Origin of the sequence: Rhodomicrobium lacus (genome assembly GCF_003992725.1) — a bacterium.
GTDB classification, from domain to species: Bacteria; Pseudomonadota; Alphaproteobacteria; order Rhizobiales; family Rhodomicrobiaceae; genus Rhodomicrobium; species Rhodomicrobium lacus.
The window spans coordinates 573112-629402 of record NZ_RZNF01000012.1; the positions used below are offsets into that span (position 1 = coordinate 573112).

General features: G+C 63.8%; 52 protein-coding genes and 1 riboswitch (1 of these 53 running past the window's edge). Of the genes, 23 read left to right on the plus strand and 29 right to left on the minus strand.

Going from position 1 to position 56291, the window contains the following annotated elements; translation table 11 throughout:
* Window positions 1-99: 99 nt before the first annotated feature.
* From ychF to EK416_RS12035, 4 genes are all read right to left on the minus strand, one after another.
* On the minus strand, window positions 100-1203 hold the full coding sequence (gene ychF / locus EK416_RS12020) for a redox-regulated ATPase YchF (RefSeq protein WP_127077788.1): 1104 nt from the start codon (window positions 1201-1203) through the stop codon (window positions 100-102).
* Between the two features lie 344 nt (window positions 1204-1547).
* Window positions 1548-3716, minus strand: a complete 2169-nt coding sequence (gene pth, locus EK416_RS18190) for an aminoacyl-tRNA hydrolase (protein ID WP_181952140.1) — start codon at window positions 3714-3716, stop codon at window positions 1548-1550.
* A gap of 55 nt (window positions 3717-3771) precedes the next feature.
* Window positions 3772-4389: a 50S ribosomal protein L25/general stress protein Ctc gene (locus EK416_RS12030; RefSeq protein ID WP_127077790.1), complete on the minus strand. Its 618-nt coding sequence runs from the start codon at window positions 4387-4389 to the stop codon at window positions 3772-3774.
* A 168-nt stretch (window positions 4390-4557) separates the two neighbouring features.
* Window positions 4558-5235, minus strand: coding sequence for a TetR/AcrR family transcriptional regulator (locus EK416_RS12035; RefSeq protein WP_127077792.1), 678 nt, complete (start codon window positions 5233-5235; stop codon window positions 4558-4560).
* Between the two features lie 145 nt (window positions 5236-5380).
* Between EK416_RS12035 and EK416_RS12040 the strand changes: the two genes are divergently transcribed.
* The gene (locus EK416_RS12040) at window positions 5381-6190 is read left to right on the plus strand and encodes an outer membrane protein (protein ID WP_127077794.1); all 810 of its coding nucleotides are present in this window, start codon (window positions 5381-5383) and stop codon (window positions 6188-6190) included.
* A gap of 79 nt (window positions 6191-6269) precedes the next feature.
* Here the strand turns inward: EK416_RS12040 and EK416_RS12045 are convergent, their stop codons facing one another.
* From EK416_RS12045 to EK416_RS12070, 6 genes are all read right to left on the minus strand, one after another.
* A complete protein-coding gene (locus tag EK416_RS12045; protein WP_127077796.1) occupies window positions 6270-7202 on the minus strand; it encodes a ribose-phosphate pyrophosphokinase in 933 nt (310 codons plus the stop codon).
* Between the two features lie 135 nt (window positions 7203-7337).
* Entirely contained in the window at window positions 7338-8435 is a 1098-nt protein-coding gene (locus EK416_RS12050) for a hypothetical protein (protein WP_127077798.1), read from the minus strand.
* A 193-nt stretch (window positions 8436-8628) separates the two neighbouring features.
* Window positions 8629-9405 (minus strand): peptidoglycan editing factor PgeF, encoded by a 777-nt coding sequence (gene pgeF / locus EK416_RS12055; protein ID WP_127077800.1) that lies wholly within the window; start codon window positions 9403-9405, stop codon window positions 8629-8631.
* A 2-nt stretch (window positions 9406-9407) separates the two neighbouring features.
* Window positions 9408-10538, minus strand: coding sequence for a class I SAM-dependent methyltransferase (locus tag EK416_RS12060; RefSeq protein ID WP_127077802.1), 1131 nt, complete (start codon window positions 10536-10538; stop codon window positions 9408-9410).
* A 9-nt stretch (window positions 10539-10547) separates the two neighbouring features.
* Window positions 10548-11084, minus strand: coding sequence for a CoA-binding protein (locus EK416_RS12065; protein WP_127079747.1), 537 nt, complete (start codon window positions 11082-11084; stop codon window positions 10548-10550).
* A gap of 111 nt (window positions 11085-11195) precedes the next feature.
* On the minus strand, window positions 11196-11936 hold the full coding sequence (locus EK416_RS12070) for a LexA family transcriptional regulator (protein ID WP_164730005.1): 741 nt from the start codon (window positions 11934-11936) through the stop codon (window positions 11196-11198).
* 300 nt (window positions 11937-12236) lie between these two features.
* On the opposite strand from EK416_RS12070, the gene EK416_RS12075 reads away from it, so the two are divergent.
* The 3 genes from EK416_RS12075 (at window position 12237) to EK416_RS12085 (ending at window position 14110) form a co-directional block, all read left to right on the plus strand.
* Window positions 12237-12755: a GcrA family cell cycle regulator gene (locus EK416_RS12075; protein WP_127077806.1), complete on the plus strand. Its 519-nt coding sequence runs from the start codon at window positions 12237-12239 to the stop codon at window positions 12753-12755.
* Window positions 12752-13378, plus strand: a complete 627-nt coding sequence (locus tag EK416_RS12080) for a hypothetical protein (RefSeq protein WP_127077808.1) — start codon at window positions 12752-12754, stop codon at window positions 13376-13378. Before EK416_RS12075 ends, EK416_RS12080 begins: the two co-directional genes overlap by 4 nt.
* Window positions 13379-13648: 270 nt before the next feature.
* Window positions 13649-14110, plus strand: a complete 462-nt coding sequence (locus EK416_RS12085) for an MgtC/SapB family protein (RefSeq protein ID WP_127077810.1) — start codon at window positions 13649-13651, stop codon at window positions 14108-14110.
* 62 nt (window positions 14111-14172) lie between these two features.
* Here EK416_RS12085 and EK416_RS12090 read toward each other — a convergent pair whose 3' ends face one another.
* From EK416_RS12090 to EK416_RS12105, 4 genes are all read right to left on the minus strand, one after another.
* Window positions 14173-14658 (minus strand): CreA family protein, encoded by a 486-nt coding sequence (locus EK416_RS12090; RefSeq protein ID WP_127077812.1) that lies wholly within the window; start codon window positions 14656-14658, stop codon window positions 14173-14175.
* Between the two features lie 209 nt (window positions 14659-14867).
* Window positions 14868-15317, minus strand: a complete 450-nt coding sequence (locus EK416_RS12095) for an EamA family transporter (protein ID WP_245434037.1) — start codon at window positions 15315-15317, stop codon at window positions 14868-14870.
* Window positions 15318-15511: 194 nt separating this feature from the next.
* Entirely contained in the window at window positions 15512-16126 is a 615-nt protein-coding gene (locus tag EK416_RS12100) for a thioredoxin family protein (RefSeq protein WP_127077816.1), read from the minus strand.
* Between the two features lie 2 nt (window positions 16127-16128).
* Complete coding sequence (locus EK416_RS12105; protein ID WP_127077818.1) at window positions 16129-18348, minus strand: protein-disulfide reductase DsbD family protein; 2220 nt, start codon at window positions 18346-18348, stop codon at window positions 16129-16131.
* A 359-nt stretch (window positions 18349-18707) separates the two neighbouring features.
* Here EK416_RS12105 and EK416_RS12110 point away from each other — a divergent pair, with 359 nt between their 5' ends.
* The 3 genes from EK416_RS12110 (at window position 18708) to mdoH (ending at window position 24077) form a co-directional block, all read left to right on the plus strand.
* Window positions 18708-20249: an OpgD/OpgG family glucan biosynthesis protein gene (locus EK416_RS12110; RefSeq protein WP_127077820.1), complete on the plus strand. Its 1542-nt coding sequence runs from the start codon at window positions 18708-18710 to the stop codon at window positions 20247-20249.
* A gap of 61 nt (window positions 20250-20310) precedes the next feature.
* Window positions 20311-21870: an OpgD/OpgG family glucan biosynthesis protein gene (locus EK416_RS12115; RefSeq protein WP_164730006.1), complete on the plus strand. Its 1560-nt coding sequence runs from the start codon at window positions 20311-20313 to the stop codon at window positions 21868-21870.
* An 8-nt stretch (window positions 21871-21878) separates the two neighbouring features.
* A complete protein-coding gene (mdoH, locus tag EK416_RS12120; RefSeq protein WP_127077824.1) occupies window positions 21879-24077 on the plus strand; it encodes a glucans biosynthesis glucosyltransferase MdoH in 2199 nt (732 codons plus the stop codon).
* A 212-nt stretch (window positions 24078-24289) separates the two neighbouring features.
* On the opposite strand, the gene EK416_RS12125 is transcribed toward mdoH, so the two are convergent.
* The gene (locus EK416_RS12125; RefSeq protein WP_127077826.1) at window positions 24290-24820 is read right to left on the minus strand and encodes a hypothetical protein; all 531 of its coding nucleotides are present in this window, start codon (window positions 24818-24820) and stop codon (window positions 24290-24292) included.
* Between EK416_RS12125 and EK416_RS12130 the strand changes: the two genes are divergently transcribed.
* The 6 genes from EK416_RS12130 to EK416_RS12155 all read left to right on the plus strand — a co-directional run bounded on the left by EK416_RS12130 (window position 24755) and on the right by EK416_RS12155 (window position 31440).
* The gene (locus EK416_RS12130; protein WP_127077828.1) at window positions 24755-26743 is read left to right on the plus strand and encodes an OmpA family protein; all 1989 of its coding nucleotides are present in this window, start codon (window positions 24755-24757) and stop codon (window positions 26741-26743) included. The two genes, EK416_RS12125 and EK416_RS12130, sit on opposite strands and share 66 nt — an antisense overlap.
* A gap of 58 nt (window positions 26744-26801) precedes the next feature.
* A complete protein-coding gene (locus tag EK416_RS12135) occupies window positions 26802-27185 on the plus strand; it encodes a hypothetical protein (RefSeq protein WP_127077830.1) in 384 nt (127 codons plus the stop codon).
* A gap of 631 nt (window positions 27186-27816) precedes the next feature.
* The gene (locus EK416_RS12140) at window positions 27817-28116 is read left to right on the plus strand and encodes a hypothetical protein (protein ID WP_127077832.1); all 300 of its coding nucleotides are present in this window, start codon (window positions 27817-27819) and stop codon (window positions 28114-28116) included.
* 23 nt (window positions 28117-28139) lie between these two features.
* A complete protein-coding gene (locus EK416_RS12145) occupies window positions 28140-28550 on the plus strand; it encodes a magnetosome protein MamC family protein (RefSeq protein ID WP_127077834.1) in 411 nt (136 codons plus the stop codon).
* Between the two features lie 76 nt (window positions 28551-28626).
* A complete protein-coding gene (locus EK416_RS12150) occupies window positions 28627-29169 on the plus strand; it encodes a hypothetical protein (protein ID WP_181952141.1) in 543 nt (180 codons plus the stop codon).
* Window positions 29170-29310: 141 nt separating this feature from the next.
* Window positions 29311-31440 (plus strand): heavy metal translocating P-type ATPase, encoded by a 2130-nt coding sequence (locus EK416_RS12155; RefSeq protein WP_127077836.1) that lies wholly within the window; start codon window positions 29311-29313, stop codon window positions 31438-31440.
* A 37-nt stretch (window positions 31441-31477) separates the two neighbouring features.
* On the opposite strand, the gene cobN is transcribed toward EK416_RS12155, so the two are convergent.
* The 3 genes from cobN to EK416_RS12170 are packed head-to-tail and all read right to left on the minus strand — an operon-like array spanning window position 31478 to window position 36246.
* Window positions 31478-34804, minus strand: coding sequence for a cobaltochelatase subunit CobN (gene cobN / locus EK416_RS12160; RefSeq protein WP_127077838.1), 3327 nt, complete (start codon window positions 34802-34804; stop codon window positions 31478-31480).
* 3 nt (window positions 34805-34807) lie between these two features.
* Window positions 34808-35839, minus strand: a complete 1032-nt coding sequence (gene cobW / locus EK416_RS12165; RefSeq protein ID WP_181952142.1) for a cobalamin biosynthesis protein CobW — start codon at window positions 35837-35839, stop codon at window positions 34808-34810.
* Window positions 35839-36246: a DUF1636 family protein gene (locus EK416_RS12170; RefSeq protein WP_127077842.1), complete on the minus strand. Its 408-nt coding sequence runs from the start codon at window positions 36244-36246 to the stop codon at window positions 35839-35841. Before EK416_RS12170 ends, cobW begins: the two co-directional genes overlap by 1 nt.
* Before the next feature lie 126 nt (window positions 36247-36372).
* Window positions 36373-36564: riboswitch (cobalamin riboswitch) on the minus strand.
* Between the two features lie 94 nt (window positions 36565-36658).
* Between EK416_RS12170 and EK416_RS12175 the strand changes: the two genes are divergently transcribed.
* Window positions 36659-38173 (plus strand): cobyric acid synthase, encoded by a 1515-nt coding sequence (locus EK416_RS12175; protein WP_127077844.1) that lies wholly within the window; start codon window positions 36659-36661, stop codon window positions 38171-38173.
* Window positions 38174-38448: 275 nt separating this feature from the next.
* Here the strand turns inward: EK416_RS12175 and EK416_RS12180 are convergent, their stop codons facing one another.
* Window positions 38449-38670, minus strand: a complete 222-nt coding sequence (locus EK416_RS12180) for a hypothetical protein (protein WP_127077846.1) — start codon at window positions 38668-38670, stop codon at window positions 38449-38451.
* Window positions 38671-38880: 210 nt separating this feature from the next.
* Between EK416_RS12180 and EK416_RS12185 the strand changes: the two genes are divergently transcribed.
* From EK416_RS12185 to gor, 4 genes are all read left to right on the plus strand, one after another.
* Window positions 38881-40329 (plus strand): NAD-dependent succinate-semialdehyde dehydrogenase, encoded by a 1449-nt coding sequence (locus tag EK416_RS12185; protein ID WP_127077849.1) that lies wholly within the window; start codon window positions 38881-38883, stop codon window positions 40327-40329.
* Entirely contained in the window at window positions 40326-41051 is a 726-nt protein-coding gene (gene rpiA, locus EK416_RS12190) for a ribose-5-phosphate isomerase RpiA (protein ID WP_127077851.1), read from the plus strand. The genes EK416_RS12185 and rpiA overlap by 4 nt, the downstream gene beginning before the upstream one ends.
* A 146-nt stretch (window positions 41052-41197) precedes the next feature.
* Window positions 41198-42415: a hypothetical protein gene (locus EK416_RS12195; RefSeq protein WP_127077853.1), complete on the plus strand. Its 1218-nt coding sequence runs from the start codon at window positions 41198-41200 to the stop codon at window positions 42413-42415.
* 86 nt (window positions 42416-42501) lie between these two features.
* Window positions 42502-43872, plus strand: coding sequence for a glutathione-disulfide reductase (gor, locus tag EK416_RS12200; RefSeq protein WP_127077855.1), 1371 nt, complete (start codon window positions 42502-42504; stop codon window positions 43870-43872).
* A gap of 298 nt (window positions 43873-44170) precedes the next feature.
* Here gor and EK416_RS12205 read toward each other — a convergent pair whose 3' ends face one another.
* From EK416_RS12205 to pufB (EK416_RS12215), 3 genes are all read right to left on the minus strand, one after another.
* Window positions 44171-45619 (minus strand): PucC family protein, encoded by a 1449-nt coding sequence (locus EK416_RS12205; RefSeq protein ID WP_127077857.1) that lies wholly within the window; start codon window positions 45617-45619, stop codon window positions 44171-44173.
* Window positions 45620-46073: 454 nt separating this feature from the next.
* A complete protein-coding gene (locus EK416_RS12210; RefSeq protein WP_127077859.1) occupies window positions 46074-46271 on the minus strand; it encodes a light-harvesting protein in 198 nt (65 codons plus the stop codon).
* A 32-nt stretch (window positions 46272-46303) separates the two neighbouring features.
* Window positions 46304-46459, minus strand: coding sequence for a light-harvesting antenna LH1, beta subunit (gene pufB / locus EK416_RS12215; protein WP_127077862.1), 156 nt, complete (start codon window positions 46457-46459; stop codon window positions 46304-46306).
* Between the two features lie 450 nt (window positions 46460-46909).
* On the opposite strand from pufB (EK416_RS12215), the gene EK416_RS12220 reads away from it, so the two are divergent.
* Entirely contained in the window at window positions 46910-47101 is a 192-nt protein-coding gene (locus EK416_RS12220) for a hypothetical protein (protein ID WP_127077864.1), read from the plus strand.
* Window positions 47102-47106: 5 nt separating this feature from the next.
* Here the strand turns inward: EK416_RS12220 and EK416_RS12225 are convergent, their stop codons facing one another.
* Complete coding sequence (locus EK416_RS12225) at window positions 47107-47304, minus strand: light-harvesting protein (protein ID WP_127077866.1); 198 nt, start codon at window positions 47302-47304, stop codon at window positions 47107-47109.
* Window positions 47305-47332: 28 nt separating this feature from the next.
* A complete protein-coding gene (pufB, locus tag EK416_RS12230; RefSeq protein ID WP_127077868.1) occupies window positions 47333-47485 on the minus strand; it encodes a light-harvesting antenna LH1, beta subunit in 153 nt (50 codons plus the stop codon).
* A gap of 298 nt (window positions 47486-47783) precedes the next feature.
* On the opposite strand from pufB (EK416_RS12230), the gene EK416_RS12235 reads away from it, so the two are divergent.
* The gene (locus tag EK416_RS12235) at window positions 47784-48404 is read left to right on the plus strand and encodes a glutathione S-transferase family protein (protein ID WP_164730007.1); all 621 of its coding nucleotides are present in this window, start codon (window positions 47784-47786) and stop codon (window positions 48402-48404) included.
* Window positions 48405-48572: 168 nt separating this feature from the next.
* Here the strand turns inward: EK416_RS12235 and EK416_RS12240 are convergent, their stop codons facing one another.
* From EK416_RS12240 to EK416_RS12255, 4 genes are all read right to left on the minus strand, one after another.
* Window positions 48573-49169: an ABC-type transport auxiliary lipoprotein family protein gene (locus EK416_RS12240; RefSeq protein WP_127077872.1), complete on the minus strand. Its 597-nt coding sequence runs from the start codon at window positions 49167-49169 to the stop codon at window positions 48573-48575.
* Window positions 49170-49449: 280 nt separating this feature from the next.
* The gene (locus tag EK416_RS12245; RefSeq protein WP_164730008.1) at window positions 49450-50385 is read right to left on the minus strand and encodes an MlaD family protein; all 936 of its coding nucleotides are present in this window, start codon (window positions 50383-50385) and stop codon (window positions 49450-49452) included.
* A gap of 1 nt (window position 50386) precedes the next feature.
* Window positions 50387-51181, minus strand: a complete 795-nt coding sequence (locus EK416_RS12250) for an ABC transporter ATP-binding protein (RefSeq protein WP_127077876.1) — start codon at window positions 51179-51181, stop codon at window positions 50387-50389.
* 2 nt (window positions 51182-51183) lie between these two features.
* Complete coding sequence (locus tag EK416_RS12255; RefSeq protein WP_127077878.1) at window positions 51184-52341, minus strand: MlaE family ABC transporter permease; 1158 nt, start codon at window positions 52339-52341, stop codon at window positions 51184-51186.
* Window positions 52342-52548: 207 nt separating this feature from the next.
* Here EK416_RS12255 and EK416_RS12260 point away from each other — a divergent pair, with 207 nt between their 5' ends.
* On the plus strand, window positions 52549-53040 hold the full coding sequence (locus EK416_RS12260) for a hypothetical protein (protein WP_127077880.1): 492 nt from the start codon (window positions 52549-52551) through the stop codon (window positions 53038-53040).
* Between the two features lie 413 nt (window positions 53041-53453).
* Entirely contained in the window at window positions 53454-54128 is a 675-nt protein-coding gene (locus EK416_RS12265) for a response regulator transcription factor (protein WP_127077882.1), read from the plus strand.
* A 197-nt stretch (window positions 54129-54325) separates the two neighbouring features.
* On the opposite strand, the gene EK416_RS12270 is transcribed toward EK416_RS12265, so the two are convergent.
* Window positions 54326-55552: an acetate/propionate family kinase gene (locus EK416_RS12270; protein ID WP_245434038.1), complete on the minus strand. Its 1227-nt coding sequence runs from the start codon at window positions 55550-55552 to the stop codon at window positions 54326-54328.
* A 343-nt stretch (window positions 55553-55895) separates the two neighbouring features.
* Between EK416_RS12270 and sauS the strand changes: the two genes are divergently transcribed.
* A protein-coding gene (sauS, locus tag EK416_RS12275; RefSeq protein ID WP_127077886.1) for an acylating sulfoacetaldehyde dehydrogenase crosses the window boundary here: on the plus strand, window positions 55896-56291 show its start. The gene runs 1029 nt beyond the window's last position; 396 of the gene's 1425 nt are visible here — the first part of the coding sequence; the start codon lies at window positions 55896-55898; its stop codon lies beyond the right edge, outside the window.

Sequence of the window (56291 nt, forward strand, 5' to 3'; positions counted from 1 at the left end):
TCGCGGGTGTCGATGCCGTGGATCGGTGCGCCGAAATCCGGCTTGCGAAACAAAGGACGCGCGCTGTTCACATCGCGATGCGTCTGAACCGGGCCTGACCTAATTCGCGAAGCGGAAATGCAAGACGTCGCCGTCGTTGACGACATACTCTTTGCCTTCGAGGCGGAATTTTCCTGCCTCCTTGGCGCCTGTCTCGCCGCCGAGCGAAACGAAATCGCTATAGGCGATCGTCTCCGCACGGATGAAGCCCTTCTCGAAATCCGAGTGAATCACGCCCGCGGCAGCAGGCGCCGCCGTGCCCTTGGTGATCGTCCAGGCGCGGGTTTCCTTTGGCCCTGCGGTGAAGTAGGTGATGAGGTCGAGAAGATGATAGCCCGCTGAAATCAGGCGGTTGAGGCCCGGCTCGGTGAGCCCCAGTTCAGCGAGATAAAGCGTGCGCTCCTCCTCGTCGAGTTGCGCAAGCTCGGACTCGATCTTGGCCGAGATGATGACCACTTCCGCGCCTTCCGGCCGGTAGCGATCTTCCACGATCCTTGAAAAGGCGTTGCCCGTCCCCGCGCTTGCCTCGTCCACATTGCAGACGTAAAGCGCGGGTTTGGCGGTGAGAAGCTGAAGATTGCGGAAGGCGCGATGATCGGCCTCGGGGATCTCCGCCAGTGCGAGCCGCGCGGGCTTTCCCTCGGAAACATATTTCAGCGCGACGTCGATCAGCTGGATCGCGGTCTTCGCTTCCTTGTCGTTGCCCTTGGCCTTTTTTTCGAGGGCGGGGCGGCGGCGTTCCAGACTTTCCAGATCGGCGAGCATAAGCTCCGTTTCGATTGTGTCTGCATCCGCCAGCGGATCGACGCGGCCCTCGACATGCGTCACGTCGTCGTCCACGAAGCAGCGGAGCACATAGGCGATCGCGTCGCACTCGCGGATGTTGGCGAGGAACTTGTTGCCGAGACCCTCGCCTTTCGACGCACCGCGCACGAGCCCGGCGATATCCACGAAGGTCAGGCGCGTCGGGATGATCGCGGCGGATTTCGCAGCGGCCGCGATTTTCTGCAGGCGCTCGTCGGGCACCGAGACCTCGCCCACATTCGGCTCGATCGTGCAGAAGGGATAATTCGCGGCCTGCGCTGCCGCCGTCTGTGTCAAGGCGTTGAAAAGCGTGGATTTACCCACGTTTGGCAGGCCGACGATACCGCACTTGAAACCCATGAAACGTCCTGTCGATGCTTTGTCTGTGAGCTTTTCAGGCGAAGTGGATGCATGTTCGCGTGAAGAAACGACTCAAATCGGTAAGCCCGTGAGCCCTATACGATGAACTGCAAAGGAGCCCGGTGAGGCGGCAATCCGGCGGCCGCAGCCTCATTCCCAAGGCGCACCGCCACTCCCGAAGGGGCGAACCGTGCTGCAAAACCTCGCTGTCGCCTTGCCGCTAGCGGCTCATGCGACAAGGGGTCTTGCACGCGTCTCGCAGCAGCCTTCGGTTGCTATAAGGTCTTGCGCGACCGAAGTCCAGCCGGCGGGCTCACCGAAGAGGCCCGCCGCAGCCTCTCGCGTCAACCCCGAACGCGGCGGCGGAACCAGCCGAAGAAACCGCCGCCCTTCTTGTTGGCAACCGGGGTGGAGGCTGGCTCGCTGCCGGAATCCGGAACGGACGGATTTTCAGGAGCGCTCGGCCTTTCGATCACGGCTGCGGCAGCTGCGCCTGCAAATTCCAGCTCGCGCTCGGAATGGACCGGGGCGGAAGCCTGTACCTGCTCGGGGAGAGGCGTGGGCTCGGGCTCCTGAACCGGGTCCGGACCGGGGATGGGTGCAGGTTCCGGCGCGGGGTCCGGATCGCTGACGGGCTCCGGCTCGGGGACAGGCTGCGGCTCCGGCGCGGGAACCGGGTCGATGATCGGCTCGGGCTCCGGTGCCGGCTCCGGCGATCCTGCGTGAATTGGCTCTGTGACCGGCTCCGGCTCGACGACGCTTGCCTCGACGCCGCCTTGCTCAGGCGCGTCTTCCGAAACCTCGACAGGCGTGGCGAAAGCCTCTTCAACCGCCGGGGCTTGGACAGGAGCCTCATCGACCGTTACGGTCGTTTCCGCCTCGGTCGTCTCTTCATCCACGCTCGGCGCGGCGTTGAGCGTTTCAGCGGGCTCCTCTGTCGCGAGCGGCACCTGTTCGGTTTCGGACTGGGCGGAGAGGTCCACCTGCGGCTCGGCTATGTGGGCGCCTTGTTCGGGAGTTTCTTCAAAACGTTCCGAAGAGGTCGCCTCTTCGGCGGCCGCGTTCACAACAGCGCTCGCTTCGCCTTCGCCGGACAGGCCGACGACGGCGTCTTCGTCGCCGGTCGTCGCCACCGGCGCTGCATCGGCCTCGGGCTGCTTCGGTGCGGTGGCCTCAAGCGCTTCCCTTGCGGCGAGGATTTCCTGATCGCGCGGCACGCGCTGAGGCGGCACCTCGCGCTCCAGATCGAAAACGGTTTCTGTCGAACCAGCGGCGTCGGGATGAGGGAGAACAACGGCGGAGGATACAGCGCCGCCACTTCCGTCCCGCCCGGCCGATACCGTGATCGGAGGAAGGAGCATCGGTTCGATGGGCTTCGTCGCTGCCGCCACGATTGCAGCAAGCGCTTCTGCTTCGGGGTCGGCTGTGGTTTCGCTCACCTCTTCCACCGCAACGGGCTCGGCGGCGGGGGCTGTAACCTCTGGCTCAACCGCGATTTCTTCAGCCGCGACGGGCTCAACGGCAGGCGCTTCGGCAATCGGCTCGGAGATCACTTCGCCGATGTCTGCGGGCTCCGTGGCGAGAGCCTCGGCTACGGGCTCGGCCACGATTTCGGACACTGCGCCTGCGGCGGCCTCGGTTTCCGGTTCTTGCGTCTCGCTTGCCACCGCCTGCGGAGCAGTCTCCGCCTCTGTTTCGGCAGGTGCCGGGACTTCCTCGACAATGGGAGCTTCTACCGAACTCGGCGTTTCGATCCCGAGAGACGCGATGGCATCCTCGACCGACGCGAAAGCGACGCCTCCCTCGGCGGCCGGTTCCTCGGCTGGCGCGTCTGCAACGGCATCCGAAGCGATCGCCTCTGCTGCTGCCGGGGCCCGCTCATCGGACGTCTCATGCGCCGCAGCCGGTGCTTCAGCGGCGCCCGTTACCTCTGCCGCCTTCGGGAGTGGCTTCCGTCCCCGGGCGGCTTCGCTCAAAAAACTGGCCTCTTTTCCTTCCACGAGGTTCGTCATTCCGCGCGCGACGCCTTCGAGGAGCGGCACGAGCCATTCTTCATCGGCTCTCGCGAAATCGTGGAGGACGTAATTGGCGACGAGCGCCTTGTCGCCGGGGTGACCGACGCCCAGCCGCACCCGGCGATAATCATTGCCGACATGCGCGGTGATGGACTTAAGGCCGTTGTGACCGGCATTGCCACCGCCAGTCTTCACGCGGATCTTGCCGGGTTCGAGGTCGATCTCGTCATGGATGACGATCACATCGCTGACGGCCAGCTTGTAAAAGCGGAGGGCTTCGCCGACGGCGCGGCCGCTCTCGTTCATAAAGGTAGCGGGTTTCAAGAGGATGGCGCGAACGAGGCCGATCTGCCCTTCGGCGACCAGCCCCTGAAACCGCTTCTTCCACGGCGAGAAACCGTAGCCCCTCGCCAATTCGTCAACCGCCAGAAAACCGATGTTGTGGCGGTTGCCACGATATTTCTCACCCGGATTACCCAATCCGACGATCAGCTTCATGATGAAATCTCTCACATTTTATCGATGATGAACGCCGAACTGGTATGGGAGGATGCTACTCGCTCTTTTCAGCCGCGGCGGCTTCAGCCGCCTCTTCCGATATCTGCGCAGCCGCGCCCGCGATCGTTGCGACCGTGAAGTCGCGGTCCGTGATGGTGGGGGTGATGCCAGCCGGAAGCTTCACGGCGGAGATGTGAATGCTGTCGCCGATGTCGTAGCCGGTCAGGTCGACCGTGATGTGATCGGGGATCGAATCCGCCGGGCAAGACAGTTCGACCGAATGGCGCACGATGTTGAGGGCGCCGCCGCGCTTCAGGCCGGGCGATGCTTCTTCGTTGGTGAAGTGCACCGGGATTTCGACTTCGAGGCGCGAAGACTTCGAGACGCGCAGGAAATCCACGTGAATCGGAAAATCGCGCACCGGATCGACCTGCACCTCGCGCGGGATCACGCGCTCTTTCTTGCCGTCGATGTCGAGCAGGTAGACCGTCGAGAGGAAATGGCCAGTCTGATAGTGCTGCCAGACATGCCGATATTCGAGCGTGACATTCGCGGGGCTCTTTTCGCCGCCGTAAACGACGCCCGGAACGAGCTTCTGTGCCCGGAGCGCGCGGTTCGCAAGCTTGCCGGTGCCTTCGCGCGCCTGCGCCTTGAGTTCGATAACCTCAGCCATTTTTGTCTCTGTTTTGTTGGATGAGCGCGTCTGTGCGGCGATCAAGCACGCGGACGTTCTGCACTCAGGGATGTCTCAAACCCTCTCTATAAAGGCAAGCGCTGCGAAAGACAATAAGCTGGTTTATTCAGGCAATCTTCGTTTCGATGACCCGCTGAAATACGTTCGTCATGAGATATCGGGATGCAACGCGGCGGCGCCAGCCAGGACGAGGGCGAGCTTGCGTCTCCACCACCCTTTCGGATCGCCTGCATATGCCGCCCACGTCGCCGCCCTGATCGCGGCATAGGTGTCGGGGTGTTCCATCGGCTTCCAGGCTTCCGCCTTGGCGACTTCAACCGTCTGTCCTTTTTTTTGAGTGGGCTGGCGGAGACGGCGCAGCGCAACCGCCGAGTCGTTTGTCATGTCCATGACTGTATCGACCACAAGAATTGCATCGAGCCTCGCGAAGCCGAACCCCTCCAGACGATAGCACATCGCCGCAAAGGCGCGGACGATAGCGGGCGGGGTCGTCTCAAGCGTACGAATCGCCTCGGCAAGGCCGGGATGGGACTCGTACATCGCCCAGGCCGCTTCGGCCGTCATCTCGACAGCCTCACGCCAGTCGCGGGCGGGCGGCGTCCAGTCGATCCGCCCCACCGCGACATCGATGGCGGCCGAGATGATATCGTCGCGCCCTTTCACATGGCGATAAAGCGAAGAATGGTCGACGCCGAGCCGCCCCGCGATCGTAACCATCGTTGCACTGTCGAGCCCGACTTCGAGCGCGCATTCGGCGATGGCGGCGCGCGAGATACGCGCGGGACGCCCCGGCTTCTGTTCGGACCTGTCGTCTTTCTCGCTCATCCCCGTCTCTGTTTAAAACCATTCTGGAACGAGTTGCTTCGCAACAACATGTTGCAAATGGAAGAATTCTAATTTGCAACACCGTGTTGCATTTCAGCGGCGTGGACGTAACCCTTCGCTTCGGCACTTAAATCAGAGGGTTGCAATGAAATTATCCCGGATCAACATCCTGCCCGCGCTCGCCGCGCTTTGTCTCGCGACGCCGACGCATGCGCAGGAAACTACCCTGTCGGGCCTTTATGTCGGCGCCAAGATCGGCGCGAGCATCGCTTCGTTCAGCGACCGCCGCGTTCTTCAGGGCGAATACTTGTTCTACGATGAAAACCAAATCCCGTATTCCGGGACCGCCCAATCCTGGGCGTTTCCCGACAAGACCGACACAGTGTTGGGCGGTGGCGTCTCGCTCGGTTACAATCTCGCATCGAAGACCGGCCTGCCTGTCCGCCTCGAAGTCGACTACACGGCGCGCGATGCCGCCGAGGTGTCGTCCACGCGAGACATGACGTATTCAACGACCTACGGCGGCGTTTATTATCCCGCCAATCCCGCCGTCATGACGCAGGCCGACACTGTCACCCTCAATACGTTCATGGCGAACGTCTGGTACGACATTCATACAGGCACTGCGCTCACGCCCTATATCGGCGGCGGCATCGGCTGGGGCTTCGTGAACTATAAAAATACGCGCGCGATGCTCGAAGGCGTTACTTATGACAGCTTCACCGACAAAAAGGACGTAACGAACTTTGCGTGGAGCGTCGGCGCGGGCGTGTCGTATGCGCTTTCAGAGCGGCTGGCGCTCGACATCGGCTATCGCTACGTCGACGCGGGGAATATGAAGGTGAGCGCATCGGGCAGCGAACCGCTGAGCGGAACGAGCGCGATCGCCAGTCACGATGTGATGGTCGGCATCCGCTATGAGTTCGGCAGTTCTCAACGAGCTTCCCTCAAGTAAAAACGCGCGCTCCGCAATGCAAATGGCCGGGAAATCCCGGCCATTTCGCGTTTGAAAGACATGTGCGTTCTCGGATCGATCAATCGAACAGGCTTGAGACCGACTCCTCGCCGGATGTGCGAAGGATCGCCTCGCCGATCAGCGCGGACAGAGACAACACCTCGATATTGCCCGCCACGCGCACGGCCTCGGTCGGCACGATCGTATCCGTGATGACGAGCGTATCGATCTTCGACGCCTGAATGCGGGCGACCGCGCCCCCCGAAAACACGCCATGCGTGGCATAGGCCGCGACCGACGAAGCGCCCTTCTCGATCAGGGCGTGCGCCGCGTTGCACAATGTACCGCCCGAGTCGATGATGTCGTCGATGAGGATGCAGTGACGGCCGGTGACGTTGCCGATCACGTTCATCACCTCGGATTCTCCCGGACGGTCCCGGCGCTTGTCGATGATGGCGAGCGGCGCGTCGATGCGGCTGGCGAGGCTGCGCGCGCGGACCACGCCGCCAACGTCCGGCGAGACGACGGTGATGTTGCCGTCGGTGTAGCGCTTGGTGATGTCGCGGACCATGACCGGCGCGGCATAGAGGTTGTCCGTCGGGATGTCGAAGAAGCCCTGAATCTGGCCGGCGTGGAGATCGACGGTGAGCACGCGATCGGCTCCGGCGTGCGTGATGAGGTTCGCCACGAGCTTCGCCGAGATCGGCGTGCGGGGCAGCGTCTTGCGGTCCTGCCGGGCGTAGCCGAAATACGGGATGACCGCCGTGATGCGCCGCGCCGATGCGCGCCTCAGCGCATCGGTGAGGATCAGCAGCTCCATCAGATTGTCGTTTGCCGGGTAGGACGTCGACTGGATTACGAAGATGTCCTCGCCGCGTACGTTTTCACGCACCTCGACGAAGATTTCCATGTCCGAGAAGCGGCGCACGAGGCATTCCGTCAGCGGTGTCTTCAGATAAGCGGCGATGGCGTTAGCCAGGGGCCGATTGCTATTGCCAGCGACCAGCTTCATGATGCGGGATTGTCCATTGGGTAACGTGAGTTGTGCACAAACGACAACGAGCGCGCTTCTACCAGCGCGCTCGTCATCTGTAAACCTGTGAGCGCCGCATGGCTACCCACAGGTTGAGTTATTATGACTTCGGAATTAGCCCGAGGTGCCGTTTCCAGCCTGAGCCTGACCGGTGGGTGCCTTGCTAAGCAGCTTGGAAACCTCCGCCGCCGCGGCCCCGGCCGCCTGATCCGCGATCTCGCCCCACGGGCCATCGAGAGCGCCCGCGCCGATCTTGTTGTTCTGGACAACGGTCTTCTCAAGCTGCTTGCCAGCCGGATCGACCACCACCCAGCGGATCGTGATCGGCTGCTGGCCGTTCTGGGCCGCACCCATCTCGACCTGTCCCTGGATCTTGTAGGAACCGGGCGCCGCCGATGACGAAAGCTTGATGCCCTGGCGGTTGAGCGCGCGCTTCATGGCTTCGGTCAGGGAAGTCTTGCCGTCGCCGGGAGCGCCGGTCACCCCGGACACAACCGCCACCACTTCAGCCGGATGGGCCGCAGCATGCGCACGCGGCGCCGGAGCGGCAACAGCCGAAGCCAGCGAAGGCTCGGCGGCCGGAGCGGGTTGGCGAACCTTCGGTGCCGCGGGCTGAGCCGCAGCCGCCTTCACGGGTGCCGGGGCCGCAGCTGCCTTCACGGGCGTCGCGGGCTGTGCCGCAGCAACGGCGGGAGCCGCCTGCGGGGCGTTCGGGTTTTCGACCCACAGCGCCACATCTGTAGCCGACTTGAGAGCGACCTTCTGAATGCCCTCGTCGTTCAAATGCTTCCAGTTGTCGCCGCCGCGCTTGTTGGAAACGATCTCTTCGCCGGAAATCGTACGAACCTTGTTGCCGGCCTTGTCGGTCACATCGATCGCATAGGCGATCTTGGTGCCCTTCTTTTCGGTGGCAGCCGCATAAGTCGGCTTCAGAATATATTGGGCGTCCTTCGCGTCGACGAGGACGACGCCTTTGGCCTTGATCGAGGCAGCGAGCTGCTCGTCGACCTTGCTTGCGTAAGTCTGCGGAACACCCTGTCCAGCGGACAGGGCGACAGCGGGCTTGGCCTTCTGAGTCAGGCTGGCGTTGTCGCTATTCTGAAAGAGATCACCGCTGCACCCGGCGAGGCCGGCAAGCATAAGTCCCCCAGTCAAGAGCGACGCGGCACGGCGAGCTGCGCTCTGCGCGGCCAGTTTGTTCTCGCGCGTCACTTTCTCCACTCCTTGCTTTTTTGCTTCAGGAACGGCGGTACTTGACTATACCGGCACCTATAATTCCGCCGAATCTTTATAACGCACGAAATTTAGCGGTCGCCGTAAAATGCGTCCAGAACGACGCGGCCCAAAGCGGCGAAGCGCCCCAAAAACACGTTAAAATCCGGTTTAAGCCCCCTAGTTATCCACATCACCCGACCAGAATGGCGGAAATTTGGCGTCCGTAGTCCGGCTCGGAGCGCAAGCAAGCGCGTCTGTAACTGAAGAGAATCGATTCGTTCTCGGCCGTGCAGACGCCGATATCTTCCGCCGATTTCACGCCAGCCGCGTCAAGACTATCAACCACATAGGCTGACAAGTTGAAATGAGGCCGAGGACCGAACGCGTCCGAGAAATACTTGGCTTTCTCTGGCGCACCTTCGATGAACGCCGTGCGGAATTCCGGCCCCACCTCATAGGCGCGTTGGGAGATGGCCGGGCCGACGGCCGCCGTGATGCGCGAGGCCTTCGCGCCGAGGCTTTCCATGGCGGCGATGGCGGCTTCGAGCACTCCCGCCTTCGCGCCCTTCCATCCCGCATGCGCAGCCGCGACGACGCCCGCCTCGGCATCGGCGAGAAGAACAGGCGCGCAATCGGCCGTGAGCACGCTTACGGCAAGCCCCGGCGTTGCTGTCACGATGGCGTCCGCCTCGGGCGCGTCGGCAGGCTCCCAGGGCTCGTGCGCGATTACCGCTTTCGCGGAATGGATCTGATAAGGACCGATCAGAGACAGGGAAGGAACCCCGAGGACGGCGGCCACGCGCGCGCGGTTTTCCTCGACAGCCTCGCGCCGGTCGCGGGAGCCGCGCCCGCAATTGAGCGACGCGTAGATGCCTTCGGACAGCCCGCCTGTACGCAGGAAGAAGCCATGCCTGATGCCGGGGACCGAAAGCCCCTCTGCCGCCTTGAATGTCACCGCGTCAGCCATCGTCATTCCTTCCAGCCTTGCCCGCCGAAAGGCGGCGGTGGGTCCGATATGCCACGCGTCCATGAAAGGACCTTGAAAAGCGTCCCCATCTGCGCCGGATCGACGAGGCGGGCGATGCTTTGCGCTATGGCCCGCGCTTCCTCCGCCGATGCGCGGGCGAGAAGCTGATTGGCGCGAGCCTCGACGCCGAGACGCAGAAGCCATTCGCCCATGGTCAAAGGTCCGAAGACGTCGAAGCCGGCATCTTGCGCGACATGCGCCAAGAGCGCGAAGTCCACATGCGCGGTAAGATCCGTCTGACCCGGCGCGTCGAACAGCCCAGCGAACTTGTGGTGCCGGACGGCTTGCAGCGTCTCGCCGAAGGCCGGCTTCGTGTAGCCGTAATCGATGGCAAGCGCCGCAAGAGGCGCGTCAGCCGAGCGTGCCGCGAAGGTGGCGACAAGCGGCGCGATGCCGGGACAGTGTTCGAGGATGTCGCCGTCTTGGGGGGCGCCGTGCGATACGGCTTTCGACGGCGGCTGCGCAACATGTGCAGATCTCGCGAGCCGGAAGTCGCCATCGCTGAAGGTGACCACGCGCTCGCGCCATGCTTTGGCGGCGCCGTCGAACACGAACTGCCGGACGGGCAGGCAGTCGAGGAATTCGTTGGCGATGACGATGGCAGGGCCTTCCGGCACCTGGGTCAGATCGTCATGCCACTGCACCGAAACAGAGGATCGTGCGAGCGTCGCCTTCTGCGTTTCCCTCAGCATCTCGGAGCTTTCCACGAGATGCACGGCGGTGCCCTGAAGGAAGCCCGGCACGACGCGGGCGGCGCGAAGCGCGTCCGCCATCAGCGTCCCGCGCCCCGGCCCGAGTTCGATGAGGCGCACGTGCCGCGGCTGGCCCATCTGCACCCAGACCTGCGCGGCCCAAAGTCCGATCAGTTCGCCGAACACCTGCGAGATTTCCGGTGCCGTAATGAAGTCGCCTCCGCGCCCCAGAGGATTGCGCTTGCGATAATAGCCGTGCTCGGGATCGTAGAGGCACGCCGCCATATAGTCGTGAAGCGGGATCGGGCCCCGTTCCGCGATGGCGCGGCGAAGTTTCAGCGCGAGGGGCGTCAAGCCTGAATCGGAAGCATCAGACGGCATGCTGCCGTTCTACGATTTGTCGCGACCGATGGAAAGCTGCTGATAGCCTTTGCCGAGAATGATGGGTTTCTGGCTTGAGATGCGGTTGTTGTTGACGCCTACCCAGCCGATTTCGCCCGAGAGCCTGCCATATTCGATCTTCGGACAGCGGTTCATGACAACCTTGAGCCCTTCCTTCTCGGCGAACCGTGCCGCCTCGTCGCTGCGCACGCCAAGCTGCATCCAGATCGCCTTGATCGAAAGCTTGTCTTTCAGCGCAACCGCCTCTTCCACGATGCCCTGCGCGGCTCCCGAACTGCGGAAGATTTCCACGACATCCACCGGCTCCGCCAGATCGGCGAGGCTCGCAAAGACCTTCTGGCCGAGGATTTCACCGCCGGCATGCCCCGGATTGATCGGAAATACGCGATAGCCTTTCGCGAGAAGATATTTCAGCACGAAATAGCTCGGGCGCACGGTGTTCGCGCTCGCGCCGACCATGGCGAAAGACTTCGCATCGTGAAGAATGCTCGCGATGTAGGTGTCGGGATAGGAGTCGTGGTTCATCGTGCTCGCCTGCTCAATGGACTTCGCCATATAGGCCGCAGCGCCGCTTTTCAAGCGCACCGCCTGCTTTTGCCCGCTGTTCTTGGAGCGCGGGCTCAGCGGTGCCGAGGTTCAACCGAGGCGCGGGCGCTGCAGCGGCATCGTCAGGTCGAAAACGCGGTGAATACTGCGGCAAACTCCGATGACCTGGCCCGGCGATATGCTCGAAATGCGGATCGTGCGGAAATTGGGGTTGAGAGGAACGAGATCGACGATGATCGAGCCGTCCTCCGCGCGACCGACCTCGCGGTAGAGTCTAAAGAGGGCGGTCTGTTCCTCGGGCACGAGCGCCAGCACGAAATCGGACGGCGACGGCACAGCGTCGAGATCGATGAGCGCCTTGTCGCCCGGCTCGAAAGAGACTGGCTCGTGGGGGTGGGTCATGGACTTGTCCCGGATGTCGATGAAGACGCAGCGGCCGGGCAATGCCTCATCGCCAAAGACCGGCATTGCCGTGGAGGATGTGGGCTCGGATCCCTCAGCGATGCGTTTCAGTTCGTCCATGTTATCGAGCGCCAGCAAGGGTATGTGACGGGTCGTTGGAGAGGATAACGGCTCCACCCCTTCAATTTTGTTTAAAGAATATCCTTTGCCGAAATATATGTAATCGACCGTAACGCCAAATGCGGCGGCAAACAGGATGGCCTGCTTCGGCGGAACAGCGCGTTCGCCATTCTCGTAGTTCATGTAGCGGCTATACCCCCAGCCGAATTTGCGGACCGCGTCGCTCGCTTTGTCATACCCGGCATCGATGCGCGCTCGCCGAAGGCGATCCGCAATCGATCTGAGTTCATCGGGAGTCCAGTCTCGCATCGTACTTTGCCTACCTACACGCACTGTGTAATACGTGTGCCAAAAGGGGCCTGGTGAGGGAACGTCGGAGTTTGATCTGATTCGCGGGGCTTTGTGATGCAACCGCCCGTATAGCAGGTCGCCGGGGCCGGCCTGCACCTCGCCCGCAAGGGCCGAACATGACCTCTTTCTCCCGGCAACCGCCCCTCGCGAGTGTGGCCACCCCATTTACTCCCCAATAGAAAGATACTTACGATAATTTTACACGTTATGTGTAGTTTTTTACATTGAAGCGTTCACTCTTTTCCGGTGCTGTATCCCATGTGTAATCTCACCCCGCTTCGCCTTCCGCGCGCCGAAGCCACGCAGGCCGCCTTCCCGGCTCTTCCTGCCATCGCTCTCTCGCGCTTGTCGCAACCGGCCCCGCAACCGATCCATGGACGGCGGCGCTGGACGACGGGCGACCTGACCGAAATAGTTGCAGCCCTCGCGACGCTCAGGACAAGCGATATCGCGAGAACGCTCGGCGTCAACCCAAAGGCGCTGCGGTCTCTCCTTCGCCGTAACGGCATCAGCCTGCGCGCCTTGCGCGAGCACGCGAGACGGGACGAACCGCAAGACGGCGGTCTCGTGGTGCGGCGCTCACTCGACGCGCCCTCCGCCATCTACGGGGCTGCGGCTTTGGAGCATCTGCCGGATGGCGCCTGCCGCTGGCCGCTTGGCGATCCCGCTGAACCGGGCTTTGCCTTCTGCGGATGCAGGGCCGAACCCGGTCGATCGTATTGCAAGAATCATCGGCAGCTGGCTTTCCAGCGGGCAGAAGCACCGAGGGGCGCATGACAGAGGCGAAGAGACGCGATGAGCTTTCCGAAGCCCCTTCACACTGGCGACGCCAGCATACCGCATTCACGCGAGATGTGTTGACGCCGCCCGACGCGCCCGTCGTCGCACGCCGCCGGGCCCGGCTGATCCTGACCCCGCTCGAAACGCGCCTTGCGATCCTCGAAGATGCGGCGGCGAAGCCGGAAGCGGTGCGCATCCGCTCGCTCCGCCGCCGCCTGACGGCACTCGACCGCGCACTCTCCGACCGCGAGGCGGAGGCCCTCGAACGGTTGTCTTCTTGTATTGCCGCTCTCTCCAATGCCGGAGCGATCAATTACCTCAGATCGGAGGTGCGCTCGCCGCCAGCGGGTGGCCGCGTGCGGTTCGGCGAGAAGCAGCGGCGCGAGATCGCGGGCGTGAGTTACGTGCTGAAAGGTCTGGGCGCGGAGGATCGCGCGGCGGTGCTGCGGCTCGTCGCCCTTCTCGATCCAGGCCACAGCGGCATTTTCAACCCGGACGAGACCTTCGTGGCGGGCGTGCGGAAAGCGGCGGCGGAGGTCGTTCGTCTCTACGACGCCTTCGCGTCTGCGCCTCGAAAGCGGGGCGAAACGGTCGAATGCAAGGCTGCGCAGAAATCCTGAGCCTGGCGCCGGACACCAAGGCATCGTCCTCGCGAGGCATTGGGAGCAAAGCCGAGGCCCCCATCGACGCGCATCGATGCCTTGCCGCTCTCCGCGCGGTTTCCGTTCCGTCCCCGCTCGCGCTTAGCGGAGGTCGCATCAGAACCCATTCCGATGCGCGGCAATTTCGACTCCGGGTACGGAACTCTTTGCGGGACCGCGTTTTGCCGTCCCGCCTGCGGCCGTGGCGCGAGCACTGTCTTCTTCCGGCCGTTCCGATGGAGGTTTTGCATGACCGACTGGCCCGATGCCGTCCTGCGCCTCACCGCTGCCGCCGCAGTTGGCGCGGCCATCGGCCTCGATCGCGAAGCGCGCGGCAAGCCGACCGGCGTTCGCACGCTCGCTATCGTGGCGCTCGGCTCGGCGCTGGCAGTCCTTTTGAGCGAGCATCCGTCCGGCGTTCAGGCGGACGCATCGAGCCGGGTTATTCAGGGCGTGCTCACCGGCATCGGCTTTCTTGGCGCAGGCGTGATCCTTCACCGCGACACTGGCGACAAGGTTCGGGGACTGACGACCGCCGCCGCCATCTGGTTCACGGCATGCATCGGGATGGCGTGCGGCCTCGGCGCATGGCCCATTGTCGTCACCGCCGCCGTGCTGGTCGCGTTGATCCTTGCGCTTGGCAAGCGCCTGGAACGCCTTTTCGTTCCGAAGGACACTAACGACACGGAAAACCCGCCCGGCAACGCCTGAACCTGATATTCTGTGGCCCAAGCCGTAAATCAGGCCCGACCGGTGTAACCGCGTCGGTCGCTCTAACGCGCCGCCCAGGGCATGACCGGCACCGTTGAAATCGAATTTTGCGGCGATCCGTCGATCAGCTTGTCGCTGATGGCCACATAAACAAGCGTGTTCCGCTTCTTGTCTACGGTCCGGTAGACGTGCGTCTTCTTGAAAAAGATGGAGGTGCGGTCCGAGTAGACCTCCTCGTTTTCGCCCAGCTTGCCGATATCGACCGTGATCGGGCCGATCTGACGGCACGCGATCGAGAAGCGGCTCGGATCTTCCGCAAGCCCGATCGTGCCGCCGAGGCCGCCTGTCTTCGCCTGCGCGATGTGGCAGGCCACGCCGGGCACTTTCGGGTCGTCGAACGCGCTCACGCACACCTTGTCGTTCTTGCCGATGAGGCGGAACGCCGTGCTGATACAGCCGATATCGTCCGCCTGGGCAACGCCGCCGCCTAGCGTCGTCAGCGCCAACACCGCACAAAGCAGCAGCTTTCCGCCCGCATTCCGTTTCATGCCAAATCTCCCACGCCCATGATCCTTGTCATATCGTTTACCATCCGCGAAACGATAGGGGCAGCGAGCCGCGCGCGATATTGCGCGACACGATTGCAGAATCGCGCCGTCGATCAAGAAAGCGGCGCCATGGTTTGTGTTTTCAGGCGTCGATCAGCTTCTTGCGTCAATCGGGTCCGCAGGCTGATCCAGGCGCGCCCTTTGAGCCGCTAAGCCGCGTGGCTCTTGAGGTCGGTTGACGCATGGACGAGTTTCGGCGCCGGCGAAGGCAGAGCGACAGGGCGCGCGGAATGTTGGGCGCGCTCGGCCAGCAGGCCGTCTTCCGCTTCCGGCTCCGCGCGCTTCGTGAGGTGATCCGTGCGGCTGATGAAATAGACCCCGGCAATCACGAGTGCGATGCCGAGCGCCTGCACGGCGTCAACCGACTCGCGCAAGAAGATCGCCGACAGGACCGCCACGAAAACGTAGCTCAGCGCAGTGACCGGCTGGGCGTAGCTCAGATCCGCGTTGGCGAGCACCACCATCCAGTTGAAGAATTGCAGGGTCATGATCGTAACCACGACCAGGAACAGAGGTTCTCTGAAGATCGCGAAGAACGAGGCGTCATCCGGCAAATCCAGCACCGCCGTCTTCCAGAAAATCTGGATGGAGGAATCCACCACGATCGCCAGGACGAGGCCGAATGCTACCTTTAGAGGCAATTTGCGCGGAATAATCATCCGGCATACATAGCCCGGAGCGGATGACGCCTCAACGGGTTACGGGCATTTCCTGCGCAACCTGCGATCATTCGGCCACAGGTTGTGCGTGAGGCGCACGCCGCCCGCCGGACAGCTGCGGCGCGCCCTGCCTGCTAACTGTGCTTGTACTTCACCGAGCAGCCATAGGGCCGCGTTACGGGCGTCGCCACCGGCTTGCCCGCCGCGAGGTCGTCGAGCGCGGCGCGCACGTAATTTCTCGCCGCCTTGACGTCGGACGGGATGACGGTCGGCTTGTCGTCGATGCCGCCCATGTAGACGAGCGTACCGTCGCCGTTCACGATGAACATGTGCGGCGTGGTGCGTGCGTCGTAAAGGCGGCCGACCTTGCCTTCCGCATCGAGAAGCACGGCGGCGGGTGCGGCTCCGCGCGTTTCGCTGAGCTTGTCGGCTTCCGCGCCTGAAACGGCGCCCTGCTCGCCCGGCGCGGACGAGATGACCGACAGCCAGACGATGCCCTTTGCGGCCGCGTCTTTCTGAAGGGACTGAATGTTGTTCGTCGAATAGTGCTTCTGCACGTAGGGACAGCCGTCGTTCGTCCATTCGAGCACAACGGTCTTGCCGCGATAATCGGAGAGTTTCACCGTCCTGCCTTTGGAGTCGGTGGCCGAGAAATCCGGCGCGGGCTTGCCCACCTCGGGCGCGGCGGAAGCTGCCGCCGTCATTGCGACGCTTGCCAGGAGAACGGCCAGCGGTTTCAGGAAAGACATCGTCAGGCTCCCTTGTTTGAGGATGGACCGGCGACTTTCGCCTTCGTTTTCGTTTCGTCGAGGACAAGCCCGACCGTCAGAAGCTGAGGCAGCACGCGCGGTTCCGCCCCGCCTCCGGGATAGAACAGGTAAAGGGGCACGCCCGCGCGGCCGAACTTGTGCAACAGGTCTGTGATCTCGTGGTTCCGGCTCGTCCAGTCGCCGACGAGGTAGGTGATGCCGCGCTTCGCGAAGGCGTCGGCTACGGCCTCGGACTTCAGCGCCACGCGCTCGTTCACCTTGCAGGTTATGCACCATGCGGCGGTCAGGTTCACGAACACGGGTTTGCCCTCGGCGATGAGGCCGTCGAGGCGTGCCTTGGTGAATGTCTCGCCGGACAGCGCGGCCTTCTCCGCGCTCGCCGCCATGTTGACGCTGCCTGCCGTCTCCGCGAGCGACAGAGACAGAGCGAAAGCCGCGACGCCGAGCACGGGCGCGACGAGCTTTGCCCGCAGCGGCGCATAGGCCGTCTTGCCCGCCAGCCACGCCGCGAAGCCCACACCGACGAAGGCGAGCGCCGCCGCCATCACGCCGTCGCTGCCCGTCTGGATCGACAGCACCCACACGAGCCAGGCGGCGGTAGCGTAGAGCGGGAAGGCGAGCACCTGTTTCAGCGTCTCCATCCATGCGCCGGGCTTCGGCAGGATATGCTGCAAGCCGGGGCTGAGGCTCAGGAGCACGACGGGCGCCGCGAACCCGATGCCGAGACCCAGCATGACGGCGGCGAGTACCGCCACGGGTTGCGTCAGCGCATAGCCGATGGCCGCGCCCATGAACGGCGCGGTACAGGGCGTCGCCGCCACGGCGGCGAGCACGCCCGTGAAGAAGTAGCCCGCATTGCCGGGCTTTCGCGCGAGGCTGTCGCCAGCGCTCATCAAACCGCCGCCGAAAGACACGACGCCGGAAAGGCTGAGCCCCATCACGAAGAACAGGATCGCGAGCGCCAGCACGAAGGCAGGGGACTGGAACTGGAAGCCCCAGCCGAAGGCGGCGCTTCCTTCGCGCAGCACTGCGAGGAGCGCGGCAAGCGCCGCGAAACACACGAGCACGCCGCCGAGATAGGCGAAGCCCTGCTGCCAGTGCCCGCCTTCCGCCTTCTTGGCGAAGCCGAGCGCCTTGATCGCGAGCACGGGAAACACGCACGGCATGAGGTTCAGGATCGCGCCGCCGAGGAACGCGAACAGGATGGCGAGCGCGACGCTCGACACTGCGCCTTCGTCCGCAGCGGGGCGGTCGCCGACAACCGCCTCACCGGCGGATGGTGCGGCACGCTCGGCGATGCCGCCGTCGCCAGACCCGCCGCCCTCGGCGAGCTTCGCGGGCGCGCCGAGCGCCGCACCGTCCGGCCCGCGCGCTGCGGATATCACATAGCCCTTGCGCTCGCCGCCCTTCGTGAGGGCCAGCACACCTTCCAGCTTGTCGGGCGTCTCTTTCGTCTCGCCCTGCTTCAGGTCGAGCGTGAGCTTGCCGCCGTCGAGCGCCATTTTTTGAGGGGCCGAGTTGGAAACCGCGCCCCACCCGAGCGGGAAGAAGCGTGCATCCGTCGTGCCGTTGAGGAGTGAAGCGTCCGCGCTGACGGTCAGCCGAAGCTCTTCTTTGGCAGCGTTCACCGAATAGGACGCCGAACCCGGAAGCGGCACCGGCACCGTCGCGCGGGCCTTCGCGATGGCCGCCGCGTGTTCCGACGGCGCGGCAGCACCCGCCGCAGCCACGGGAAGCGTCAATCGGACTTCGCTCTCTTCCGGGACGCAAATGTCCTTGCAGACGAGATAATTGACCTTCGCCCCGAGCGTCACGTTGTCGCCGGCGGCATCCTTCGGCACGACGATGTCGGTGAGAAGCAGAAGGTCTCCGCTGTAGCCATAGTCGACGAGCGGCGTAATCGGGATGACATCGGGCAGCGGCCACTGAATCGGACCGGCTTCGAAGCCCTGCGGCAAAGTCCAGGCGATGGACGTCGGCTCGCCGGAATCGCCCGGATTGATCCAGTAGGTGTGCCATTCGGGCTCGATCCGCTCGCGCACGGCGACGGTGACCGTCTGGCCGGGGACGACGGCGGTCTGCTCCGACAGAAGATCGAGCTCGACATGCTTCCTGGGCGCGGCTTCCACGGCCGTGAGCCCAGCAAGAACGAGGCAGGCCATGAGAAGGCCCGGCACGGATTTCGATTTCCAGCGTATCATTCGCACCCGCTTGCGGTTGAGGCTCGCGGCAAGGCCACGGCGCCCAACCGGTCAGATAGTCTTCCATAACACGCAAGATCAAGGGGGGCGACGTTGCGAGGCATGGCCGGGGCTCAGGAAGGGCGCGCTCGCGCTTTTCCGAGGCAGGCGGACGCCGCCTGCGGCTTCCTGCCGGAAACCCCGGAAAGCGCCTCAAATTCGCCCCAAAAAACCCGAAACCGTCTCTTGCTTAGGCGGGGTAAAAATATTTGTATCCGGTCTTGAACGGACACCTTGTCGTGGCGCCGTCCGGTCGCATTTTGACCTGATCGGGGCGACCTTTCGCGCTGCACGGCAGATTACTTTCGGGAGTTGGGGGAATGGACCGTCGCACGTGGCTCAAGCTTGCCGCATCCACAGCCGCCGCGGCTGCGTTCCCGCTGCCGTCGTTCGCGCAGATCAACCTGTCGCCCGACAGCCCTGATTCCTATCCATTCTCGGAAGAGCTGCTCGATGCCTTCGCGCGCCGCCGCGCCGACGAGCCGTTCAAAGCCCCGGACAAGAAGGTCGACGAAGCGCTCGCGAACCTGACCTGGGAGCAATACAATCGCGCAATTGTCTACAAGGACGATCAGGCGCTCTGGCGGAACGATAACGCGCCTTTCCGTCTCGAACCTTACCACACAGCGGGCGCGATCTTTGCTTTCCCGGTCGAGCTGTTTCAGGTGGAGGCCGGGCGCGCGACGAAGATTCCGTATGCCGCCGACGCTTTCGAGTTCAACCCGCCCGCGAAGGCTCCGGCTACACCGGCACAGTCCGATTTCGCCGGGTTCCATGCGCAGGCGCAGATCGACCGTCTCGGCGTTTTCCGCGACTTCCTGAGATTTCTCGGCGCGACGAACTTCCGCGCCATCGCGAGCGGTCAGGTCTTCGGCGTTTCGGCGCGCGCGCTGGCGATCAACACAGGACAGACGGGCGGCGAAGACTTCCCGCTGTTCCGCTCGTTCTGGATCGAGCGGCCGCGCCCGGTCGATCAGTCGCTCGTGGTGCATGGGCTTTTCGACAGCGTGAGCGCGGTCGGTCGCTACAAGTTCACCGTGACGCCCGGCTTCGATACGATCATCGACACGGAGGCAACGATCTACCCGCGCCGCCGCATCGCCTATGCGGGCATCGCTCCCATTGCCAGCCGCTTCTTCTTCGGCCCGTCCGCCGCGCCGAAGCGGCGCGACTTCCGCCCGCGCGTGCACGATTCCGAGGCGCTGGCGATCCTCAACGGCCAGGGCGAGCAGATCTGGCGTCCGCTTCTCAATCCCGAGCGGCTGCAATTTTCCGTGTTCGTCGACAAGGCGCCGAAAGGCTTCGGCCTCATCCAGAAGGAGCGCTCGTTCGCTGCCTATCAGGACACCGACGCGCAGTTCGAGAAGCGCCCTTCGCTCTGGATCGAGCCGGTGGGTGACTGGGGCGAGGGCTCCATCGATCTGATCGAACTGCCCGCGCCGGAAGAAATCAACGAAAACATCGTCTGTTTCTGGCGGCCGAAGGACGGGCTTGGGCCCGGCATTGGCCATCGCTACCGCTACCGGATGCACTGGTGCTGGACGCCGCCCATCGAGAACCGGCGCGCAAGCGTCGCGCAGACGCGCATCGGCGAAACCAAGTCGGGCGACATCGCTTTCATCGTCGACTTCGCGAACACCGAGCGCTGCGAAGGCTGCAATCCGTCGGCACTCGCAGCGCAGGTCACGGCCTCGGCTGGCGAGGTGCGCAATGTACGCGTCGTTGCGGGGCCGGAAGCGGGGCAGCAGCGGCTGCGCTTCGAATACGCGACATCGGGCAGCGACCCGGCGGATCTGCGCGCGCAACTGTCGGTCGATGGCAAGGCCGTCTCGGAAACCTGGATATTCCGGTGGGCGCGCTGACGCGCTCTCTCCGACCTCCTCGGATTTTTTGATGACTCCGGCGTTTGGAGGGCAATGCACCATGGACAGGCGGGATGTCCTGAAGCTTGGCGCCGGCTTTGCGGCCGCGCTTTATTTTGCGCGGCATGCGGATGTCATCGGGGAGGCGCGCGCCGAAGGCAGCGAGCCGTTTTCCTTCGAGACGCTTGTCGAGCGAGCGCGCCAGCTTTCGCTGTCTCCCTATGCGCCGCCCGCGGACACCATCCCGGAAAGCTATAAGGATCTGAATTACGACCAGTATCGCGACATCCGGTTCAAGCGCGAGGATGCGCTCTGGGCCAATGACAATCTCGGTTTCACGGCGGAGTTTTTCAGCGCGGGCTATCTGTACACGACGCCGGTGCAGATTTTCACCGTGGCGGATGGCCGAGCGACCGAACTGAAGTATCGCGCCGACCTTTTTTCCTACGGGCAGAATGTGACGCCGCCGCCCGAGGGCACCGCGCCCGGCTTCTCGGGTTTCCGCATCCATACGCCAATCGACAAGGCGAACCAGATGGACGAGTTCGCCGTCTTTCAGGGCGCGAGCTATTTCCGCGCGAAGGCAACCGGACAGGGCTACGGGCTTTCGGCGCGAGGGCTCGCGATCGACACGGCGCAGCCGCCGCATGACGAGTTTCCGGTTTTCCGCGCTTTCTGGATTGCAAGACCCGATGCTGGCGCATCCTTGGTCACGGTTTTTGCGCTGCTTGACAGTATAAGCGTGTCGGGAGCTTACAAGTTCGTCATCTCGGTTCGCGCTAACACGGTCATGGATGTGGATTGCACGCTCTTTCCGCGCAGGACCATGGCCTATGCCGGGATCGCGCCGCTGACGAGCATGTTCTATTTCGCTCCCAGCTCTTCCTATCGCGCCGACGAGGTTCGCAACCGCGTCCACGATTCGGACGGCCTCGCGATCTGGAACGGCAAGGGCGAGCATATCTGGCGGCCGCTCATCAATCCGCCGCGTGTTCAGTTTTCCGTGTTCGTCGACAACGCGGTGCGTGGCTTCGGCCTCATACAGCGCGAACGGCGAGGCGACCGCTACGAAGATTTCGAGGCGCATTACGAGCAGCGCCCGAGCCTCTGGGTCGAGCCGCGCGAAAGCTTCGGCCTTGGCTCGGTCGATCTGGTAGAACTGCCGACCACAACCGAGTATTTCGACAACATCGTGGCTTACTGGCACCCGAAAGAGCCGCTGGCGGCGGGCGCAAGCTACACCTACAAGTATCGTCTGACATGGTGCGACGCTCCGCCGCTACGCATCAATTACGCCACCGTGGCACAGACGCTCGTGGGCGCATCGTTGCAGAATGCTGGCCGGCGGCTGTTCAACATTGACTTTGCCGGAACCGAAGAGTTCAACCTGTGCGATGATTCCGTCGAATTTTGCGGCGATAAGGGCCGCATCATGGAACTAACCGCGAGTGCAGGAACTATCGTGAACGCTACCATCCGGCGAAACCGGGTTTCCGGGGGCCATCGTGTCGCTTTCGAATATGAGCCGGCAGCGGGTTCGATCGAAGCGGATTTGCGATGCGCGCTGCTTTCGGATGGTAAACCGATTTCCGAAGTCTGGATCTACCGGTGGACGGCCTGAGGTCAAGCATGCACGATACGCTATCTCCCGCCGAGACCCCTGCCGTACCGGCCTCGCGCGTCCAATCCGTGTTCGCGCCTCAGAGCCTCGACAGTTTCGACCGCACCACGCGCCGCAAGCTTCCGATGGACGTGCAGGCGCCGCTTCGCCGCTTCCTCATTTTCGGCGGTGCCTTTGCGATCACGATCTATCTGATCGTTCAGCTTTACCTTGTGCTGAGCGTGGGCAGTTTCGGCGGCCTCGGCATCGCGCTGGTGGTGCTGTTCTCGATCAATATCTTCTGGCTGTCGCTGTCTTTCATGACCGCGCTGGCGGGCTTTTTCGTCATCGCGACGGGGATGCGGCGTTCGCTCGTCAAGCCCGAGGACTACGACGCCAAGGCCCCGCTGACCGGGCGCACGGCGATCCTCGTCTGCACCTATAACGAGGCGCCCGCCCGCATTTTCGGCATGGCGGTCGCGACACTCGATTCCATCGCCAAGCTGGGCCAGGGCAAAAGCTTCGACCTTTTCATCCTGAGCGACACCACAGACCCCGATGTGTGGGTGCAAGAAGAGGCGGCCTTTCAGTCCGTCCGCGAGCGCGAAGCGTGCGGGCATCGCATCTTCTATCGCCGCCGCTCGCAGAATACCGGCAAGAAGGCTGGCAACGTCGCCGACTGGTGCCGCCGCTGGGGCGCGAATTACGAATACATGCTGGTGCTCGACGCGGACAGCCTGATGACGGGCGAGTCTGTTGCGAAGCTCGCGGCGATCATCGAGAAAAACCCCGACTTCGGCCTCGTGCAGACGGTGCCCCTTTCCATCGGCCGCAACACGCTGTTCGCGCGCCTGCAACAGTTTGCCGGACGCCTCTATGGCCCGATGCTGGCGACGGGCCTTGCGTTCTGGCATCGCGGCACGTCGAATTTCTGGGGCCACAACGCGATCATCCGCACGCGCGCCTTCATCGAGAGCGCCGGGCTTCCGATGCTGCCGGGCAAGCCGCCCTTCGGCGGGCAGATCCTCTCCCACGACTTCGTCGAGGCGGCGCTTCTGAATCGCGCGGGCTGGCGTGTCGTCATGGTGCCGGACCTCGCGGGCTCTTACGAGGAAATCCCCCCCGCGCTGATCGACTTCGCCATGCGCGACCGCCGTTGGGCGCAGGGCAATCTCCAGCATTCCCGGGTGATGTTCGCGGACGGGCTGCATTGGGTGAGCCGCGTGCATATGGCAATGGGCATCATGGCCTATGTCTCGGCGCTGGTGTGGTTCCTGTTCATCATCATCGCGCTCGCGCTGACACTGCAATCGATCTACACGCTGCCGCAATATTTCACGGACGACTTCTCCCTCTTCCCGAAGTGGCCCATGCAGGACAGCGAGCGCTCGTTGCAGCTTCTGATCCTGACACTCAGCGTTCTGCTTCTGCCGAAGCTTTTCGCCTATGTTCTCGCGCTGATGGACAGCCGCCAGCGGAAAGGGTTCGGCGGGCCGTTCCTCCTCTTCGTCGGCGTGCTGATCGAAACGATCCTTTCGTCGCTGTTCGCGCACATCATGATGCTGCTCCAGTCGGGCGCCGTGGTGGATGTGTTCCGCGGCCGCGACAGCGGATGGAAGCCGCAGCGCCGCGATGACGGCTCCTTGCCGTTCTGGGAGATCATGCAGTTCCATCGCCTGCACATGATGATCGGCATCGCGCTGGCGATCGGCACCTGGTATTCGTCGAAGATCCTGTTCCTGTGGATGCTACCCGCGTCGCTCGGCCTCGTCTTTGCCGGGCCTCTTTCATGGTGGTCGGCGCAGCGCTCGGCGGGTGAAGGGTTCCGCCGCTTCGGGCTCCTCCAGATCGAGGAAGAAAAGTCGCCGCCGTCAATCGCGGGCGAGGCCCATCGCGCGCAGGCCGAGGTCGAGAAGGCCGCCGCCGAGCACGAGGCCATCACCCAACTCGTCAAGAGCCCGAAGCTTCGCCGCCTCCATCGCGAGTTGATTCAAATGCAGCCGATCACGCTGGAATCTCGAATTTCGCCGAACCTCGCCATCGGACGGGCAAAACTGGACGTGTCCGCAAATCTCTCCGAGTTGCTGAGCTTGCTGAAACCAGGCGAGAAGGCGGCGTTACTGTCCGATCCTGAAAGTCTCGCGCGTCTCGAAGCGTTTATTCCTGCCGAAATTCCGCCAGAAAAACAGCCTCAAACATCGGCTCAGCCACTGGAGCAAACAACCTAGCGTGGCGGGTGACGGTTCGGGCCTCGGGAGTTTCCCAGGCAGGAACCAGATCCCCGGCTGCCGCTGGGATTGAGTCGTCCGCGCTCGCGAGAGTCTGGGCGAACTCGGCAATACCCGCGCCGGATCGTCCGAGTTCCGGCGCGCTCGTTCCGCGAAAGGGAACCGACATGTCATCGAAAAAGGTCATGCCGCTTCTCCTGACGAGTATAACGTCATGCGTTATCGCGTTCGGAGATCCGGGCACCGCCGAAGCGCAAGTGCAACTGGCGCAATTCCAGCCGCAAGGGCAGCAGGGCGACGAGCCGAAAAGGAAGCCGCGCGAGGATCAGCGCGGCGAACAGCCTCGGGGCGGTCAGCAGGATCAGCAGCGCGGCGGCGGTCGACCGGAACAGCGGGGCGGCCCGGATCAGCGCGCACAGCAGCCGCAGGAACCGCGTGGCGGCCAGCAGCGCGGCGGCGGCGCCGAGCAATTGCAGCGTGCACAGCCGGAGCAGCGCCAGCAGCCGCGTTTCGGGCAGGATCAGGGCTTCGGCCAGCGCGAACGCGGAGGCCAGCAGCCCGAGCCACGTGGACAGGCGCAGGAACGCGGACGGCAGGAATTTGAGCCGCGCAAGGCGCAGGAACAGGAGCGCCCGAGGCAGCAGCCCGAACAAAAGAAGGTTCAGGAGCAGGAGCGGGTGCAGCCCGGCCAGCCTCAGGGCGGCCGCTTCGGCCAGCAGCCCGGCGCCGCAGGTCAGCCGCAAGGCGGACGCTTCGGCGAGGGTGCGCCGCAAGGAACACTCGGCGGCAGGCAGCCACAAGGACAGGGCACGACCGGCTTCGGCTCGGCGGGCGGGCAAGGCACCCAGCAGCCCGGCGGCGCGGGTCAGGCGCAAGGCGGACGCTTCGGCGAGGGGACGCCGCAAGGAACACCCGGCGGCAGGCAGCCACAGGGACAGGGCGCGACCGGCTTCGGCTCGGCGGGCGGGCAAGGCACCCAGCAGCCCGGCGGCGCGGGTCAGCCGCAAGGCGGACGCTTCGGCGAGGGGACGCCGCAAGGAACACCCGGCGGCAGACAGCCTCAGGGACAGGGCACGACCGGCTTCGGCTCGGCGGGCGGTCAGGGCACCCAGCAGCCCGGCGGCGCGGGTCAGCCGCAAGGCGGGCGCTTCGGCGAGGGTGCGCCGCAAGGCACACCCGGCGGCAGGCAGCCACAGGGACAGGGCGCGACCGGCTTCGGCTCGACGGGCGGTCAGGGCACCCAGCAGCCCGGAGGCGCGGGTCAGGCGCAAGGCGGCCGCTTCGGTCAAGGCGCGCCGGGTGGCGCTTCCGAGCAATCGGGCGGTTTGAAGCCCGGCTTTCCCGGCGGCCAACCGGGCCAGACGGGCGGATCGCAGGCGCAGGGACAAGGCCCGGCAGGATTCGGTCAGGGCGCGCAACCGGGACAACCCGGTTTCCGCCCGGGTGATCGCCCGCAGTTTGGTGGTCAGCCCGGTCAGCCGGGCGCTCAGCCGCCGTTCGGCGGCGGTGCCGGCGGTCAGCCCCAATTCGGCGGGGCGCAGCCGGGCAACCGCCCGCCGTTCGGCGCGGGCTTCTCGCCTGAACAGCGCCGCGAGGTCGAGGAACGCGACACGCGCCGCATCGAACTGGGCCGCAAGATCGAGGAAGATCAGCGCCGTCAGGCCGACCGCGAGAGCAGCCGCGAGGGGCTTGAGGAGCGGACGCGCCTTCAGAACGAACGCTTCCGCGATATCCACGCGCAGCGGCACGAGCGCTTCGACCCGAACGGCGTCCGCTTCATCGAGGAGCCGGGCAACCGCAAGATCTTCCGGCTTAACAACCAGACGTTCATCCGCCACGACGAGACGGCGAACTTCGGCCATTTCGGCGGGCGCCCGGATCGCCGTCCGATTCCCGGCGGGGGCGAGTTCGCGACGTTCCATCGTCCGGACGGTTCGCGCGTGGAAGTGGAAGTGGACCGCTTCGGCCGTCCGATCCGCCGCGTTCGCATCCTGCCCGACGGTCGCCGCTTCACCCTGTTCGAGAACCGTGCGCTTGCTGCGGGCCTCGGCCTTGCGGCCATCGGGGCGGCGATTGTGATGCTGCCGCCCCCGGCCATCGCGATCCCGCGCGACGATTACATCGTGGATGCGGGCGTCGCATCGGAAGAGGTCATCTACGATACGCTTTACGCTCCGCCTGTGGAGCCGCTGCCGCGCAGCTACTCTCTCGACGAAGTGCTGGCCAGCGCGAGCGTGCGCGACCGCATGCGCAGCGTCAGGCTGAACACGATCCATTTCGACTTCGGGTCATGGGAGGTACGGCCCGATCAGGCGCCGCTGCTTCAGGGCATCGCGGATTCGATCAACCGCATCGTGCAGCACAACCCGGGCGAGGTGTTCCTGATCGAAGGGCACACGGATGCGGTCGGGACCGACGAGGATAATCTGTCGCTGTCGGACCGGCGTGCGCAGGCAGTGGCCGACGTGTTGACGCAGTATTATCAGGTTCCGCGCGAGAACCTTGTCACGCAGGGCTACGGCGAGCAGTTCCTGCTCATACCGACGCAGGGACCGGAAATCAGGAACCGCCGCGTCGTTATTAGGCGGCTCACGCCCCTTTTGCAGAGCGACCAAGGCCGCTACAGCAATAGCGAACAAGGGCCGCGAAACGATTACCGGCCCTGATCGCCAAAGGAAGTGACGAAAGCGGGCCCCTGTGCCCGCTTTCCGGCAGGGGGAAGCGATGGACATCCTTTCTTACATCTGGACAGTCCTGAGTTTCTTCCTGAGCGTCGTCTGGACGGTCGTGTGGTTCGTGCTGCGCGACCTCATCTCGACGGTGCTCTGGATTTTGATCGTTGCGTGGATGCTTCTCAGCGTCCGCTATCGAAGCTTCACCGGCGGCACGCTGGCGCTGCTGCGCTACGGGCGCTGGGCCTTGAACCTGTTCTGGCGGTGGCTTCGCGGCACGCCGAACCCGGCACTTCCGCCGCCTCCGCCGAAGGTCATCACCAAGGAAGTCATCAAGGTCGTGGGCAAGCGCCGCAAGCGCTTCGGCTCCATGAACGTCTCCGAGCAGCTGAATGTGCTGCTTCTCGGCGCAATCTGGCTTCTGTTCGTGATTTAGCCAGAGCGGGAACGGCTCAGGCAAAACCGGAACGAAGCATGCCGGGCCGATAGGTAGCATCCCGTCGACCCTCCGCAAACGGAACAAGGCCGTCGTCATGTGGGGAACGAGACGGGCTTGGGCCCGGAGCCTCGGTATTCTTGTTCCTCACCCCGATCCACGCGCCGCGTTTTTCTGAGGGAGACCTTCGAGAAATCCCCCGGTCGACAACCGTGGGACGGTTCGTCGTCCTCGGGGGTCGTTTCCGCTGATTGCCGCCAGGGATGTCGTCATGGCGCGAAAAAATCGGAGCGGGGACCGGCTTATGTTCACGCTCACCACAGGCACTGGTATCTTTTCACGGATATGGAGAATGTTTGGCAGGGCGTGCCTCTCGCAGCCGCAATAATCTGCAGAAATGTTCATCGACGAAAAGATTCTATAATTATAATTATTCCAGTTTTAATTTTTAATTATGCATTGACTTTTGGTTTCGTTGTTATGTAGCTGTATTCGTGGCGCGTTTATTAACACATGCATTGCACAATCGATAGAAGAGGCTTGTCTTATGGGGTTTTGAAAGCGAGCCCTCCGGCCTCCCGGCAGTACTTCCCCAGCCATCGACGTCGGTGCGAAACGTCCGGAGACAACGATGTCCTACGATGACACGCTTTCCAACCTGCTCCATGCCATGCGTCACGGCGATAAGCTTGTGGAGCAGCTTCTGCACGGCTCCCATGGATCGCCCTTCGATCCGATGGCACAAGTCGGCCTTCTGGATCGCGCAACCGTCTCGGATCGCCGCTTCTGGACGGGCGCCGCCATCGGTGCCGCCGCGGTGCTCGTCGCGGCCGCCGTTCGCAACAAGAGAACGGCAACGGTCGTGGAGGATGATCGGGACGCCCCGGCGACTGACGGCGACCGGCTGCGGAAGTCGAACGGACGGTATTGAGAGAGTACCCAAGGAGAAAAAACATGTCGCATAGGCACCATCTTCCCGGCGAGGCTGCAGATGCGGCGATTCGCTTCGGCGCTTTCGGCGCCCTCATAAGCGGCGGTATCGTTGCGGGCCAGTCCATTTCGGCGGCGCAGCAGGGGGACAAATCGGTCCCGCAGGCGGTGACGGACACCGTTGCTGCGGCGACGAAAGCCGGTATCGCGGCGGCGGTCGGCGGCGCGGCGGCGGCTGCAATCGGCGGGCACGGTTTTTCGCGCGCGGTGTCGTTTCTCGCGGGGGCCGCGGCGGCAGCCTGGATCATGTCGCCTCCGAAGCGCCAGAAAGCGCTCTCCGACGCAGCGGAAGGCAGAGACGAGCCTTCGGCAAAGCAAGGTGACGACATCATCCTCGCGTCATCGACGCAGGGCGCCAACCCGAAGGCGATCTGATCCGGCGTCTCGTCACGCAACACACAGAGATTCGAGTCCCGGACGGGAACCGGCAAGCTTGAGGCAGGAGTCATTCATGAGCGACCACAACAACGAAAACAAGACGTATACTGCGCAGGGGCCAAACCCGGCACAAGCCCCGCAAGGCTGGTATCCGGGCTACCCGGCGGCGCCATATGGCGCACCTTACGGCTATCCGGGCTGGGGCCCACAGGGTCAACCGCAGCCGCAGGAACAGGCAGCCCAGCCGCAAGCCCCGCTCTGGTACGGTCCCGCTCCCGCCTATGGCCCCCATCCCTGGTATGGGCATCACCACCACCCGCATTTTCCTCCCTACGGTTACGGCCCCCAGGCGGCCCCTCAGCCGGAAGCCCCCGCGCAGCAGAAAGCGACCGGCGGCTTTTTCTCGTCGGGCTTCGACATCCATAACGACGCGCTCGTAAAGGGCGTCGTGATCGGCGCGGGCCTGACTTACCTCCTGACCAACGAGACGGTGCAGAGGAACCTGATCGGCGCGGCGGTGAAGCTCTGGTCGACGCTTCAGGGCGGGGTGGAAGAGGTCAAGGAGCGGTTCCGCGATGCGGAAGCCGAGATCCACACGGGCGACAATCACCAGTAACAGCCAATCGCGAGCAGTTCCTTGGCGCGTCTGTCCCAGTTTTGGAGGCGCTCCAAGGATTCGTTTATCGAAATCTCGGCCACATAATTGCTCTAGCGGAAGCGGGGCGCTTCGCGCCGTGCTTGTCGAGGGAAACGACGCATGACGATTCGCATTGTGCATGAGACGCCGAAGCGGTTGCGGTTCCGTGTCCGCGACGCCGCGACGATGGGCCAGCGGATCGCGGCCACCATCGAAGCGCTGCCGGGCGTTTCCTCGGTTCGCCTCAACGCGCATGCGAAAAGCCTTGTTGTTTATCACGACGGAGACCGGCGCACGCGCGCGAGCATTGTGCGCGCCGTCAGTCACCCCGCGCCTGCGGATGCCGTTCCGGCAGCAGAGGAAGAGACACCCGACCTTGGCCATGTGTTCGTTTCGGGCGGCATCCTTCTCGCGAGTTTCATCCTGCCGCCGCCGCTGCGCGCGCTCATATCGGCGGCGAACGTCGCGCCGGTGCTCGTTCGCGGCGCGCGAAACCTCGCCGGTCGCGGCTTGACCGTCGAAGTGCTCGACGCCATCGCCATCACGCTGCCCGCGTTCCGACGCGACTGGCGCACGGCAAACTTCACGCGCTTCCTGCTCGACCTCGGCGGCCACATCGAGGCGAGCACGTCGGCGCGGTCGGATACGCTGCTGCGCAACCTCCTGAAGGCCCGCCCGGACGCTGTGACGATTGAAACAGATGACGGCGCGCTCCGCAGCATTCCTTACGACGAAGTGACGGAGGGCGCGCGCGTGGTCGTCAACACGGGCGACCGCATCCCGGTTGACGGCGTCGTGCTTTCAGGCAATGCGTGGGTCAACCAGTCGGCTGTCACGGGCGAGAGTCTGCCCATTCCCCGCGAGGAAGGCGACGAGGTGCTGTCCGGCTCCGTCGTGACCGAAGGCCGTCTCGTCATCGTGGCCGAGCGCGTCGGCGACACCACGACCACGGCGCGCATCTCCCGCTATATCCTCGAAGGCTTGACCGATCCCTCCGGCATCCAGAGCGAAAGCCATCGCCTCGCCGACCGCCGCGTGTTCATCACGCTTGCATCCGGCGCGGCAGTCTTTGCCGCGACGGGCGACTGGCGGCGGCTGGAATCGGTGTTTCTCGTCGACTATTCCTGCGCGGTGAAATTCGGCACGCCGATCGCGGTCAAATCGGCCATGTATCGCGCGGCGAAGGAAGGCTGCCTCATCAAGAGCGGCCGCGCGCTCGAAACCGTGGGCTCGGTCGATACGGTCGTCTTCGACAAGACGGGCACGCTCACGCACAACACGCTGGAAGTGACGGACATTCATCGTCCGACCGACTCGAATCTCGATGACGAGGCCCTTCTGGCGCTGGTCGCGTCGCTCGCCGAGCACACGAGCCACCCCGTTGCCGCCGCCGTGGTCGATGTCGCGCGCCGTCGCCATCTTGCGCATATCAGCCACGAAGAGGTGGATTTCCTCGTCGGCCACGGCATCGGCTCGCACGTCAACGGGCAGACGATCCGCATCGGCTCGCGCCATTATCTGGAGGAGCATGAGGGCGTTTCGTTCGCGAGCGCGGAAGCGATCATCGAGCGGCTCGCGGGCGCGGGCAAGTCCTTGCTGTTCGTAGCGGCTGAAGGCAGGCTGATCGGGGTCATCGGGCTGCGCGACCGGCTTCGCGAGGAAGCGCTGCCCGTGCTGCGCCAGCTTCGCGAGAACGGCGTGAAGTCGATCATCATGATCACCGGCGACCACGAGGCGAAGGCGAAGCAGATCGGCCAGATCCTCGAACTCGACCGCGTCTATCACGACCAGAAGCCCGAGGATAAGGCGAGTATCATCGAAGCGCTGAAGGCCGAAGGCCGCGTCGTGGCGTTCGTCGGCGATGGCGTGAACGACGGCCCTGCGTTGATGGCGGCCCATGTCGGCATCGCCATGCCGCGCGCCGCCGACATCGCGCGCGCGACCGCCGACATCCTGCTGCTCGACGACCGGCTCGACGGTCTCGCCAAGCTGCGCGTCCTCTCGGGCGAAACGCTGAAGCTGATCCGCTCGAATTTCCGCGCGTCCGTCGGCATCAACTCGGCGATCATGGCGCTCGCGGTGCTCGGCAAGCTGTCGCCCATCGCGACGGCCTTCCTGCACAACGGCACCACCATCGGCATCCTCCTGCGCGCGCTCGCCTCGAACAAGCTGCCGCGAAAGCCTGCGGTCGCGCGCCTTGCGGCGCCACGCAAGCTGCCCGCGCCATCGCGGCAATCCGCGATGAACTGAGCCGACGCGCGGCAGGTGCGCGCGCGGCTGGCGGCGTTCACGATCCGACCGGGTGATCATCTTCGATGACGGCGATGACGCTGTTGCGCTGCGTTCGCCAGTATCCCGCCTCGATGAGCGCACGGAACTGGCTGCGCATTGCGGCGGCCGCTTTCGGATTCGCCGCTTCGAGGAAAGCGCGCACTTCGTCCGCTCCAAGCGTCGCGTCGTAATAAAGGTCGAAGTGATGGCTTTCGACCGCGCCCGCGAGGTGAGCGAACAGCGCCATCTGATCGAGCGTCCAGGCGATTTCCGCAGCGCCGCGAAAACCATGCCTCATCTGGCCCGCAACCCAGGCGGGGTTCGCAGCGCGCGCGCGGACCACGCGGGCGATTTCCTCGCCGAGCGTGCGCATGCGCGGCGCCTCCGCGCGCGCCGAGTCGGCATGATAGAGCGCCGGGTCGCCGCCGAGGGCACGGGCCGCCGCGGCGAAACCGGCTTCATGAGCGGCGTAGTCGGGAGCCATGAGAAGATCCGTTTCGGGCAGATCCTGCGTGTGAACGAATGCATCGGCGGAAGCCGCGCGGGCTTCGAGCGCGGCGCGGGCGGCCGTGCCATCGGCGCCGACACCATAGGCGAACGCGCTGGCCGAAAGCCACGCCGTCGCCGCCGCCTCGCGCGCTTCGTCGGTCAGCGCGCCCACGGCCTCGGCGACGCCCACTCCGTAGCTGCCGGGAGCCGGACCGAAGACGCGAGGGCCCTGCAAACCGCCGAGATACGGATTTTCCTCCACCGGCTCGTCGCGCGCCGCCAGACTTGCCACCGCCTGCTCGAACAGCGCGGGCAGCGAAGGGAAAACGTCGCGGAAAAGACCTGAGATGCGAAGCGTCACGTCGATGCGCGGTCGGCCGAGCTTTGCCAGCGGCACGATCTCGAAGCCAGACACGCGATCGGAGGTGTTGTCCCACACCGGTACGACGCCGATCAGCGCCAGCGCCATGGCGAACTCTTCGCCCGCCGTGCGCATGGTCGCCGAGCCCCAGAGATCCACAATCAGCGCGCGCATGTAATCGCCATGGTCCTGAAGATGGCGGGTGATGAGGGCATCGGCGAGGCGCCTGCCCTGCTCGGCTGCGGCGCGGCTCGGCACGGCGCGCGGATCGATGGTGAAGAGATTGCGGCCCGTCGGCAGGACATCGCGGCGCCCACGCCAGGGCGACCCGGCAGGACCGGGCGGCACGGATCGACCGTCGAGCGCGGCGAGAAGGCCGTCTCGTTCCGCGTTTGAGCAGGCATCGAACGGCATGATGGCGAGCGCCCCGTCCGTGGTCTCCGGTAGTTTCGGCGCTCGCCCGAAGACGTGCAGCCCGTCGGAAAACAGCGCGTTCTTCACGTCGCAAACGAAAGCGTCGAGCTTCACCACGGCGTCAAGCGGCGCCATGTCGTCGCTGAGGCCGAGGTCGCGGTCGAGCTTCGCCTCGCGGGCCGCGTCCACGATGCTGCATGCGAGCCGCTCGCGGCGGCGCGGATCGAGGCCGTCCGCGTTGGAATATTCGTCGAGGAGACGCTCAAGCGTGCGGAACTCGGGCGGCAGTACGGCGATGCGCTGCGGCGGCGTCATGTGCCCGATGGTCACCGCGCCGAGGCGGCGCTTCGCGGTCGCGGCCTCGCCCGGGTCGTTGACGATGAAGGGATAAGCCACCGGCAAGGCGCCGGTCAGCGCCTCCGGCCAGCATGCGCCCGACAACGCGACCGACTTTCCCGGCAACCATTCGAGCGTGCCATGCGCGCCGATATGGACAACCGCATCGATCTTCGCGGCATGGCGCAGCCAGAGATAGAATGCAACGAAGGCGTGGCGCGGCGGACGGCGCGGGTCGTGATACTCGGCGACGCGGTCGCGCGCACTGCCGCGCTCGGGCTGGGCCGCAACGATGACATTGCCGAAGCGTGCCGCGCGGAAGCGGAACGCCCCATCGCGGCAGGCGGGGTCTGCATCCGGCTCGCCCCATGCGGCGAACAAGGCCGCGCACAACGACGGATCGAGCGTTTCGAGAGCGGCGCGATAGTCGGCGAACGGCCACGCCATCCGCTCTTCGAGAAGCGCTTCGATCAACGCGCCATTGTCGGCCGGCAATTGTCCGACGCTGTAACCCTCGGCGCGGAGCAGACGCAGAATTTCGACCGCACTTTCAGGGGCGTCGAGACCCACCGCATGGGCGATCTGATCGTCGCGGCCGGGATAGGAGGAGAGCACGAGCGCGAGCTTGCGCTCGGCGGGCGCGGTACGCCGCAGCCTTGCAAGCGCGCGCGCCTTTTCTGCGACCGCTTCGACGCGTTCGGCATCCGGCGCATGAACGACGCGGGCAAAGCCAAGCTCCGGGTCCGAAGCCTCCGGCTCCTTGAAGGAGATTGCGCCCGCGAAGATGCGCCCGTCGATTTCCGGCAGCACGACGTGGATCGCGAGGTCGGCGGGCGACAGGCCGCGATCCGACTTTGCCCAGGCCTCGCGCGAAGACCCCGCCAACGCGATCTGCAACACGGGTGCATCGTAAGCGTCGAACGCTCCGTTTTCCGCATCGCGCGCTGAAAACGCCGTCGCATTCACGATCACATCCGGCACGATCCGGCGGAGCGCGTCGGCGAGCCAGGCGCGCGTCCTCTCGTCTTTGAGGCTCGCGACGAAGACGGCGGCTGTGTCGAAGCCGCGCGCGGAAAGAGCATCGAGCAGCGCTTCGACGGGCGCGGTGTCGGCGGCGGCGAGTGCTGCGCGGTAAAAGACGATGAGCGCGCGCGGCGCATCGCCTTCGCGTGGCGGCGCGAGGGGGCAGATCGCGGGATCGCCCGCCAGGAAACCGTGGCGCGGAAGCGGGTGCGCATCATCCGTCGTTTCCGTATCGAACCCAGCCGCGCGCGCAAGTTCAGCGAGGGCGGCCTGTGCTGCCTGCGCGCCGCCCTGATCGCACAGCGCCTGCAGACGCCGCAGCATGGCGACCGGCACCGTCGATGCCTCGTCGAGACGCGGGTCGACGCGCCCGTCGCCCGAAACGAACGCCAGCGCGGTGCCCTTCGCTTCCGCCAGCGCGCGAAGCTGCTCGACACCGTAACGCCAATAGTCGATGCCGCCGAGCAAGCGGACGAGAACGGCCCGCGCGCCCGAGAGCGTCTTCTCGATGTAAAGATCGACCGAAAGCGGATGCCTCAGGCGCGCGAGGTTGGCGAGGCGCAGCGTCGGGAGATCCGCGCCCGCACGCCAGCCCGCCGCGAAGGCTGCAAGGTCGCTGTCCGCGAAGGAAAGCACCGCGAGGTCGGCGGGCGACTGGCCGAGATCCTCGGCGACCGCCGCCTCTTCGAGGCCGTGTCGTTCGCGGAAAAGAATGTGCACGCGTCAGGCCCCGAGCGCCGCCGCAACCGCCTGCCCGTCGAAGCCCTTTTCGCCTATGACGACGAGCCGCGAGACGCGCTCCTCACTCGGGCGCCATGGCCGGTCGAACTGCGCGCGAACGCGGGTTCCGACGCCTTGCACGAGAAGCCGCATCGGCTTGCCCGCGATGGCGATATATCCTTTTACGCGAAGGATGTTTTGCGCACGGGCCGCTGCCTCGACCTTCGCGACGATGTCGGCCTGCGATGTCTGCTCTGGCAGCGTGACCGCGACCGTTTCGAAATCGTCATGGTCGTGCGGCTCGCCATGATCGTGATGCGTCGGGCGCGCGTCGAGGTCGTCTTCCGCAGCCGCGCCAAGCCCCAGCACGACGCGCGGATCGACGCGTCCCTCGGTTGCCCCGATCACGGGGATGGGGCGTGGCGATTCCGCCAGCACCGTTTCGCGCGCCTGGGCAAGCCGCGCCTCGTCCACGAGATCGGCCTTGTTCAGGATCACGAGATCGGCGCAGGCCACCTGATCCTCGAACACTTCGCCGAGCGGGGTATCGTGGTCGATACTGGTATCGCCCGCGCGCTGTCTCGCCACAAGCTCGGGGTCGGGCGCGAAACGGCCATCCGCCACGGCCTCGGCATCCGCGACCGCGATCACGCCGTCGACGGTGATGCGCGTCTTCAGGTCGGGCCAGTCGAACGCCTTCAGCAGCGGCTTCGGCAGCGCGAGGCCGGATGTTTCTATGAGAATGTGTTCGGGCGGCTCCTTGCGGTTCAGGAGCGCCGTCATCGTCGGCACGAATTCGTCCGCGACGGTGCAGCAAAGGCAGCCGTTCGTCAGTTCGACGATGGCGTCTTCGGGGCATGCGGGATCGGCGCAGCCCTTCAGTATCTCGCCATCGATGCCGACATCGCCGAATTCATTGACGAGCACCGCGAGGCGGCGGCCGTTCGCGGTTTCGATCAGATGACGGACAAGGCTCGTCTTGCCCGCGCCCAGGAAGCCGGTGATGATGGTGACGGGGACTTTCGCGAGAGACATCAGAGGCTCCTTTCAGGAAGCGGCGGCACGCGCGCGATGAGCGCGCGGCGGAAGCAGGCGGGGCGCTCGTTCCACGGCACGAGGCCGTCTTCGGTTTCGGCGTTTGCTGCACAGCCGCGATAAATGCTCGGCGCGTCCTCGATCGTCAGTTCGCCGAACATGTATGTCCAGCGATCCGGCCCTGCGATGGCGACGGTGAGGCCGCGATTGCAGTTCGACAGGCATTGCGCCGGTTCTATATGAAAGCGCGTGTCAGCGCTGGCTTCGCGCTCGGCGGCGAGCGCTTCGTAGAGCGCGCGGCCTGCGGGAGGCGCGGCCTTGTCGGCGGGGTCGCGTCCACAAAGCACGCACACGAAGACGGTGGCGCGGGGCGCTGGCGGGGCTTCACAGGTCGAGGGCGGCTCCATGCTTCATTCCGGGGAGCGGACGGCGAGCCGTCCGGCGCGTGCGGCGGGCGGACCTGCACTCCCCCCGTCGGACCTTGCGCTCCGGGACACCCCGCCCGGAACGGCGCTTCAAGGGAACGCGGCAACGCGATCCGGCAGGCGACGGCAGGTCTCCTGGCTCGCGGGTCACGGCCCGTGCCGCCTTCCCGGAACAGGTTCCAGTGGCAATTGGCGCAGGCTCGCCGCTCACAGTTGCGGGGGCAGCTCCGGCTTCGCACGATGTGGTGCGCCCGGTATTCCCTTTTCGTCCCCGAAGGGACCGTCGGCTGTGTCGATTTGTGATACGCCCGTGACGCGAAGTCAATCGGCGGGCGCTTTATCCGGCGCCCGGGCGGTATAAAGATTTCGCGCCAAAGAAGGATCGACACCGGGCATGACACGTATTCGCGACGACGAGAGACGGCTGGGCGACAGGACGGCCCGGACACTGATGTTTCAGGGAACCGGCTCGGATGTCGGCAAGTCGCTGATCGTGGCGGGATTGTGCCGTCTGTTCGCGGATCGGGGGCTTTCCGTGCGTCCGTTCAAGCCACAGAACATGTCGACCAATGCGGGCGTTACGGCCGATGGCGGCGAGATCGGCCGCGCGCAGATGCTTCAGGCCCGCGCCGCGCGCGTGCCGCCCAGCATTCACATGAATCCGGTGCTCCTGAAACCGCAGAGCGAGACCGGCGCGCAGATCGTCGTGCAAGGGCATGTGTGGGGCAAGGCCGAGGCACGCGATTATCAGTCGCGGAAAGCGGCGCTGATGCCCACCGTGCTTGAAAGCTTCGCGCGGCTGAAAGGCGAATGCGACCTCGTGCTGGTGGAGGGCGCTGGCTCGCCGTCCGAGGTGAACCTTCGCGCGAACGACATCGCGAATATGGGTTTCGCGCGGGCGGCGGACGTGCCCGTGGTGCTCGTCGGCGACATCGACCGGGGCGGCGTGATCGCGAGCCTCGTCGGCACGAGCGCGGTGCTCGACGCCGAAGATGCCGCCATGATCCGTGGCTTCATCGTCAACAAGATGCGCGGCGATACGGGGCTTTTCGCGGACGGCATGCGCTTCATCGCGGAACGAACCGGCTGGGCGTCGCTCGGCCTCGTCCCGTGGTTTGCGGACGCGCATGCCTTGCCGCCTGAAGACGGCTTCAGCCGCGACTGGGTGCGCGAAGGCGCGAAGGCTGGCCAGCGCGTGAGGGTCGCGGTGCCGGTGCTTCCGCATATCGCAAATTTTGACGATCTCGATCCGCTGCGGCTTGAGCCGGACGTCGATCTCGTGGCGCTTGCCCATGGCGAACCGCTTCCCGCGGACGCGGATCTTGTCATCCTGCCCGGCTCGAAGGCAACCATCGCCGATCTTTCCGCGCTGCGCGCGCTCGGCTGGGAAGCGGACATCGTCGCCCATGTCCGGCGCGGCGGGCGCGTGCTCGGCCTTTGCGGCGGCTATCAGATGCTTGGACGCTGGGTGGCCGATCCGGCGGGCATCGAGGGACGGCCGGGCGGGGTGCCGGGGCTCGGGCTGCTCGATGTCGAGACGGAGCTTTCGGGCGACAAGCGGCTTGCGGCGGTGACGGGCCGAACGGCGGCGGACGGCGTGCCGTTCTCGGGCTACGAGATCCACATCGGCCGCACCTTCGGATCGGACACCGCGCGCCCGCTTGTTCTTGTCCACGAGGACGGATCGTGCAGGCCCGATGGAGCGGTGTCGGCGGACGGGTGCGTGATGGGCACCTATGTCCACGGCCTGTTCGCGGACGACCGTCAGCGCGCCGCGTGGCTGGCGCGGCTCGGTGGCAAGCCCGCGGCGCTTTCCTACGAAACCGCCATGGACGCCACGCTCGACCGCCTTGCCGCACACCTTGCCCGACACATAGACATCAAGGCAATGCTGGGGCTCGCCCGCTGAGGCGTCGTCGCCGGACGATGCCTTTACGCAGCCAACGCGGCGGGTCGCCCGCCTCAGCGGGCGGCATCGGACGGCTCAGCCGCGGTTCGCGCAACGCACCTCCATCGGCCCGCGCCAATGCGCCTTTATCTGACGCAGAAAAGCAGACCGACACAGCAAACATGCCGCGTCATGCCGCACCCGATTTGCGGCATGACGCTTGAAGGGATAGCTCAAAGGCCCGGTTTCAGTCTTCTTTCCGCCGCCGATCAACACGCGGCGGTTGTTCTCGTCTGTCAGGAATGTTGCGGCTCGATCTCGGCAAGAGCCGCTTCGATCAGTTCGCGCGCGCGGTCGAGATCGGCATGGCCGGCGATCAGGCTGAGTTCCTTCAGCATGTCGGCGAGATATTCACGGCTATCTTGTTGAGAAAGAAATGCGAAATCCGCGCTCTCGGCGGGCTGCGCTTGAGAATTGGGAGTGCTTTCTGACAGGACCGGTGATAAGACGCTCGTCATTGGGGGCTCCGTCGTTCCTGCCTGCGACTTGTCTCGCAGGGCTCTTCGCTCACATTAATATTCGGTTGCAGGGAATATCAAATGCATCCTGTGATTGAGCGCTGATTCGTTAAGAGTTTGTGGCTTTTTGGGAACAGGTGCCATAATCCGGTGGCGCTTGTAGTATTTACGGCGGCGCGGCATTATGTCTGACCCGCTGAAAGAGGAGTCATGGACCAGATTTTCAAGACACTGCTCCGTGATCGCTGTCTGATTGGAGGCGAATGGCGGGGCGAACCGGCACTCCCTGTCGTCAATCCCGCAACCGGCGCTTTCCTCGCGCGCGTGCCGAACTTCGGGCGCGTCGAAACCCGCGAGGCCATCGAGGCCGCGCACAAGGCGTTTCCGGCCTGGAGCGGGCTGCTTGCCAAGGAGCGCGCGGCGATCCTCAAACGCTGGCACAACCTGCAATTGGCCCACGCGGAATCGCTGGCGCGCCTCATGACCGTGGAGATGGGAAAACCGCTGCCGGAATCGCGGGGCGAAGTCGCTTATGGCGCGGCTTTCGTCGAATTTTTCGCGGAAGAAGCCAAGCGCGTTCATGGCGAGATTGTTCCGACGCCGCGCAAGGGCGGCCGCGTCATCGTCATGAAACAGCCTGTTGGCGTCGTCGGCGCGATCACGCCCTGGAATTTCCCCTTCGCAATGATCACGCGCAAGGTAGCGCCCGCGCTTGCTGTGGGCTGCACCGTGGTTGTGAAACCCGCGCCCGACACGCCGCTGACGGCGCTGGCTCTCGGCGCGCTTGCCGAGCAGGCAGGCTTTCCGCCCGGTGTCATCAATATCGTAACGGGCGATGCGGAGGCCATCGGCAGCGAACTGACCGCGAACCCGCTTGTGCGCGCGATCACCTTCACCGGCTCCACGCGCGTCGGTAAGCTGCTCATGCGCCAGTCGGCGGATACGGTGAAGAAGGTTTCGCTCGAACTTGGCGGCAATGCGCCCTTTATCGTCTTCGACGACGCGGATCTCGACAAGGCCGTGGAAGGCGCGGTTATCTCGAAATTCCGCAATATGGGGCAGACCTGCGTCTGCGCAAACCGCATCCTCGTGCAGGACGGCGTCTATGATGCCTTCGCCGCCAGGCTCGCCGCCCGTGTGGCCGCGCTCAAGGTCGGCGACGGATTGCAGGCAGGCGTCGAGCAAGGGCCGCTCATCAATGAAGCCGGCCTGAAAAAGGTGGAAGAGCACGTCGCGGACGCGCTCGCGAAGGGCGCTCGGCTCCTTGTCGGCGGCAAGCGTCACGCGCTCGGCCGCACCTTCTTCGAGCCGACGGTGCTCGTGGACGCCAAGCCCGACATGCGCGTCGCCACGGAAGAAACCTTCGGTCCGGTCGCGCCGCTGTTCCGCTTCAAGACCGAGGAAGAAGCCATCGCGTTCGCCAACGGCACGCCTTATGGGCTCGCGGCTTATTTCTATTCCCGCGACGTCGCCCGCGTATGGCGCGTGACGGAACGCCTTGAATTCGGCATTGTCGGCGTCAACGAAGGCATTATCTCGACAGAAGTCGCGCCGTTCGGCGGCGTCAAGGAATCTGGCCTCGGTCGCGAAGGCTCACGCCATGGCGTCGAGGAATTTCTCGAACTGAAATACATGTATCTTGGGGGACTTTCGGATTGACCGACATTCAAACCTTGAAGCGCCAGGCGGCAGCCGAAGCGCTTAAATTCGTCGAACCGGGCATGGTGCTCGGCCTCGGCACGGGCTCCACGGCTTCCGCCTTCATCGAACTCCTCGCGGAGCGGCTGAAGACGGAAGACCTCGATCTGACCTGCGTGGCGACCTCGGAGCAGACGAAACGCTTCGCGGAAGAACGCGGCATCAGGATCGCGGATTTCAACACCATTGCCGATGTCGATCTGACCATCGACGGCGCGGACGAGATCGACCCGCAGTTGAACCTTCTCAAGGGCGGCGGCGGCGCGCTTCTGCGTGAGAAGATCGTCGCCTTCGCATCCGACCGCGTCATCATCATAGCGGACGCGTCGAAATATGTGGAGCAGCTCGGCGAGTTTCCGCTGCCGGTGGAAATCGTGGATTTCGGCGTGGCTGCCACGCTCGCCATGATCGAGGCCGCAGCCGAGGATGCGGGCTGTCAGGGCAGCATCGCGCTTCGCCGCACAGCCTCGGGCGAACCCTTCCACACCGATGGCGGACATCTGATCGCCGATTGCGCCTTCGGCTCCATACCGGACCCGGAGACGCTCGCGGACCTGCTCGACATCGTTCCGGGCGTCGTGGAGCACGGGCTGTTCCTCGGGATCGCCGATGACGTTTTCCTCGCCGCTCCCGATGGCGTTCGCCATTATAGCGCCGCAACGGACGACGAAGACGAAGACTGAGCGAAGCCCGTGCCGTCGATGCGGCGTCGGGCAATGAACGCAGCCGTTCATAAAAGGAAGACGCCGCATCGCAAGAGACGAGAGCCTTTTCGCGCAGAGAAACGCGAGGAGGCTCTGGAAGGCGGGGCTGATACAGGAGCAACGGCATGCGCTTGAGATCGATCGTCCCCGCAGTTTTCATGGCAAGCGCCGCCGTCACCGGCGGCGTGGCTCTTGCGCTGGAAACGCCTCCGCCTCCGTCCGCTTCGGCGCCCGCCAGCCCTGATGCGAGGCCCGTCGACCCCGAGGCGAAGCGGCTCGCGCACGCGCTGATCGAGGATGTCCTCACGGCCAGCCACGCAGCGGAAATCTACGGCGATTTGCAGCGCACCCTGCGTGACGTTTACATCCCCATGATGCGCGAAATCATCCAGGGCGGTTATCCCGGCGTGCCGGACCCGACCCCGGAGGTCACGACGCAACTTGCGAAACTTCTCACGGCCATGGACTACATGCGCAAGGCGGGCGAGGAACTCGACGTTGCGCTCGCCGAAAATCGCGGTGCCATCGTCTCCGACTTTGCCGCGCAGCTTGCCCGCGAGGCGAGCCGCGACGAAATCGCCGATGTCCGCGCGATGCTGGAGCTGCCGGCCGTACGAAAGGGCTTCGACGTTCTTTACGCGGCGTCGAAACTCGTGACCGGCTACACCTACGAAGACAGCCGTGTCGTGTCGGAATTCTCGGCATGGGCGAAGCAGCTCGACGCGGCGAAGAACCTGAAGGGTCTGCCGGGGCTTGACACGAGTTCCGTTTCGGTGCCGTCGGCGGCGAAGGTCCGCAAGGCGCAGGCCGTGGTCGACGATCTCGTTCGCATCTCGCATCTCGAAGACAACGTGGCGCGCGTGAAGCGTTTCGCCCGCGACGTGTACCTGCCGACCGCTCCCGTTTCAGAGGAGGAGCGCGCGAAATTGTCGGCGCAGATCGACGAATTCGAGTTCACCTATAATGTGCGCAAGGGGCTCGTGCTCGCGCTCGCTCCCTCGATCGTTGCATCGGTGCTTTCGGACGCAGACCTCGACACGTTCCACCGCTTCGTTCTCACGCCGTCGTTTGCGAAGGGCTTCGATCTTCTCGGCAATGCGGTGGTCGCCGCAACGGCCTTCACGAAGGACGACATCGTTCAGGCGCAGAAATCCTTCGAGGATTTCGACCGCAAGGCGCAGGTGCGCGAGCGCGCGAAGAAGGACGGTGAGAAAGTCACAGACGAATGGCAGGCGCTCATCGATAAATGGCGAGAGAAGCTTGCGGACCGCCTGTCGCCGGAAACGCGTCAGGGGCTCGAACGCTCGCTTGAAGACCTGGACAAGACCGGCTCGCCGATCTGACGACAAAGGCAGCGAGGCCGCTATCGTTTTGGCGATCAATGAGGCTCGTGCGATCACCGCCCGAGCCTGCAACCATAAAGAAACTCATGACATTCGATTACGATCTCTTTGTCATCGGCGGCGGTTCGGGCGGCGTTCGTTCTGCGCGCCTCGCGGCCAAGCTCGGGGTGCGGACCGCCATCGCCGAGGAATACAAGTTCGGCGGCACCTGTGTGGTACGCGGCTGCGTGCCCAAGAAGCTGTTCGTTTACGCGAGCGAATTCGGCCGCGCCATCGACGACGCACGCGGCTATGGCTGGACGGTCGAGGGCAAGCGGTTCGACTGGAAAGCGCTCGTTGCGGCGAAGGACAAGGAAATCGAACGCCTCAGCGGCCTTTATTCGGGCGGCGTGGAAGCGGCGGGCGGCACCGTGTTCAACAGTCGCGCCGAAGTGCTCGATCCGCACACCGTCCGGCTCCTGGCCGAGGATCGCACCGTTACGGCGGAACGCATCCTGATCGCGACGGGCGGTCATCCGTTTCTGCCCGACATTCCCGGCATCGAACACGCCATCACCTCGAACGAGGCTTTTCATCTTGAGGAACTGCCGAAGAAGATCGTGATCGTCGGCGGCGGTTATATCGCGGTGGAGTTCGCGGGGATCTTCAACGGCCTCGGGGTCGACGTGGAACTTGTTTATCGCGGGGGCGAAATCCTGCGCGGCTTCGATCACGACATGCGCGAGGGGCTGACCTCGATCATGCGCCAGCATGGCGTCACGATCACCTGCAACACGGAACCGGTCGCCATCGAGAAGACCGGCGCAGGGCTGACGGTCGCAACAAATCGCGACACGCGCATCTCTTGCGATCTGGTGATGTTTGCCACGGGCCGCCGACCCAACACGGTAGGGCTTGGACTTTCGAAGCTCGGCGTCAAATGCGGCTGGAACGGTCGCGTGATGGTCAATGACAGTTATCAAAGCTCGGTGCCGAGCATCTATGCCGTGGGCGATGTGACCGACCGCGTGAACCTGACGCCGGTCGCGATCCGCGACGGGATGGCCTTCATCGAGGCGGTCTACAAGAACAACCCGAACCCGGTGGATCTCGCGTTTCTGCCGACGGCGGTCTTCTCGCAGCCCGAAATCGGCACGGTCGGTTATACCGAGGAAGCGGCGCGCGAGATGTTCCGCGCGGTGGACATTTACAAGGCTGCCTTCCGTCCGATGAAGAACATTCTTGCCGGGCGTCCCGAGCGCACGATCATGAAGCTGGTCGTCGATGCCGACTCGGATCGCGTGCTGGGTGTGCATATCCTCGGGCCCGACGCGGCGGAGATCATTCAGGCCGTCGCCATCGCGGTCAAGATGGGCGCGACCAAAGCCGATTTCGACGATACGATCGCGCTGCATCCGACGATGGCGGAAGAACTCGTGACGATGCGCGAGAAGTGGACGCCGCCTGCGGGGGTGTAAATCGGTCGATCCGGACGCCGGAACGCGATGGGGCGAGAGCCCGCATCGCGCCCGATCCCCAAAAAGCCGCACGTCAAATGCGGGGCGTGATCGGGTTCCTTTGCGCACGCGAATCTCACACCGGCCGCGAGCCGGGTGGTGCGCCTCGATAGCGCGATATTCACGGGCCTCGACGAAAGATGAGACCGTGAAGAAGGCGCTCCAATCGGATCGCGGGAAGTAATCCGTTCGTGTCTGTTTCAAGCTTCGACACAGGTGCCGATCAGGCCGATATCGACCTGATCGGACTGATCGTAGTTCAGGCGTCAAGGGGCACTGCGGTTTGACGCGCGTCACTTGCCGGCGGTTCATCCCGCACGGGCGCAACGGTGCTCGTGCGGAGGAGCGGGATCATGGCGATCATAGCCGCGACGAGAAGGACGACTTCGATCGAATAGACGACGATATATCCGGTTGCCGGGCCGAAAGACTGCTCGCCGAAACTCGCGATCACGTCACGAATGATGCCGCCGCTCGCAACAGCGAAGCCCGCTGCCGTCGCCTGCGCGGCGCCCCAGGCGCCGAGCGCGAGCCCCGTCTGATCCTTGGGCGCGAGGTTCATGGTGGCGGTCAGGGTACCGTGACCGAAAAGGCCGGCGCCGAAACCGATGAGCGACGTGCCGACCACGAACAGCCACGGCTGGGATGTCGGAGCCGCCATGATCACCGCGAGAAAGGCCGGGATGCCGACCAATGCTCCATAGAAGGCCATCCGGAAGGGATCGAAGCCACGGCTCAGCACACGCGATGCCAGCGCGAAACCGAGGAGGCCGCCGACTGCAAGCGTGGCCGTGAGTTTCGTCGTGGCGCTGACCGAGAGGTGCAGGATCTGGCCGCCATACGGTTCGAGCAGGACGTCGTGCATGCTGAAGGCCGCTGTGCCGAGAGCCACGGCGCCGAGGCGACGGATCGCGTTGCCGCCTTGCACGAAGACCGCCCACGATTCCTGGAACGTGGGATCTTTCTGATTCCGCTCTTCCTCCGTCAGCAGGCGGGACGGACGGCGCGCCTCCTGTTTCCACAAGGCGATCGTGTTCAGCACGAGCGTTGCGACAGCCGCGCCCTGAATGACCTGAATCAATCGGCCCGGCGTGAAGTCCGTCAGAAGAAGGCCGAAAAGGATCGCGCTCAGGATCATGCCGAACAGCAGCATGACATACATCAGGCCGACGACCTTCGGCTGCGATTCCTTCGGCGCAAGGTCGGTGGCGAGCGCAAGTCCGACCGTCTGGACGGTGTGGAGGCCAGCCCCGACGAGCAGGAACGCGATGCCCGCCGCGAGATGCCCGATCCAGGCGGGCACGGCGACATCGCCCTGCCCGGACAGGATCAGAATGGCGAAGGGCATGATCGCCAATCCGCCGAACTGAACGAGCGAACCCTGCCAGATGAAGGGCACGCGCCGCCATCCGAGAACAGACTTATGAGTGTCGGACCGGTGCCCGATAAGCGCGCGGAACGGCGCGAAAAACAGTGGCATCGACACCATGATCGCGACGACGGAAGCGGGAACGTTCAGTTCCACGATCATCACGCGGTTGAGTGTGCCGACGAGAAGCACGAGCGCCATGCCGACCGACACCTGGAACAGCGACAGGCGCAACAGACGGGAGAGCGGAAGTTCAGGCGTCGCCGCGTCCGCGAAGGGCAGAAACTGCGATCCACGAGTGAATATGAAAGTCGTCACTCGCTGGCTTATACGAGTCATCGATCAAGCAACTCCAACTGAAGGGGCCATGCCGGCCACGGGAAACCTTCGCCGAATATGCGACCGGAAAGTAGCGCTGCTCTCGGAAACGCCATAAAAAGCGCCGCAAGACGACCCCCGTCGCCTTCGCACCGCTTCACCTGACCGTGTCGTGCCCAGCCAGCCTATAGGCCGTTTAGACCGAGTAAGTTGCGCTGGTCGTGCCGCCAAGCGCGGCATTTCGTACCCTCAAGACGCCGCATCTCTTACGGCAGCCTGCGCGACAGCAGCCTTGCGGGCCGCGCGCAGGCTTATAACTTCCGGCTTCGACGGGGTCCGATTGCCCGGACCAACCGTTCGAAGTCTCCCGCAAACGAGAGACGCCGAAAGGTGCCGCCTCGCTACGCCCGCACTAAAGAACGCCCAAGATCCGGGAGGATCCGGGCCCTATGTGCGGGCTGCGAGACGAAGCGAATTAGCGAACGATCGTGGTTTCGATCGAAGCGGTCTTCGCAGCGGCGCCGTTCCAGTACTTCGGGAACCAGCTCGTGTGACCGACCAGAGCGGCGTGCACGAGGATCGCGATCAGCGTGACGGTGCCGAGAAGGAGGGGGAGACCAACCTTCGGGGGGACGACGAGCCAGATGCCGGCTTGGCCATCAGTATCAGCCATAGTGAATTCTCCTGATTAGTGGATGAGAGAGATTAGTGGAGCCAGGGGGTGTAGATGTAGGCCAGGACGTGAGCCACAACCGCAATCGCGCCGAACACGCGGGTGCCGTTGATGACGTGGCCGTGCAACTCCTCGGCTTCCGCCAAGGTAAGACCCGTCGGATAAACCTTCACCGGATCAGCCATGATAGTACCTCCTTAAAAGGACCTGCTGGTTTTCGTGCTGGAACCCGCACGTGGGTGCTCTCAAGCTGCCTGTCGAGCGGACACGTTTCTTGTGGCAGCTTGGGTGTAAGCATATGCTGACAATCGCATGCGTCAACCGGATTTGACAGGCAAAACTGGCTTTGGGGCATTATGACGCAAGGTTGCCTAGCAAGAAACAAGAGGCTACCGTGCAAAACGTCGCGGATAAACTCCAAATGCGCGACATTCCGTCCAGTTAATAAAGTAAAGACAGAAAAAATACGTCTCTTTTCTTGGGTTGCGACAAAAAAGATTTGGTGAAAAACTGTGAATTAGCCGCAGCCGTCAAAAATAGTTAAGGCGGAAACGTGACCGGTATGCGGTACGGATCGAGCAAGCCATAAGGACAAACGACGGCATTTTTGAGGAGCGCGCGAGGAAAAGGCGGGACGATTGGAAAACCGTGCCGGCACGCTCGCCGCACCCGAGGCGCCAAACAAAAAATATGCCGCGCTGCCTGTCACGGCGTTGCCCGGCTTCAAACGGATATGGCGCCTGCGTGCGGGAGAAGGGAATGCCGCGCGCAGGCTGCGGATGCAAAAGCACCGCCTGACCGAGCACGAAGCCCAGCCAGACGGCACCTAGCGAACTTACTTCACGATGGAAGTTTCGATCGCTGCAACCTTCGCGGCCGCGCCGTTCCAGTACTTCGGGAACCAGCTCGTGTGACCGATCAGAGCGGCGTGCACGAGGATCGCGATCAGCGTAACGGTGCCGAGAAGCAGCGGGAGACCGACCTTCGGGGGGACGACCAGCCAGATGCCGTGTTGACCATCAGTATCAGCCATTTTCAGCTCTCCAGTTTGCTAAGAGTAATTAGTGAAGCCAAGGCGTGAAAGCATACGCAAGGAAGTGCGCGACGAGCGCAACGGCGCCGAACACGCGCGTGCCGTTGATCACGTAGCCGTGCAGCTCTTCAGCTTCCGCCAGCGTCAAACCCGTCGGGTAGACCTTATTTGGGTCAGCCATGTGTAACTCCTTCAAGGATTTGGTTTTTCTCTGTGAGGGCCGCGTGCGGCTCTACGGCTTGACCATATTCCAGAGGCATTTGGTGTCAATGACAATTGACAGAAAAGCGGGGATTTGTGTCAATCTGCCACAAGCTCAGAGGGGTCTTAAGCCTTGAGAACGCTTGTGAAAAAAGAATTAATCTAGGGTTTCAAGTATAGCGTCGTTTCGGTATGCAGAGAAAATCCGCCCCTTCGTTTCGTAGTTTGACCTGAGCCTGAAAAGTTTGATAGTCGGACCAGGCCTTCGGGAGCAAGCAGTGATCGAGATTTACGGACGGCCAACAGCATGGAATGTCAGGAAGGTCCTCTTCTTTACGGAAGATGCGGGCATTCCCTGCCGGTGTATCGATTACGGACGCGAATTCAGGCCGACGAATACGCCAGAATTCCTGGATCTCAATCCGAATGGACTGGTGCCCGTGCTCAGGGATGGTTCGTTCACGCTGTGGGAAAGCCATGCGGTGCTGCGTTATCTGGCCGCGAAATATGGCCCTCCCGGCTATTACCCCGTTGATTTTCAAGGGCGCGCGATCGTCGACCAATGGCTCGATTGGAAGCTCGGCCACGTGTCGCCAGCACTTCGGGTGCTCTTCATGAGATATTTTCTCAGGATCGGCGAATTCACAGACCGGGAGGCGGCCGATCGGGAGGCCGAAGCGAATCGCCTTTTTACGATCCTCGATGGTCGTCTCGAAAAAACGAGCGCCTATGTCGCGGGGCCGGAGATCACGATCGCCGACAGCGCACTCGGCATGGCGGTCCATCGCTGGCTCAATCTTCCGCTGCGTCGCCCCGACCTTCCGCACGTGATTCGCTATTATGAGAGGCTGCAAAAGTTGCCGTCATTCGAAAAGACGGTATGCATCGGCATACCGTAGGGCAATTCAAGCAAAAGCGGGAACCGGCTACCCGTACGGAATTGCTTCAGCGCAGCGAGCCGGAGCGATTCTGCGACTGGAGGAAAGCGATTACGTTCCGCGCCGGAGCGTGACCGCGCAGGCATCGATCCCCCTTTCGCAAGGAGCAATCGCAGCGCGAGAGCAGATTCAACCGCGGCGCGCCACCCACGTCGTGATTTCCGCGGCTACCTGCTGGAACGCGGTATTCAAAGCATGAATGCCTGCGTTCGGATCGGGGGACGCGGCGGCCACGCTGGCGTGGAAACGCTTCGTGGTGACGACGGAAGAGGTTCGCTCGTCCACGAGTTTCACGTAAACGTCGACGACGGCCTCGGCCGAACCGGACGTGGCATCCACCTGAAAATCGCGGATTTCGATCGCCAGCGACAGGTCGCCCGTCACGCGGTCCTGATTGGTGAGCACCGCTCGAAAGGCACCGGAATTGGCCAGCGTCTGAACAAGCCGGGCCTGAAACAGAGCGGGAAGCCTGTCACCCCAGGCCGCTCCGGAAAAATAGGCGACACGGCCATTCCCGCCCTTGACGAGAATTTCAACGGTGTCGATTGTCTTGACGGCCACCGGAGGATAAACGGTGATTTGGATGCCGCGAGCGTGCATCCGCTCAACCTGCGGTGCTTCGAGATCGAATGTCGCAGGTGCCGACGCGCCGACAAGCCCGCTTACGGCACAGCCGCCCAGCATCCCCGCCGCCATGATGGCGGCTATCTCACGCATCAATCGCATGATGCCCCAAAGCCCCTCTCGATTCGTACGGCGACTATAAGCGATATTTCCCGTCTCGACGGCTCATTTTCCCTCGCCCGAGCGTTTGAAAACGATACCGGCGTCATAAAGAAAACGCGACAAATCATGTGTATAGAGCTTTGCCTGCGTTACAAAAACGAGAACAAGGCTCTTTCCGTTCTGATCTGATTGAATCGCAATCGGATCGGTAACACGGTCTCTTCTCGACTCTCCGAGGCGGCTTACCGATCTGGTTGGAACAACCCAATCGAATCCGCCTCTAGTATTTCGGCGACTGCTGACCGCCGAGCAGAAAGCCCGTTGGATTGCGGTCGATTTTCTGAACGACGCGGTCGAGGCTGTCGACCAAGCGCCTGCCATCCTTGGCTAAAAGTTCGAATTCCCGAAGCGAGCGATCAGCCTGCTGCGTAAGCGCGCCGGACTTGTCTCCGATGGATTTGTCGAGCTTCTCGGAAAGCTGCCGAATTGAAATCGCCGCCTGTTGCACCTGCGACACGATCGAATTCGGGTTGTCCGAGGATTCGCCGGCCAGTCTGTCGACCGCGGAGTCGATCTTCGCACTGACGGCGGCAAGTTTCTCGGAGAGCTGCCGCACATTCTGGATGACGGCCGCCACGTCGTCTTTCCGCTCGGCCATCATGCCGGTGAACGTTTCGAGATTGGTGACGGTGCGCCGGAGCGAGTCCTCGTTGTTTGCGATGAGATTGTTGAGGCGCACGGCGAGAGCGCTCGCCTGACCGGCGGCGTCGGACACACCCGCAAAGAGGGACCCCGATGCCCCCGGATCGGCGAGGATCACGGGAATGCGCTCGCCGGGTTTCGCCTGAAGCATAGGCATGTCGGGCGTGCCGGGCGTGATCTCCATCGCGACCCATCCGGCGAGCCCCTGCTGCGAAATGCGCGCGTGGCTGTTGGTGCGCACCGGGGTGTCCTGCCTGACCGAAATCAGGATGCGCACCTTCCGCGTATCCTCCGGCAAAAGCTCGATCTGGCGAACCGCGCCGAAGCGGATGCCGTTGAACATGACGGGAGAGGCAACGGTGATGCCCTGCACCGAGCCGTCGAGTATCACGTGATATTCCTTCCCGGCGCCGCCGTCGGAATCGTGCTTCATCCAGTAGATGAAGCCGAGCAGCGCCGCGATCAGCCCGAGGACGAAGACGCCGACGATGAGGTAATTGGCCCGTGTTTCCATCTCAGGATGCCTTTGCGATTTGTCGTCCGCGCTCGCCGCAGAAATAATCGCGCACCCACGGATGGCCGGGATCGCGGACGAGGTCCATCGGCGCGCCTTCGCGCACGACATGCTTGTCGGCCAGCACCGCCACGCGGTCGCACACGGCGAAGATGCTGTCGAGATCGTGGGTGATCATGTAGACGGTGAGCCCGAGCGTTCGCTGCAGGCTCTGAATCAGCCGGTCGAACGCCGCCGCGCCGATGGGATCGAGCCCCGACGTCGGCTCGTCGAGGAAGACGATGCGCGGATCGAGCGCCAGCGCCCGAGCCAGCCCCGCGCGCTTCCTCATGCCGCCGGAGAGTTCCGACGGGTATTTGTATGCCGCGTTCGGGGGAAGCCCCACCATGGCGATCTTGAGGAGGGCCAGCGCGTCCATGGTCTTCTGCGGCAGCTTCATATGCTCGCGCATCGGCACCTGCACGTTCTGGAGAACCGTGAGCGAAGAAAACAGTGCGCCGTCCTGAAACAGCACGCCGACCTGACGTTCGACCTTCACGCGTTCGGTCTTAGAGAGGGACGCGAAGTCACGGCCGAGGATTTCGACACTTCCTGCCTCGAAGGGCAGAAGCCCGAGGATCGTGCGCAGCAGAACGGATTTGCCCGTGCCCGACCCACCCGCGATGGCAAGGATTTCGCCCGCGCGCACGTCGAGGTTCAGGTTCTCGAAAATGAGCTGGCTGCCGAAATGCTTCGTCAGCCCGCGAATGCGGATCGCATAATCGGGCTGCGTATCGAGTAAGTGGGGGGCCGTCATGTTCAGAACCCCGCCGCGGAAAGGAAGATGGCGAAGACCGCGTCGAGCACCAGCACGAGAAAGATCGCCTTTACCACCGCCGTCGTCACCTGTGTGCCGACCGACTCCGCGCTGCCTTGAACGCTCAAGCCTTCGAGACAGCCGACGAGCCCGATCACGAGCGCGGCAAACGGAGCCTTGATAAGCCCCACATAGAGATGCTTCGTCTGCACGGCGCTGTTGAGCCGTTGCAGATACATGTCGGTTTCAAGCGAAAGATAAAGCTTCGCCATGACCGCGCCGCCTGCAAGCGCCATGATGTCGGCCAGGAAGACGAGAAGCGGAAGCGCAATCATCAGCGCGAGCACGCGCGGCAGCACCAGCGTTTCGATGGGATCGATGCCGAGCGTGCGCATGGCGTCGATCTCTTCGCGCATCTTCATGGTGCCGATCTGTGCGGTGAAGGCCGAGGCCGAGCGCCCCGCGACCATGACGGCGGCGAGGATCACCCCAAGCTCGCGCAGCGCGAGGATGCCGAGCATGTCGATCGACATCGTTTCCGCGCCGAATTTCTGGAGCTGGAACGCGGCCTGCTGCATCACGACGCCGCCGATGAGGAAGCTCACCAGCGCGATGATCGGCACGGCGGAAAGGCCGGTCTGCTGAAGCTGGTGGATGAAGGCCTTTATCCGGAAACGCCCCGGACGCACCACGACGCGGGCGAACGCCGCGGTCGTTTCGCCGAGGAAGGTGGTGAGGCGGATAGCGTCCCGTGCGATGGCCGTGGCGGCGGAAAGGAAACGGCGGAGAGATTCGATCGCGGCGCCGTCGCGCGGTGGCGCTTCCTCGAACGAGGCCGGGGCTGCGCGCGCAATCTCATCGAGCAGGATGCGGTGTTCGGGACACGCGCGCGCGAAATCGGCGGTTGCGGCGGCGAGCTTGCCGTCCCTGAGACCTACGAGGGTCAGCGCGCCCGCCGTATCGAGCCGCCGCATATCACCGATGTCGATCTCGTGAGCGGGACCGTTCGACGCTTCGACGGCTTCGACGGCTGCCTGCGCGTCGCGCAGAGCCGCGAGTGTCCAGTCGCCGGACACAAGGATACGACGCGTCCCGCGCTCCTCGGCGGAGCGGAGGGCCGGCTTTGCGATCCGGTCCAGAACTTCGTCGTAATCGTGCATCCGTCTACTTCATGAAAGAACTGTTAAGCCATAGCGAGGATCAGGTCTCGAGTCTGTGAAAAACTGTCGCAAATCTTCGTGGGGTGTTCCTGCCAGCCAACCATGACAAGAACGAGACGCCAAAAGACGGTGCTATTTTGTCAAGCGTTTGGAAAGGTTTACTCAGTAGTGTTTCTACAACCGATTTTCGAACACCCGGCGGCGAGTATGACAATCCTTCCCATGGCTCCCCTGTCAGAGGCCGACTACTGCGCGATTGAAAGCGCCCTTCTTGCGACCGAAAAGGGTCGACGCTTCCTGCGCGCCTATGTCGACCGCAACCGCGGGCTTGAGACGCTCCGCCTGCTCCGCTCGATTTCGCGGCTGCACCGCGCGGCGCTCGGAGTGCCCGGCCTCAACGCCGAGGTTTGCCGGGATCTCTCCGGCATTCTCAGCACCGTCTCCAGACATCGGCACAAGGCGTTCGACTGCTTCGACGATGGCGACAAGGCGGAACTCCTGTCGAACGGTCTTGAGGAAATCGAGGCTGCGGTGATCGCGCTCATCGAATCGATCGAGGATCGCATGGCCGACGCCCTGAACGAGGAACTCGAATCTCAGGCGCAGCGCTCTGATTCGCCTGCCGCTCCCTATGCTTCGGATCGCACCGCCAAACTGTTCGGTGAGCTTTCCTCCTATTTCACGACCGAGTCGCGCTGAAGCTTCCATACAGGAATACCGCCGCAACCCGCTTCGGGCGAGGATGCCGCGGATTCCTCCCGCGCCGCCCAGCCTGCCGGCGCATTCAACCCAGACACTTCCCAAGTATCCCCTACTGAGCATGCGCGAGGCATTCCGTGCCAGCGCGCTCCCGCAGCCCGCCTGCCCTTTGAGCCGGATCTCCCGTCATTTGAACGGCTTACGTCTTAATGGCTGCGGCGCACCAATAGCCCCCGTTTGAGCTTGGCTCGAAGATTACGCTAAACCTACTCCAGGTTGAAGCGAGGCATTCTTGCAACGCTCTGCGATTTAACGGGTTGCGCGTATCCCGGCACGACAATCAGAGATTGATACAGCCACAGGTTGCGTTTAAGTGGTTAATCGAAACTTAGTTGTTTTGAAACGGAAAAGCCATGATTGTCATCGTCGACGAACGCGAAACGGTGTTGAATGGATATGCCGCCTGGTTCTGCCGGGAGGGGGTTTCCGCAACGGGGCTTGCACCGCATGATTTCCGGCAGTGGGTGAATACCGCTCCGGAGCCGGATATCGACGCGGTCGAAGCCTTTCTGCTCGGTGACTTTCAAAATCGCGAGGAAGTGCCGATCAAGATCAAGTCGCGGTCCGGGGCGGCGGTGATCGCCATGAATGAAACGAAATCCCTGAACGACACGCTCGACCTGTTCGCCGCCGGTGTGGACGACGTTGTGCGCAAGCCCGTTCATGTTCGCGAAATACTTGCCCGCATCCGCGCCATCAGCCGCCGCTCGCAGCAGGAGGCGCAGAACCAGCCGCTTTCCGGCCGTATCCGCGTCTTCTCGGATGGCCGCGATCCTGAGATCGATGGCGAGCCGCTTCCGCTTCCGCGCCGCGAACGCCGCATCCTTGAATATCTCATGGCGAACAAGGGACGCCGCGTGACGAAGTCGCAAATCTTCAATTTCGTCTACGGATTGTTCGATGATGGTATCGACGAGAACGTCATCGAGAGTCACATCAGCAAGTTGCGCAAGCGGTTGCGTCAGCGGTTGGGTTCAGACCCGATCGACTCGCAGCGCTTCCTTGGCTACCGGCTCACGCAGGACTAGATCAGCCTGCGTGAATAGGAGCCTGATGTGACGCGGAAGCGGATCGACGCGTCCGGTTTGCGGCACGATGCGGTGATCGCAGGGCGCGCGTGACGATCATGCCCGAAATGCCTGGCCTCTGATCGCGCATCGTTTGCACCGTGTGAACGGATTTCGATCGTTCCGGCACGCCGGAGAGCGGTAATTTGGTGATGGCATCAGCTTCTTTCGCCGACATCCGATCGCTCATGGGGCGGTAAACGGCTTTCCTGCCGGGGCGGGAGAAACGAAAGCGTATGTTCGGCAATGGTTTTTTCCTCATTCGCCGCCACGACGAAGATCTTCACGCGCGACGTGTCCGCGCTGAGGAGCCGCTCGTGTCGCGCGTTGCGCTGCGCGTCGAGGGAAAGGCCGAGCCAGTCGAAACCGGCGCAGATCCGCGCGCGAAGGTCGGCGGCATGCTCGCCGATGCCGCCTGAGAAAACGAGCGCGTCCAGTCCCCCCAAAACGGCGGTAAGCGCGCCTATTTCGTAGCGGGCGCGATGGACGAAATAGGTCAGCGCCCCGCGCGCGCCGGGCGTGTCCGTCTTTTCGAGGTCTCGCACGTCGTGCGAGAAGCCCGACATGCCCTTCAAGCCCGAGCCGCGATGAAGAAGCTGCGTCACGGCGTCGACGCTCATGCGGCGCTCGGTCAGAAGATGCAGGACGACACCGGCGTCGATCTGCCCGCAGCGCGTTCCCATGGCAAGGCCGTCCAGCGGCGTAAAGCTCATCGTCGAACTGACGCTGCGCCCTTCCTTCATCGCGCACATGGAGGCGCCGTTGCCGAGATGGGCCATGATCACGCGCCCCTCGGCAATTTCGGGCGCGAAGCCGCGAAGCTCATCCACGAGGTGCTCGTAGGAAAGACCGTGAAAGCCGTAACGGCGCACGCCTGCGTCGTAATATTCGGGCGGCAAGCCGAATGTGTCGTTTTCCCAAGTGTGCGAGCGGTGAAAGGCGGTATCGAAACAGGCGACCTGAACGGCTGCGGGGAACACCTTTCGCGCCGCGAGGATGCAGCGGATGTTGTGCGTCTGATGCAGCGGAGCCAGCGGAATGAGTGTGCGAAGCTCCAGCAGAGCGTCTTCGTCCACGCGCAGGGGCTTCGTGAACTTTGTGCCGCCATGCACGATGCGGTGGCCGACGCCGACGATCTTCCGCTCGCCGCCGTGGTGGTGAACGAAATCGAGCACCTCGTGGAGCGCTGCCACATGCGACGCGGAAACGGTCGGCCTTGGCGCGAAGGATGGCATGTCCGAACCCGGCGCGGCCTTGACGGAAAACTCCGCCGCGTCGGTGTGCAGGCCCTCGACCTGCCCGCGGAATGTCTCCGCGATGCCATCGTCTTGAATATCGAAAAGCGCGAATTTCAGCGACGAAGACCCCGCATTGAGGGTGATCATGGCATTCTTCATCTGTCGGGTTCCGCAAGTCGCGCGCATGCAAACGCAACGGGCGCGTGTGTGATGTGTGAAGTCAGCCGCTCGTCTTCTCCCGGTTTGCCTTTCGGATACCCGGACGCGGCGCAGTGTCTGCCAAACCGGATGCATCGGCAACCTCGGAAACCGGGTTCTGCGCTGGTCTTGCAGGCAAATCCGGATCGCCGGACCGCGCCATGCCGTCGACCGCGTTCGCACCGCGCAATGTCCGCCTTTCGGACAAGACCCGCCCCGCGAAAACACCTTCCTCAAATGGCCCGCGCCCCTGTACAACTCCAGGCGGAAAGAGCGGCAATCGGAGGATGGAATGTCAGCGGGCGATGCCGAGGCAACGAATACGGAAAGCCGGAAGGTTGTCGCGGCGCTGATGGAGCGCGCCCGTGTCGCGCAGGCCGCGTTCGCCGGGAGCGATCAGGCGCGCGTCGACGAAGCCGTGCGCGCCATGGCCTGGGCGATATACAAGCCCGAGCACGCGGAAGAACTCGCCCGCATCGCCGTCTCCGACACGGGTCTCGGCAACGTGCCCGACAAGATCGACAAGAAGCAGCGCAAGACCTTTGGCACATTGCGCGATCTTCTGCGCGTGAAGTCGGTCGGCGTGATCGAGGAAGACCCGGCGCTGGGCATCGTCAAATATGCGAAGCCGGTTGGCGTCGTCGGCGCCGTGACACCCTCCACCAATCCGGGCGCGACGGCGGCCAAC

What these genes read in the sequence shown, in the direction of transcription:
- ychF (WP_127077788.1), bottom strand. Translation starts at nt 1,203, where the DNA reads ATGGGTTTCAAGTGCGGTATCGTCGGCCTGCCAAACGTGGGTAAATCC.
- pth (WP_181952140.1), bottom strand. Translation starts at nt 3,716, where the DNA reads ATGAAGCTGATCGTCGGATTGGGTAATCCGGGTGAGAAATATCGTGGC.
- EK416_RS12030 (WP_127077790.1), bottom strand. Translation starts at nt 4,389, where the DNA reads ATGGCTGAGGTTATCGAACTCAAGGCGCAGGCGCGCGAAGGCACCGGC.
- EK416_RS12035 (WP_127077792.1), bottom strand. Translation starts at nt 5,235, where the DNA reads ATGAGCGAGAAAGACGACAGGTCCGAACAGAAGCCGGGGCGTCCCGCG.
- EK416_RS12040 (WP_127077794.1), top strand. Translation starts at nt 5,381, where the DNA reads ATGAAATTATCCCGGATCAACATCCTGCCCGCGCTCGCCGCGCTTTGT.
- EK416_RS12045 (WP_127077796.1), bottom strand. Translation starts at nt 7,202, where the DNA reads ATGAAGCTGGTCGCTGGCAATAGCAATCGGCCCCTGGCTAACGCCATC.
- pgeF (WP_127077800.1), bottom strand. Translation starts at nt 9,405, where the DNA reads ATGGCTGACGCGGTGACATTCAAGGCGGCAGAGGGGCTTTCGGTCCCC.
- EK416_RS12060 (WP_127077802.1), bottom strand. Translation starts at nt 10,538, where the DNA reads ATGCCGTCTGATGCTTCCGATTCAGGCTTGACGCCCCTCGCGCTGAAA.
- EK416_RS12065 (WP_127079747.1), bottom strand. Translation starts at nt 11,084, where the DNA reads ATGAACCACGACTCCTATCCCGACACCTACATCGCGAGCATTCTTCAC.
- EK416_RS12070 (WP_164730005.1), bottom strand. Translation starts at nt 11,936, where the DNA reads ATGCGAGACTGGACTCCCGATGAACTCAGATCGATTGCGGATCGCCTT.
- EK416_RS12075 (WP_127077806.1), top strand. Translation starts at nt 12,237, where the DNA reads ATGTGTAATCTCACCCCGCTTCGCCTTCCGCGCGCCGAAGCCACGCAG.
- EK416_RS12080 (WP_127077808.1), top strand. Translation starts at nt 12,752, where the DNA reads ATGACAGAGGCGAAGAGACGCGATGAGCTTTCCGAAGCCCCTTCACAC.
- EK416_RS12085 (WP_127077810.1), top strand. Translation starts at nt 13,649, where the DNA reads ATGACCGACTGGCCCGATGCCGTCCTGCGCCTCACCGCTGCCGCCGCA.
- EK416_RS12090 (WP_127077812.1), bottom strand. Translation starts at nt 14,658, where the DNA reads ATGAAACGGAATGCGGGCGGAAAGCTGCTGCTTTGTGCGGTGTTGGCG.
- EK416_RS12100 (WP_127077816.1), bottom strand. Translation starts at nt 16,126, where the DNA reads ATGTCTTTCCTGAAACCGCTGGCCGTTCTCCTGGCAAGCGTCGCAATG.
- EK416_RS12105 (WP_127077818.1), bottom strand. Translation starts at nt 18,348, where the DNA reads ATGATACGCTGGAAATCGAAATCCGTGCCGGGCCTTCTCATGGCCTGC.
- EK416_RS12110 (WP_127077820.1), top strand. Translation starts at nt 18,708, where the DNA reads ATGGACCGTCGCACGTGGCTCAAGCTTGCCGCATCCACAGCCGCCGCG.
- EK416_RS12115 (WP_164730006.1), top strand. Translation starts at nt 20,311, where the DNA reads ATGGACAGGCGGGATGTCCTGAAGCTTGGCGCCGGCTTTGCGGCCGCG.
- mdoH (WP_127077824.1), top strand. Translation starts at nt 21,879, where the DNA reads ATGCACGATACGCTATCTCCCGCCGAGACCCCTGCCGTACCGGCCTCG.
- EK416_RS12135 (WP_127077830.1), top strand. Translation starts at nt 26,802, where the DNA reads ATGGACATCCTTTCTTACATCTGGACAGTCCTGAGTTTCTTCCTGAGC.
- EK416_RS12140 (WP_127077832.1), top strand. Translation starts at nt 27,817, where the DNA reads ATGTCCTACGATGACACGCTTTCCAACCTGCTCCATGCCATGCGTCAC.
- EK416_RS12145 (WP_127077834.1), top strand. Translation starts at nt 28,140, where the DNA reads ATGTCGCATAGGCACCATCTTCCCGGCGAGGCTGCAGATGCGGCGATT.
- EK416_RS12150 (WP_181952141.1), top strand. Translation starts at nt 28,627, where the DNA reads ATGAGCGACCACAACAACGAAAACAAGACGTATACTGCGCAGGGGCCA.
- EK416_RS12155 (WP_127077836.1), top strand. Translation starts at nt 29,311, where the DNA reads ATGACGATTCGCATTGTGCATGAGACGCCGAAGCGGTTGCGGTTCCGT.
- cobW (WP_181952142.1), bottom strand. Translation starts at nt 35,839, where the DNA reads ATGTCTCTCGCGAAAGTCCCCGTCACCATCATCACCGGCTTCCTGGGC.
- EK416_RS12170 (WP_127077842.1), bottom strand. Translation starts at nt 36,246, where the DNA reads ATGGAGCCGCCCTCGACCTGTGAAGCCCCGCCAGCGCCCCGCGCCACC.
- EK416_RS12175 (WP_127077844.1), top strand. Translation starts at nt 36,659, where the DNA reads ATGACACGTATTCGCGACGACGAGAGACGGCTGGGCGACAGGACGGCC.
- EK416_RS12180 (WP_127077846.1), bottom strand. Translation starts at nt 38,670, where the DNA reads ATGACGAGCGTCTTATCACCGGTCCTGTCAGAAAGCACTCCCAATTCT.
- EK416_RS12185 (WP_127077849.1), top strand. Translation starts at nt 38,881, where the DNA reads ATGGACCAGATTTTCAAGACACTGCTCCGTGATCGCTGTCTGATTGGA.
- EK416_RS12195 (WP_127077853.1), top strand. Translation starts at nt 41,198, where the DNA reads ATGCGCTTGAGATCGATCGTCCCCGCAGTTTTCATGGCAAGCGCCGCC.
- gor (WP_127077855.1), top strand. Translation starts at nt 42,502, where the DNA reads ATGACATTCGATTACGATCTCTTTGTCATCGGCGGCGGTTCGGGCGGC.
- EK416_RS12205 (WP_127077857.1), bottom strand. Translation starts at nt 45,619, where the DNA reads ATGACTCGTATAAGCCAGCGAGTGACGACTTTCATATTCACTCGTGGA.
- EK416_RS12210 (WP_127077859.1), bottom strand. Translation starts at nt 46,271, where the DNA reads ATGGCTGATACTGATGGCCAAGCCGGCATCTGGCTCGTCGTCCCCCCG.
- EK416_RS12225 (WP_127077866.1), bottom strand. Translation starts at nt 47,304, where the DNA reads ATGGCTGATACTGATGGTCAACACGGCATCTGGCTGGTCGTCCCCCCG.
- pufB (WP_127077868.1), bottom strand. Translation starts at nt 47,485, where the DNA reads ATGGCTGACCCAAATAAGGTCTACCCGACGGGTTTGACGCTGGCGGAA.
- EK416_RS12240 (WP_127077872.1), bottom strand. Translation starts at nt 49,169, where the DNA reads ATGCGATTGATGCGTGAGATAGCCGCCATCATGGCGGCGGGGATGCTG.
- EK416_RS12245 (WP_164730008.1), bottom strand. Translation starts at nt 50,385, where the DNA reads ATGGAAACACGGGCCAATTACCTCATCGTCGGCGTCTTCGTCCTCGGG.
- EK416_RS12250 (WP_127077876.1), bottom strand. Translation starts at nt 51,181, where the DNA reads ATGACGGCCCCCCACTTACTCGATACGCAGCCCGATTATGCGATCCGC.
- EK416_RS12255 (WP_127077878.1), bottom strand. Translation starts at nt 52,341, where the DNA reads ATGCACGATTACGACGAAGTTCTGGACCGGATCGCAAAGCCGGCCCTC.
- EK416_RS12260 (WP_127077880.1), top strand. Translation starts at nt 52,549, where the DNA reads ATGACAATCCTTCCCATGGCTCCCCTGTCAGAGGCCGACTACTGCGCG.
- EK416_RS12265 (WP_127077882.1), top strand. Translation starts at nt 53,454, where the DNA reads ATGATTGTCATCGTCGACGAACGCGAAACGGTGTTGAATGGATATGCC.
- EK416_RS12270 (WP_245434038.1), bottom strand. Translation starts at nt 55,552, where the DNA reads ATGATCACCCTCAATGCGGGGTCTTCGTCGCTGAAATTCGCGCTTTTC.